54 protein-coding genes, 2 tRNA genes and 1 riboswitch (2 of these 57 running past the window's edge) are annotated in these 56559 nt (G+C 70.6%); of the genes, 35 read left to right on the top strand and 21 right to left on the bottom strand.

Translation table 11 applies throughout. The annotated features are described in order from the left end of the window. A protein-coding gene (locus ACFYW5_RS02340; RefSeq protein WP_389415050.1) for a dipeptidase crosses the window boundary here: on the top strand, nt 1-93 show its 3' portion. 1320 nt of this gene lie to the left of the window's left edge; 93 of the gene's 1413 nt are visible here — the last part of the coding sequence; the start codon falls outside the window, past its left edge; the stop codon is at nt 91-93. Nucleotides 94-249: 156 nt separating this feature from the next. Beyond that, nucleotides 250-1194: an NAD(+) diphosphatase gene (gene nudC / locus ACFYW5_RS02335; RefSeq protein WP_389415049.1), complete on the top strand. Its 945-nt coding sequence runs from the start codon at nt 250-252 to the stop codon at nt 1192-1194. A gap of 64 nt (nt 1195-1258) precedes the next feature. Here the strand turns inward: nudC and ACFYW5_RS02330 are convergent, their stop codons facing one another. Beyond that, nucleotides 1259-1501, bottom strand: a complete 243-nt coding sequence (locus tag ACFYW5_RS02330; RefSeq protein WP_351979992.1) for a mycoredoxin — start codon at nt 1499-1501, stop codon at nt 1259-1261. Nucleotides 1502-1686: 185 nt separating this feature from the next. Here ACFYW5_RS02330 and ACFYW5_RS02325 point away from each other — a divergent pair, with 185 nt between their 5' ends. The 5 genes from ACFYW5_RS02325 to ACFYW5_RS02305 all read left to right on the top strand — a co-directional run bounded on the left by ACFYW5_RS02325 (nt 1687) and on the right by ACFYW5_RS02305 (nt 5583). Continuing rightward, nucleotides 1687-3882, top strand: coding sequence for an ATP-dependent DNA helicase UvrD2 (locus ACFYW5_RS02325; protein ID WP_389415048.1), 2196 nt, complete (start codon nt 1687-1689; stop codon nt 3880-3882). 164 nt (nt 3883-4046) lie between these two features. Next, complete coding sequence (locus tag ACFYW5_RS02320; protein WP_389415047.1) at nt 4047-4376, top strand: hypothetical protein; 330 nt, start codon at nt 4047-4049, stop codon at nt 4374-4376. A 173-nt stretch (nt 4377-4549) separates the two neighbouring features. Then, a complete protein-coding gene (locus ACFYW5_RS02315; RefSeq protein WP_389415046.1) occupies nt 4550-4918 on the top strand; it encodes a WhiB family transcriptional regulator in 369 nt (122 codons plus the stop codon). After that, complete coding sequence (locus ACFYW5_RS02310; protein ID WP_389415045.1) at nt 4915-5238, top strand: hypothetical protein; 324 nt, start codon at nt 4915-4917, stop codon at nt 5236-5238. Before ACFYW5_RS02315 ends, ACFYW5_RS02310 begins: the two co-directional genes overlap by 4 nt. A gap of 135 nt (nt 5239-5373) precedes the next feature. Continuing rightward, on the top strand, nt 5374-5583 hold the full coding sequence (locus ACFYW5_RS02305; protein WP_389415044.1) for a hypothetical protein: 210 nt from the start codon (nt 5374-5376) through the stop codon (nt 5581-5583). Nucleotides 5584-5587: 4 nt separating this feature from the next. Here ACFYW5_RS02305 and ACFYW5_RS02300 read toward each other — a convergent pair whose 3' ends face one another. Together ACFYW5_RS02300 and ACFYW5_RS02295 are read right to left on the bottom strand one after the other, a co-directional pair. Further along, nucleotides 5588-6955 (bottom strand): ABC1 kinase family protein, encoded by a 1368-nt coding sequence (locus ACFYW5_RS02300; protein WP_389415043.1) that lies wholly within the window; start codon nt 6953-6955, stop codon nt 5588-5590. After that, complete coding sequence (locus ACFYW5_RS02295; protein ID WP_389415042.1) at nt 6948-8165, bottom strand: TOMM precursor leader peptide-binding protein; 1218 nt, start codon at nt 8163-8165, stop codon at nt 6948-6950. Before ACFYW5_RS02295 ends, ACFYW5_RS02300 begins: the two co-directional genes overlap by 8 nt. 235 nt (nt 8166-8400) lie before the next feature. On the opposite strand from ACFYW5_RS02295, the gene ACFYW5_RS02290 reads away from it, so the two are divergent. The 4 genes from ACFYW5_RS02290 to ACFYW5_RS02275 all read left to right on the top strand — a co-directional run bounded on the left by ACFYW5_RS02290 (nt 8401) and on the right by ACFYW5_RS02275 (nt 12329). Continuing rightward, complete coding sequence (locus tag ACFYW5_RS02290) at nt 8401-8997, top strand: M48 family metallopeptidase (protein ID WP_389415041.1); 597 nt, start codon at nt 8401-8403, stop codon at nt 8995-8997. Nucleotides 8998-9129: 132 nt separating this feature from the next. Continuing rightward, a complete protein-coding gene (locus ACFYW5_RS02285) occupies nt 9130-10863 on the top strand; it encodes a TerD family protein (protein WP_389415040.1) in 1734 nt (577 codons plus the stop codon). A 13-nt stretch (nt 10864-10876) separates the two neighbouring features. Continuing rightward, complete coding sequence (locus ACFYW5_RS02280; RefSeq protein WP_015657951.1) at nt 10877-11557, top strand: AIM24 family protein; 681 nt, start codon at nt 10877-10879, stop codon at nt 11555-11557. A gap of 16 nt (nt 11558-11573) precedes the next feature. Continuing rightward, on the top strand, nt 11574-12329 hold the full coding sequence (locus ACFYW5_RS02275; protein WP_389415039.1) for an AIM24 family protein: 756 nt from the start codon (nt 11574-11576) through the stop codon (nt 12327-12329). 44 nt (nt 12330-12373) lie between these two features. On the opposite strand, the gene ACFYW5_RS02270 is transcribed toward ACFYW5_RS02275, so the two are convergent. Further along, nucleotides 12374-12889 (bottom strand): NUDIX hydrolase, encoded by a 516-nt coding sequence (locus ACFYW5_RS02270; RefSeq protein ID WP_389415038.1) that lies wholly within the window; start codon nt 12887-12889, stop codon nt 12374-12376. Next, entirely contained in the window at nt 12886-14319 is a 1434-nt protein-coding gene (locus ACFYW5_RS02265) for a zinc-dependent metalloprotease (protein ID WP_389415037.1), read from the bottom strand. Before ACFYW5_RS02265 ends, ACFYW5_RS02270 begins: the two co-directional genes overlap by 4 nt. 193 nt (nt 14320-14512) lie before the next feature. Here ACFYW5_RS02265 and ACFYW5_RS02260 point away from each other — a divergent pair, with 193 nt between their 5' ends. The 3 genes from ACFYW5_RS02260 (at nt 14513) to ACFYW5_RS02250 (ending at nt 17628) form a co-directional block, all read left to right on the top strand. Then, the gene (locus ACFYW5_RS02260; protein ID WP_389415036.1) at nt 14513-15625 is read left to right on the top strand and encodes an SDR family oxidoreductase; all 1113 of its coding nucleotides are present in this window, start codon (nt 14513-14515) and stop codon (nt 15623-15625) included. Between the two features lie 131 nt (nt 15626-15756). After that, nucleotides 15757-16218, top strand: coding sequence for a molybdenum cofactor biosynthesis protein MoaE (locus ACFYW5_RS02255; protein ID WP_389415035.1), 462 nt, complete (start codon nt 15757-15759; stop codon nt 16216-16218). 315 nt (nt 16219-16533) lie between these two features. Continuing rightward, the gene (locus ACFYW5_RS02250; RefSeq protein WP_389415034.1) at nt 16534-17628 is read left to right on the top strand and encodes a PDZ domain-containing protein; all 1095 of its coding nucleotides are present in this window, start codon (nt 16534-16536) and stop codon (nt 17626-17628) included. 51 nt (nt 17629-17679) lie between these two features. On the opposite strand, the gene ACFYW5_RS02245 is transcribed toward ACFYW5_RS02250, so the two are convergent. Then, entirely contained in the window at nt 17680-18222 is a 543-nt protein-coding gene (locus tag ACFYW5_RS02245; protein WP_389415033.1) for a PPA1309 family protein, read from the bottom strand. Between the two features lie 143 nt (nt 18223-18365). Here ACFYW5_RS02245 and ACFYW5_RS02240 point away from each other — a divergent pair, with 143 nt between their 5' ends. The 4 genes from ACFYW5_RS02240 (at nt 18366) to ACFYW5_RS02225 (ending at nt 23614) form a co-directional block, all read left to right on the top strand. Beyond that, nucleotides 18366-21311 carry a UPF0182 family protein gene (locus ACFYW5_RS02240; protein ID WP_389415032.1) on the top strand — a complete coding sequence of 982 codons (2946 nt, stop codon included), beginning with the start codon at nt 18366-18368 and terminating at the stop codon, nt 21309-21311. A 41-nt stretch (nt 21312-21352) separates the two neighbouring features. Next, a tRNA-Met gene (locus ACFYW5_RS02235) sits at nt 21353-21426 on the top strand. 207 nt (nt 21427-21633) lie between these two features. Next, nucleotides 21634-23454 (top strand): sel1 repeat family protein, encoded by a 1821-nt coding sequence (locus ACFYW5_RS02230; protein ID WP_389415031.1) that lies wholly within the window; start codon nt 21634-21636, stop codon nt 23452-23454. Between the two features lie 86 nt (nt 23455-23540). Continuing rightward, nucleotides 23541-23614: transfer RNA gene (locus ACFYW5_RS02225), tRNA-Met, on the top strand. A 128-nt stretch (nt 23615-23742) separates the two neighbouring features. On the opposite strand, the gene ACFYW5_RS02220 is transcribed toward ACFYW5_RS02225, so the two are convergent. After that, nucleotides 23743-24162: a Fur family transcriptional regulator gene (locus ACFYW5_RS02220; RefSeq protein WP_389415030.1), complete on the bottom strand. Its 420-nt coding sequence runs from the start codon at nt 24160-24162 to the stop codon at nt 23743-23745. A 144-nt stretch (nt 24163-24306) separates the two neighbouring features. Between ACFYW5_RS02220 and ACFYW5_RS02215 the strand changes: the two genes are divergently transcribed. Further along, nucleotides 24307-25761, top strand: a complete 1455-nt coding sequence (locus ACFYW5_RS02215; RefSeq protein WP_389415029.1) for a catalase — start codon at nt 24307-24309, stop codon at nt 25759-25761. 78 nt (nt 25762-25839) lie between these two features. Here ACFYW5_RS02215 and ACFYW5_RS02210 read toward each other — a convergent pair whose 3' ends face one another. Together ACFYW5_RS02210 and hisN are read right to left on the bottom strand one after the other, a co-directional pair. Continuing rightward, entirely contained in the window at nt 25840-26232 is a 393-nt protein-coding gene (locus ACFYW5_RS02210; RefSeq protein WP_389415028.1) for a cyclic nucleotide-binding/CBS domain-containing protein, read from the bottom strand. 126 nt (nt 26233-26358) lie between these two features. Then, nucleotides 26359-27159, bottom strand: a complete 801-nt coding sequence (hisN, locus tag ACFYW5_RS02205) for a histidinol-phosphatase (RefSeq protein WP_389415027.1) — start codon at nt 27157-27159, stop codon at nt 26359-26361. A gap of 155 nt (nt 27160-27314) precedes the next feature. Here hisN and ACFYW5_RS02200 point away from each other — a divergent pair, with 155 nt between their 5' ends. After that, complete coding sequence (locus ACFYW5_RS02200; RefSeq protein WP_389415026.1) at nt 27315-27923, top strand: TetR/AcrR family transcriptional regulator; 609 nt, start codon at nt 27315-27317, stop codon at nt 27921-27923. A gap of 10 nt (nt 27924-27933) precedes the next feature. Here ACFYW5_RS02200 and ACFYW5_RS02195 read toward each other — a convergent pair whose 3' ends face one another. The 4 genes from ACFYW5_RS02195 to ACFYW5_RS02180 form a co-directional block, all read right to left on the bottom strand. Beyond that, nucleotides 27934-28257: a multidrug efflux SMR transporter gene (locus ACFYW5_RS02195; RefSeq protein ID WP_250075801.1), complete on the bottom strand. Its 324-nt coding sequence runs from the start codon at nt 28255-28257 to the stop codon at nt 27934-27936. A gap of 122 nt (nt 28258-28379) precedes the next feature. After that, nucleotides 28380-29390: a ribosome small subunit-dependent GTPase A gene (gene rsgA, locus ACFYW5_RS02190; RefSeq protein WP_389415025.1), complete on the bottom strand. Its 1011-nt coding sequence runs from the start codon at nt 29388-29390 to the stop codon at nt 28380-28382. Nucleotides 29391-29406: 16 nt separating this feature from the next. Then, nucleotides 29407-30723 carry a 3-phosphoshikimate 1-carboxyvinyltransferase gene (gene aroA / locus ACFYW5_RS02185; RefSeq protein WP_389415024.1) on the bottom strand — a complete coding sequence of 439 codons (1317 nt, stop codon included), beginning with the start codon at nt 30721-30723 and terminating at the stop codon, nt 29407-29409. A gap of 86 nt (nt 30724-30809) precedes the next feature. After that, nucleotides 30810-31523, bottom strand: coding sequence for a M50 family metallopeptidase (locus ACFYW5_RS02180; RefSeq protein WP_389415023.1), 714 nt, complete (start codon nt 31521-31523; stop codon nt 30810-30812). A gap of 50 nt (nt 31524-31573) precedes the next feature. Here ACFYW5_RS02180 and ACFYW5_RS02175 point away from each other — a divergent pair, with 50 nt between their 5' ends. From ACFYW5_RS02175 to ACFYW5_RS02130, 10 genes are all read left to right on the top strand, one after another. Next, nucleotides 31574-32389 carry an SOS response-associated peptidase gene (locus ACFYW5_RS02175; protein WP_389415022.1) on the top strand — a complete coding sequence of 272 codons (816 nt, stop codon included), beginning with the start codon at nt 31574-31576 and terminating at the stop codon, nt 32387-32389. Between the two features lies 1 nt (nt 32390). Beyond that, the gene (locus tag ACFYW5_RS02170; protein ID WP_389415021.1) at nt 32391-33020 is read left to right on the top strand and encodes an alpha/beta family hydrolase; all 630 of its coding nucleotides are present in this window, start codon (nt 32391-32393) and stop codon (nt 33018-33020) included. 257 nt (nt 33021-33277) lie between these two features. After that, nucleotides 33278-33973, top strand: a complete 696-nt coding sequence (locus ACFYW5_RS02165; RefSeq protein ID WP_389415020.1) for a sigma-70 family RNA polymerase sigma factor — start codon at nt 33278-33280, stop codon at nt 33971-33973. Next, nucleotides 33970-34272 (top strand): mycothiol system anti-sigma-R factor, encoded by a 303-nt coding sequence (rsrA, locus tag ACFYW5_RS02160; protein WP_389415019.1) that lies wholly within the window; start codon nt 33970-33972, stop codon nt 34270-34272. Before ACFYW5_RS02165 ends, rsrA begins: the two co-directional genes overlap by 4 nt. A gap of 124 nt (nt 34273-34396) precedes the next feature. After that, entirely contained in the window at nt 34397-35689 is a 1293-nt protein-coding gene (locus ACFYW5_RS02155) for an HD-GYP domain-containing protein (protein WP_389415018.1), read from the top strand. Next, nucleotides 35605-36933, top strand: a complete 1329-nt coding sequence (locus tag ACFYW5_RS02150) for an HD-GYP domain-containing protein (protein WP_389415017.1) — start codon at nt 35605-35607, stop codon at nt 36931-36933. The genes ACFYW5_RS02155 and ACFYW5_RS02150 overlap by 85 nt, the downstream gene beginning before the upstream one ends. 118 nt (nt 36934-37051) lie before the next feature. Beyond that, complete coding sequence (locus ACFYW5_RS02145) at nt 37052-38032, top strand: hypothetical protein (protein WP_351980020.1); 981 nt, start codon at nt 37052-37054, stop codon at nt 38030-38032. Nucleotides 38033-38093: 61 nt separating this feature from the next. After that, entirely contained in the window at nt 38094-38744 is a 651-nt protein-coding gene (gene def, locus ACFYW5_RS02140; RefSeq protein WP_389415016.1) for a peptide deformylase, read from the top strand. Nucleotides 38745-39033: 289 nt separating this feature from the next. Continuing rightward, nucleotides 39034-40119, top strand: a complete 1086-nt coding sequence (gene cyc1, locus ACFYW5_RS02135) for an epi-isozizaene synthase (RefSeq protein ID WP_389415015.1) — start codon at nt 39034-39036, stop codon at nt 40117-40119. After that, the gene (locus ACFYW5_RS02130; RefSeq protein WP_389415014.1) at nt 40116-41492 is read left to right on the top strand and encodes a cytochrome P450; all 1377 of its coding nucleotides are present in this window, start codon (nt 40116-40118) and stop codon (nt 41490-41492) included. Before cyc1 ends, ACFYW5_RS02130 begins: the two co-directional genes overlap by 4 nt. A gap of 4 nt (nt 41493-41496) precedes the next feature. Here the strand turns inward: ACFYW5_RS02130 and ACFYW5_RS02125 are convergent, their stop codons facing one another. The 7 genes from ACFYW5_RS02125 to ACFYW5_RS02095 all read right to left on the bottom strand — a co-directional run bounded on the left by ACFYW5_RS02125 (nt 41497) and on the right by ACFYW5_RS02095 (nt 50117). Next, nucleotides 41497-42462: a GlxA family transcriptional regulator gene (locus ACFYW5_RS02125; RefSeq protein ID WP_389415013.1), complete on the bottom strand. Its 966-nt coding sequence runs from the start codon at nt 42460-42462 to the stop codon at nt 41497-41499. Between the two features lie 226 nt (nt 42463-42688). Beyond that, nucleotides 42689-43702: a ribonucleotide-diphosphate reductase subunit beta gene (locus ACFYW5_RS02120; RefSeq protein ID WP_389415012.1), complete on the bottom strand. Its 1014-nt coding sequence runs from the start codon at nt 43700-43702 to the stop codon at nt 42689-42691. Beyond that, complete coding sequence (locus tag ACFYW5_RS02115; RefSeq protein ID WP_389415011.1) at nt 43702-46059, bottom strand: ribonucleoside-diphosphate reductase subunit alpha; 2358 nt, start codon at nt 46057-46059, stop codon at nt 43702-43704. The genes ACFYW5_RS02120 and ACFYW5_RS02115 overlap by 1 nt, the downstream gene beginning before the upstream one ends. Before the next feature lie 121 nt (nt 46060-46180). Then, a riboswitch (cobalamin riboswitch) is annotated at nt 46181-46323 on the bottom strand. Between the two features lie 35 nt (nt 46324-46358). After that, complete coding sequence (locus ACFYW5_RS02110) at nt 46359-46865, bottom strand: GNAT family N-acetyltransferase (protein WP_389415010.1); 507 nt, start codon at nt 46863-46865, stop codon at nt 46359-46361. Nucleotides 46866-46938: 73 nt separating this feature from the next. Continuing rightward, nucleotides 46939-48534, bottom strand: a complete 1596-nt coding sequence (gene mctP, locus ACFYW5_RS02105; RefSeq protein ID WP_389415009.1) for a monocarboxylate uptake permease MctP — start codon at nt 48532-48534, stop codon at nt 46939-46941. Next, complete coding sequence (locus ACFYW5_RS02100; RefSeq protein WP_389415008.1) at nt 48531-48785, bottom strand: DUF3311 domain-containing protein; 255 nt, start codon at nt 48783-48785, stop codon at nt 48531-48533. Before ACFYW5_RS02100 ends, mctP begins: the two co-directional genes overlap by 4 nt. Before the next feature lie 567 nt (nt 48786-49352). Next, the gene (locus tag ACFYW5_RS02095) at nt 49353-50117 is read right to left on the bottom strand and encodes a GntR family transcriptional regulator (RefSeq protein ID WP_389415007.1); all 765 of its coding nucleotides are present in this window, start codon (nt 50115-50117) and stop codon (nt 49353-49355) included. A gap of 308 nt (nt 50118-50425) precedes the next feature. Here ACFYW5_RS02095 and ACFYW5_RS02090 point away from each other — a divergent pair, with 308 nt between their 5' ends. The 4 genes from ACFYW5_RS02090 (at nt 50426) to ACFYW5_RS02075 (ending at nt 55096) form a co-directional block, all read left to right on the top strand. Further along, nucleotides 50426-51703 carry an extracellular solute-binding protein gene (locus tag ACFYW5_RS02090; RefSeq protein ID WP_389415006.1) on the top strand — a complete coding sequence of 426 codons (1278 nt, stop codon included), beginning with the start codon at nt 50426-50428 and terminating at the stop codon, nt 51701-51703. Between the two features lie 76 nt (nt 51704-51779). Further along, a complete protein-coding gene (locus tag ACFYW5_RS02085; protein WP_389415005.1) occupies nt 51780-52772 on the top strand; it encodes a carbohydrate ABC transporter permease in 993 nt (330 codons plus the stop codon). Then, complete coding sequence (locus ACFYW5_RS02080; RefSeq protein WP_389415004.1) at nt 52769-53599, top strand: carbohydrate ABC transporter permease; 831 nt, start codon at nt 52769-52771, stop codon at nt 53597-53599. Before ACFYW5_RS02085 ends, ACFYW5_RS02080 begins: the two co-directional genes overlap by 4 nt. 9 nt (nt 53600-53608) lie before the next feature. Further along, nucleotides 53609-55096, top strand: coding sequence for a glycoside hydrolase family 3 protein (locus tag ACFYW5_RS02075; RefSeq protein ID WP_389415003.1), 1488 nt, complete (start codon nt 53609-53611; stop codon nt 55094-55096). A gap of 149 nt (nt 55097-55245) precedes the next feature. On the opposite strand, the gene nagB is transcribed toward ACFYW5_RS02075, so the two are convergent. Beyond that, nucleotides 55246-56031, bottom strand: a complete 786-nt coding sequence (nagB, locus tag ACFYW5_RS02070) for a glucosamine-6-phosphate deaminase (protein WP_389415002.1) — start codon at nt 56029-56031, stop codon at nt 55246-55248. Between the two features lie 151 nt (nt 56032-56182). Between nagB and ACFYW5_RS02065 the strand changes: the two genes are divergently transcribed. After that, nucleotides 56183-56559, top strand: the 5' portion of a protein-coding gene (locus ACFYW5_RS02065) for an SIS domain-containing protein (RefSeq protein ID WP_389415001.1). Its footprint extends 697 nt past the window's final position; the window shows 377 of its 1074 coding nt (coding positions 1-377); the start codon lies at nt 56183-56185; its stop codon lies beyond the right edge, outside the window.

Below are 56559 nucleotides of genomic sequence, written 5' to 3'. Positions count from 1 at the left end.
GAGAAGGTCGAGCTGGACCTGCTGCTCAAAGGCGTCGAGACCACCGCGTACCTGTGGGGCGACCTCGCGGAGACCTGGCGTCATGCGCCCTGAGCACCCGGCACCGTCCGGCACGCCACCGCGCGCGGGGCACACTGAGAAAGCCGCCCCCTACCGCACCGGTCTGCCGGACCCGGTCCCCTCCCGTCCTACGTCCCGCTGAACCGCCCGCCGAAACCAACCGTTCCACCGGGGGAGTTGGAAGCACCCGTGACCACCTGGACCGACCACACCGCCGACCGCCCCATCTCGCTCACCGCATCGAGCGGCATCGACCGCGCCGCCCACCACCGCCTCGACGAGGCCTGGCTGGCCGCGGCATGGAGCCACCCCACGACGCGCTGCTTCGTGGTCTCCGGCGGCCAGGTCCTGATCGACGAGACGGCCGACGGCCGTACCGAACTCGTCATGACCCCCTCCTTCGAGGCCCCCCTCACCGAGGCGCACCGCTACTTCCTCGGCATCGACGAGGACGGCGTCAGCTACTTCGCGCTGCAGAAGGACGCCCTGCCCGGCCGCATCGACCAGTCCGCGCGCCCGGCCGGACTGCGCGAGGCGGGCCTGCTGCTGTCCGCACGCGACATCGGCCTGATGGTGCACGCGGTCGGCCTGGAGAACTGGCAGCGCACCCACCGCTTCTGCTCCCGCTGCGGCGAGCGCACCGTGATCGCCGCCGCCGGTCACATCCGCCGCTGCCAGGCGTGCGGCGCCGAGCACTACCCGCGCACCGACCCGGCCGTGATCATGGCCGTCACCGACGAGGACGACCGCATCCTGCTGGGCCGCCAGGTCCACTGGCCCGAGGGCCGCTTCTCCACGCTGGCCGGTTTCGTCGAGCCCGGCGAGTCCATCGAGCAGACGGTGCGCCGCGAGGTCTTCGAAGAGGCCGGCATCACCATCGGCCAGGTCGAGTACGTCGCCAGCCAGCCGTGGCCCTTCCCGTCCAGCCTGATGCTGGGCTTCATGGCCCGCGCCACCTCCACCGAGATCGACGTCGACGGCGACGAGATCCACGAGGCCCGCTGGTTCTCCCGCGACGAACTGGGCGCCGCCTTCGAGTCCGGCGAGGTGCTGCCGCCCTACGGCATCTCGATCGCGGCCCGTCTGATCGAGCTCTGGTACGGCAAGCCGCTGCCGACGCGGAGTTTCGTCTGACACAGCGACGGGGCGGTTCCCAGGACCTGGGGTCCTGGGAACCGCCCCGTCGGACAGCGAGCCGTCAGACGCCGACCTTCTGCTTCACCTGCGCCAGCGACGGGTTGGTGAGGGTCGAGCCGTCGGGGAAGAGCACGGTCGGAACCGTCTGGTTTCCGCCATTGGCCTTCTCGACGAACGCCGCGGAGGCCGGGTCCTGCTCGATGTTGATCTCGGTGTACGCGATGCCTTCGCGGTCCAGCTGCTTCTTCAGCCGCTGGCAGTAGCCGCACCAGGTGGTGCTGTACATCGTCACAGTGCCCTGCATGTCTCGCGCGCTCCTTCGATGGCTCGGGGACCAGGTCGTCCGAAGAGGGAACGCACGCGCCCGGCCCGCCATTCCCGGCGGGGGGCATGCCCGGCGACGTGACGCCTGCCGCATTAGTACGACTGCGAGGCCCCGCCTGTGGACAACCGGCTCACCCGTCACCGGCGACCTGGCAGCATGGCTGTGTGACAGCAGCAACGCACTCCCCGCTCTTCCCGCAGGTACCGGACTCGGCCGACGCGGTGCTCGAGGGACTCGACCCCGAGCAGCGCGAAGTGGCCACCGCCCTGCACGGACCGGTGTGCGTGCTGGCCGGGGCCGGGACGGGCAAGACCCGGGCGATCACCCACCGCATCGCCTACGGAGTGCGCGCCGGGATCCTCCAGCCGTCCAGCGTACTGGCCGTCACCTTCACCAACCGGGCCGCCGGAGAGATGCGCGGGCGGCTCCGCCAGCTCGGCGCGGGGGGCGTCCAGGCCCGGACGTTCCACTCGGCGGCCCTGCGCCAGCTCCAGTACTTCTGGCCGAAAGCGATCGGTGGCTCCATGCCCCGGCTCGTCGACCGGAAGATCCAGCTCGTCGCGGACGCGGCTGCCGCCTGCCGCATCCGCCTGGACCGGGGCGAGCTGCGGGACACCACCGGCGAGATCGAATGGTCCAAGGTCACCCAGACCGTCCCCGCCGACTACGCGCTCGCCGCCGCCAAGGCCGGCCGGGAGACCCCCCGCGACCCGGCCGAGATCGCCCAGCTCTACTCCGCCTACGAGGACCTCAAGCGCGAGCGGGGCGTCATCGACTTCGAGGACGTGCTGCTGCTGACCGTGGCGATCCTCCAGGACCGGCACGACATCGCCGAGCAGGTCCGCTCCCAGTACCAGCACTTCGTCGTCGACGAGTACCAGGACGTCAGCCCCCTCCAGCAGCGGCTGCTGGACCTGTGGCTCGGTGACCGCGACAACCTGTGCGTGGTCGGCGACGCCAGCCAGACGATCTACTCGTTCACGGGAGCAACCCCCGACCATCTGCTCGACTTCCGCATCCGCCACCCCGGCGCCACCGTCGTCAAGCTGGTCCGCGACTACCGCTCCACTCCCCAGGTCGTCCACCTCGCCAACGGCCTGCTAGCCCAGGCCCGGGGCCGCGCGGCCGACCACCGTCTGGAGCTGATCTCCCAGCGCGATCCGGGCCCCGAGCCCGGCTACGCCGAGTACACCGACGAGCCCGCCGAGGCCGAGGGTGCCGCGCGCCGCATCCGCGAGCTCCTCGACTCCGGCGTCCCGGCCAGCGAGATCGCCGTCCTGTTCCGTACGAACTCCCAGTCCGAGACCTACGAACAGGCCCTCGCCGACGCCGGGATCCCCTACCAGCTGCGCGGAGCGGAGCGGTTCTTCGACCGACCCGAGGTGCGCAAGGCCGGCATCGCGCTGCGCGGAGCGGCCCGCTTCGGCGGCAACGACTCCCTCCTCGACGACGCCGTGGACCTGCCCTCCCAGGTGCGCGCGGTGCTCTCGGGCGAGGGCTGGACCAGCGAGCCGCCCGCCGGGTCGGGCGCGGTCAGAGAGCGCTGGGAGTCCCTGGCCGCCCTGGTCAACCTCGCCCAGGACTTCGCCGCCGCCAGACCCGGCGCCACCCTCGGTGACCTCGTCGCGGAACTGGACGAACGGGCGAGCGCCCAGCACGCCCCCACCGTCCAGGGCGTCACCCTCGCCTCCCTGCACTCGGCCAAGGGCCTGGAGTGGGACGTCGTCTTCCTGGTCGGCGTGGCCGAGGGCATGATGCCGATCACCTACGCAAAGACCGACGAGCAGATCGAGGAGGAGCGCCGTCTCCTCTATGTCGGCGTCACCCGAGCCCGGGAACACCTCCATGTCTCCTGGTCCCTGGCTCGCTCACCCGGTGGCCGCGCCAACCGCCGGCCCAGCCGCTTCCTCGACGGACTGCGCCCCGGCTCCACCGCCACCGTGGGCCGCGCCGGTGCGGCCCGCTCGGGGGGAGTCGAGCGCGGCTTCACCAGCAGACCGGATGCCGCCCCGCGGCGCACCCAGCGCACCGTCGCCCGCTGCCGGGTCTGCGGACGCACCCTCACCGACGCCGGCGAGATGAAGCTGATGCGCTGCGAGGACTGTCCCTCCGACATGGACGAGGGGCTGTACGAACGGCTCCGGGAATGGCGCGCGGACCAGGCGCAGCGCAGCGGCCAGCCCGCCTTCTGCGTCTTCACCGACAAGACACTGATGGCGATCGCCGAGGCGAGCCCCGACGAGGAGGGCGACCTCGCCCGGATCCCCGGCGTCGGCGTGCGCAAGCTCAACCGCTACGGTGCCGATGTCCTGGCCATCTGCGCAGGTCGGCAGCCCGCGGAAGAAGAAGACGGGCACTGATGCGAACTCGTCGAAAAAATAGTTTGCGCATGCCCCAGCAATCCCCATAGGTTCTTAGGCACGGGAACGGAGGCCTTCCTGGAGGCCCTAATTCCGTGTTGTACTTGCATACCCGTCGGACTGGTTCACCCCAGTCCCTCAGACGCCGAGAGGAGGCGAGTCCAGTGGTCAGCATCAACACCAGCTCCATCATCAGCACCGTGAAAATGACCGATCCCTCGGTCATCGCCTCCCTGTGCATGCTCGGCGCCTCGAACGACGGCACCGGTCTGTCCGGCATCCGTGCCGTGCGTCCGGCCGCCTCCCTGTCCCTCGCGGGTCTTCCTGTCCGCGAGCGCAATGAGCGACCGACCAAGGCACTGGAAGCGGCAGTAGTGGCGCAGGCGCATGCCTATGCCTTTACGGCGACCGGTGCCGGATTCCGGAAGCAGACGACGCAGCACCACCAGATGTGGGCCTTCCGTGGGCCAGAACCCTGGAGTGATCCAGCCTGATTCATTCAGGTCGGCGCCTTCAGGGCCGCGGAACCCCATCCGGGATCCGCGGCCCTTCTGTTTGTCCCCGAACGGGGACGACGGAGCGAAGGGGCCTCGGGACAAGAAAAGAACCCGGTACCACCGCCACCCGGTCCCACCCGACCGGAACGAACAGACGAGGAAGACGACCCGTGCAACTCGAAGCGCACGCCCCGTCCGTACCGCCTTCCGAAACGCTCCCCCCGCCCGGTCTCACGGAGGACTCCACCTTGACCCCGCTCACGGCGCTCACCGCGCTCGACGACGCCATCGAGAACCTCGGCGTACCCGTCCCCTGCCGCTCCTACGACCCGGAGGTCTTCTTCGCCGAGTCGCCCGCGGACGTGGAGTACGCCAAGTCCCTGTGCCGCACCTGCCCGCTGATGGAGGCCTGCCTCGCCGGCGCCAAGGAGCGGCGTGAGCCCTGGGGTGTCTGGGGTGGCGAGCTGTTCGTCCAGGGTGTCGTCGTCGCCCGGAAGCGGCCGCGTGGCCGCCCGCGCAAGAACCCGGTTACGGCATGAACACCGCAGGAACGATCGACCGCCCCCTCACGCACGACCCCAAGAAGCAGGCCCCGATGAAGCCGTCCCTCAACGAGCACGCAAGCGCCACGCCTGAAGACTTCACCACCACCGGCGCGTTCGACTCGCGCCAGAACAGGACCCGCGAAATGCAACTCATCCCAGAAGCCCTGGCCCGTGCGCATATGCACGAGCGCCTGCACGAGGCGGAGCGGGAACGCCGGGCGCTGCGCCTGCTGACCGCGCGCCGTATGCAGCGCCGCGCCGAGCGTGCCTCGATGCGCGCCCGTCGCGCGATCGCCATGGCGGTCATGCAGTAATCGACCCGGCTGCAGCCAGTCGCCTCCCGGCCCGGGAGGAAGCAACTCCCCACGGGGGCCGGTCCGTCCGAACGGACCGGCCCCCGCGGTGCGTGGTACCCGCGGGGGCGCCGACGGCGGCGATATCGTCACGGGGTGACGAGTCTTCCCGGAGGCGGTGACGACGCCGGCTCCACACCGGAGCCGCAACCCCTGATGTGCGCCGGGTGCGGCGCCACGGCCGAGGGCCCGCAGGCCACCTGGACCTTCTCCGTGGAGAACGGCGAGCGCCACTACTTCTGCGACGTCTGTTCCCGGCAGAACCTCAGAGCGATCGAGGGACGGCTGGACTCGTCCTGGTGGTAGCGGCTCAGGCCCCCGCGGCCGACTCCTCGGGGGTCTCCTCCTCCGGGACGAATCCGGGCAGCCACTCCTCCAGCTCCTCGCGCAGTCGGACGGTGGCCCCCAACTGGCACAGCACGCCGATCGTGCTCAGCGTCACCCGGTGTATCAGCAGGTAGGCGGGGGGCAGATTGAGCTGCTTGCCCAGCTGGTAGGCGGGAGAGCGGGGGTCGGCGACCCGGGCCGCCTGGCCGCGCATCCAGCCCCGGCTGAAGGCGAACGCGTCGACCTCGGCCGGTTCGATGATCGGCAGGAGGTAGTCCAGGACGGCGTCCGGGTCCAGCTCTATGGACTCCTTGACGAAGCCCTCCCGGCGCAGCAGTTCGTAGACGCCCTCCGCATCGCTGTCCAGGGTCATCCGCAGCGACTCCCCGATCGGGGTGGGCAGACCGCCGGGGAGGCGGTCGACCGTGCCGAAGTCCAGCACGCCGAGGCGCCATTCCTGCTCGCCGTCCGGGTCACCGGGCAGGAGCCGGAAGTTGCCGGGGTGCGGGTCGGCGTGCAGCAGGCCGGTACGGGCCGGGCCGGAGAAGAGGAAGCGGGCCAGCAGCTGGCCGGCGCGGTCGCGCTGCTCCTCGGTGCCGTCCGCGATGATCTCCGACAGCGGTATGCCGTCGATCCACTCGGTGACCAGGACCTGGTCGCACTGGTGGACCACGTCGGGCACCACCACGTCCGGGTCGTCCGCGAACTCCTCCGCGTGAGCCCGCTGCGCCTGGGCCTCCAGGCCGTAGTCCAGCTCCTCGGAGACCCGGTCCTTCAGCTCGGTGATCAGCGGCTTGATGTCCATGCCGGGGACCAGGGGGCCCAGCAGACGGGCGAACCGGCTCAGCTGGGTGAGGTCGGAGAGCAGGGCCTCACCGGCGCCCGGGTACTGCACCTTGACCGCCACCGCGCGGCCGTCCTGCCACACCGCCCGGTGCACCTGGCCGATGGAGGCCGCCGCGGAAGGCTTGTCGTCGAACTCGACGAACAGCTCGCGCCAGTCCTCCCCGAGCCGTTCGGCGAGCACCGCGTGCACCGTGCGGGTCGGCATCGGAGGCGCCGCCTCCTGGAGCTTCGTCAGCGCCGCGCGGTAGGGCCCCGCGACCTCCTCGGGCAGCGCCGACTCGAACACGGACAGGGCCTGCCCGAACTTCATGGCTCCGCCCTTGAGCTCGCCGAGCACCTTGAACATCTGCTCGGCGGTGCGCTGCTGCAGCTCCTTGCCGACGAGTTCCGCGGACTCGCCCACGATTCGCTTGCCCAGTCCCCAGGTCGCCCGCCCGGCGAAGCCGAGCGGGAGCGCGGCGAGCTTGGCGGTGCGGGTGACCGCCTTGCGGGGAAGATCAGACATGCGCCCTCCAGGTCCCAACGGGACGAGCGTTCGCCTGACGGCGTGACATTCTCGACGGCCGTTGCACCGCCATTGTCTCGTGCGCCTCCCCCTCCTTGGAGGTGTGTCCTTCCTTACCTTTCTCCGCGGCCCCGCACGGACATGCGGGATGGGCCCAGACCGGGCGTGCGTGCCAGGTCAGACCGGGCAGTGACACCTCCCAGCGGGCGCCCGCGCTGGAGGGGGTCCCGCCGTCGAGGAAGGCCAGGGCGTGAGCCGCCGCCAGTCCGGCCACCATGGCCGTCAGTGCCAGGTCGCAGGCCGGTACCGGGCGCGGCCTGCCCACGCCCGAACGCCACTGGGCGACCAGCCGGGGCCAGACCGGGTCCCGGTCGGTGCGGCCCTCGTGCAGACAGCCCGCACAGCCGGTCTCGCCCGGCAGGACGAGCGGACCGACGACACCGGTTCCCTCGACCACTCCGGCGTAGAGATGAGGAGTGCCGGAAGCGATCAGCGGCTCGGCGGCGGACGGAAGGGGCGCGTGCACCCCGACCTCGTCCCGTGGGGCGAGGATCACCAGGGAGTGACCCGGGTCGGCGTCACCGGGCCGCGACTGCGGGCCGCGGCGGGGCGGGCGGTCCGGGGCGGCCCGGCGTACGGCCCGGCGGACGGCCTCCTCCCTGCGCTCACCGATCGCCTCGGCGGGCAGTCCGCCCGGCGCCACGTCCCACGGCTCGACCCGGCCGCCGTCGCGCACGTCGACCTCGCCGACGCCCGCGCCGGACAGCAGGGAAGCCAGCACCGCCCCCACCCGCCCGGCACCGCGCACCTGGACACGCAGGGAGCCGCGGGCGGTCAGCCGGTGCATGGCCTCGCCCGGCTCGGAGGTGGTCAGGGAGAGCGAGGCCAGGTCGGGGCGGAGCCGGTCCATCGCCTCCTTCTTCCCGCGCAGCTCGGCACCGCCGGGGCCGCCCCCGCGCGCGTCGTCGAGCAGCCCGGCCCGCGTCAGCCGGGTCACCAGCCCGTCGACATGGCCGTCGGGCAGGCGCATCCGCCGCCCCTCGGCGCGCAGCAGGTCCAGTCCCCGGGTGCCGTTGAGCAGGTCGAGGAAGCTGCCCGTCGCCGTGTCCATCGGGCCGAGCGTCATCGCGTGCGCGGGCGTCATCCCGAACTGCACGGTGTTGAGGTCGCGCCAGCCGCGCCTGAGCGCCGGCTTCACCATCGGATGCATGACAGGCCCCCGTAACTCATGGTCGGTCCCCGTGTGCCACAGGCGGCCGTCGCGTGTTCCTTGGAGTCGGTCGCGGTCGCCCCGGCAGAGCCAGCATGCCCCCGGCCGCGGTCCGGCGCCGAAAGTTGTCCACAGGCCCCGGAAATCTTCGTACAAATCAAACGCATGGTGGGGTCTCGGCGCGGACCGTACCGGAGTCGGGACTTCCCCCGTGTGCAGCGGGTAACGTCAGGGCGTGTCCGTCGACCCACTGCACAGCGCCGGAACGCCACAGCGCCGCCCGCCGAGCCCGCCGCCGAACGGTTCGGGGGCGAGCGCGATCGAGGTGCGCAGAAGTGCCCGTCGGCGCCGGACGGTCTCCGCGTACCGCGAGGGTGATCGCACCGTCGTGCTGATCCCCGCGCGGATGTCCGAGGCGGAGGAGCAGCGCTGGGTGAGCGTCATGCTCGACAAGCTGGCCGCCCAGGAGAGCAAGCGGGTGCTCGGCGACACCGAGCTCGCGGAGCGCGCCGAACGGCTCTCCGCCCAGTACTTCGACGGCCGGGCCCGGGCCGGCTCGGTCCGGTGGGTCACCAACCAGAACACCCGCTGGGGCTCGTGCACCCCGGCCGAGGGCAGCATCCGGCTGTCGCACCGCCTCCAGGGCATGCCCGAGTACGTCGTCGACTACGTCCTGCTGCACGAGCTCGCCCATCTGCTGGTGCCCGGCCACGGGCCCCGGTTCTGGCGGCTGCTGGAGGCGTATCCGCGGACCGAGCGGGCCCGGGGTTACCTCGAAGGAGTGGTCGCCGCGGATCGGTTGCCGCACCTGCCCGGCACACGCGGAGAGTGACCGTCCGCCGACCTTCCGGTACCGCGGGGCGCCGGTTCTGTACCGGCTCTGTACCGACTTCGTCCGGTGTCCGAGTTTGCCGTTAGCCTGACGCGACGCACTCGTATTCGGGATGGGGGACGGTCGTTACGCATGGCCAGGGAATTCCAACGCGGCCACAAGGCCAGGATCAGTGACCTCACCGCGGGCACGGATCTGTACGTAGGCGTGCAGATCTCCGGTCCCGGTCTGACCTTCGACATCAGCTGTTTCGGCCTCGACGCCGATGAACGGCTCTCGGACGACCGTTACTTCGTCTTCTTCAACCAGCCGAAGACCCCCGAGGAGTCCGTTCAGCTCCTGGGTGCCCAGGCCGGTGACACGGAGTCCTTCCGGGTCACGCTGGACCGGATCCCGCCGCAGATCCACAAGCTGTCGTTCACCGCGACGCTCGACGGCGCCGGGCAGATGTCGCAGATCAACCCCGGATACATCCGCATCGTGGCCGGCGGCGAGGAAGTCGCCCGGTACGCGTTCAACGGCTCGGAGTTCAGCACCGAGCGGGCCGTCATGCTGGGCGACTTCTATCTGAAGGACGTCTGGCGGTTCGCCGCGGTCGGCCAGGGCTTCGACGGCGGGCTCGACGCGCTGCTGAAGAACTTCGGCGGCGAGGTCATGGAGGAAGAGGCTCCCGCCCCGGCCCCGCAGCAGCCGCAGTCCGGCGCGACCCCCGGTTTCGCGCCCCCGGCCCAGGCCACCGCGCCCCCCGCCTTCGGCGCACCCGCGCCTGCCCCCGCCCCGCAGCCCGCCCACCAGGGCTTCGCGCCCCCGCCGGGAGCCACGCCTCCGCCGCCGGCACCGGCCCCCGCGCCGTCGGTGCACGCCCAGCCGACGATCATCGCGCCCATGACACCGCCCGGCGGCACCCAGGTACCCCCGCCGGCCCCCGCACCCGCGCCGTACGGCCAGCCCGCCCAGCCGCAGCAGCCCTACGGCCAGCCGCCGCAGCCGCACGGCCAGCCGCCGAGCGCACCGCTGCCCCCGGGCTACGGCCAGCCCCAAGCACCGCACGCCCCCCAGGGTTACGGCCAGCCCCAGGCACCGCACGCCCCCCAGGGTTACGGCCAGCCGGCGCCGCCTCCCGGCTACGGCCAGCAGCCCGCGTACGGACAGGGCGCGGGCCACGCCGCCGCCCCCTACGGTGCCCCCCAGGGTGCTCCCCAGGCGCCCGGTGTGGCCGGTGCGCTGGAGCAGTTCCGGGAGACGCCCACCGGGCAGCGCTGGACGCAGCAGAACAAGAAGATGATCCGCGTCGACCTCGGTATCGGCGGTCAGCCGGTGCTGGCCCGGCAGGGCAGCATGGTGCTCTACCAGGGCAAGGTCGACTTCAGCTACAAGGGCGCCGGGTTCGCGGGCCGGATCGCGGGCAACGCCACCGGCCAGGAGATGCAGCTGATGCGCTGCACCGGCCAGGGCCAGGTGTTCCTCGCCGAGAACTCCACGATGCTGCACCCCATCGAGCTCCAGGGCGACGGGGTGTGCGTCTCCGCCGAGAACGTCCTCGCCTTCGACGAGGGCCTGCAGTACGAGGTCCGCCGTATCGAGGGACACGGCATTCCCGGCGGCGCGCTGTTCACGATGCAGTTCACCGGCACCGGCACGATCGTCGTCAAGACGCACGGCACGCCCGTCGTCCTGCCGGTCACGCCCACGACGTTCGCCGACTGCAACGCCGTGGTCGCCTGGTCGGCCGCCGCGCAGGTGGTGGTCTCCAGCCAGGTGCGGATGCGCCGCAACGCCTACCCCGGCGACACCGGAGAGAGCGTCAATCTCCAGTTCCGGGCCGCTCCCGGCAACTTCATCGTCGTCCAGCCGTACGAGATCTGAGGGAGAGCCCGTCATGAACCAGCCGCTCGCGGGCTACGCTCCCGCGCCGGTGACCGCCCGCATGGAGAACCACGGCAACCACATGCTGAAGGTCGCCATGCAGACCGGGAACGACCTCCTCGCGCGCGTGGGGTCGATGGTCGCCTACGAGGGGTTCGTCCAGTACGAGCCCAACCCGCCGGCCGTGCGCCAGATCGCCAAGGACTGGATGACCGGCGAGGGCGCGCCCCTGATGAAGTGCTCCGGCGACGGACTGCTCTACCTCGCGGACTACGGCGCGAACGTCGTCGTGATCAACCTCAACGGCGACGGCATCTCCGTCAACGCCACCAACCTGCTGGCCTTCGACGCCCACCTCACGTGGGGCGTCGAGCGGGTCAAGGGCCTGGCGAAGTTCGCCGGACAGGGCCTGTGGAACACCAAGATCTCCGGGCAGGGCTGGGTCGCGCTGACCTCCCGGGGCAAGCCGATCGTCGTCGACTGCGGCGGTGGCGAGAACGAGACGTACGTCGACCCGGACGCGCTCGTCGCCTGGTCCCCGAACCTGAAGGTGAAGGGCAAGCGCAGCTTCAAGGCGCAGTCGCTGATCGGCCGGGGCAGCGGCGAGGCGTACCAGATGGCCTTCTCCGGCCAGGGCATCGTCGTCGTCCAGCCCAGCGAGGACAGCACCGACCGTCTCCGGGTCCGGGGCTGAGGGGGAGCACCACACCATGCAGAGTCCGCTTTTCGCCCATAACGACCAGCAGACCCAGGAGCGCTGGAGCCTGCAGAACAAGCAGATGCTCCGGCTCACCCTGGAGGGTCACGACGACATCCTCGCCCGCAAGGGCACCATGGTCGCCTACCAGGGCCTGATCGAGTTCGACGCCGAGTACCAGAGCAACGACCAGGGACGCTCGCGGGCCCACACCGGTGAGGGCCTGGACCTGATGCGCTGCCACGGGCAGGGCACGGTCTTTCTCGCCAACCTCAAGCAGCACATCCACCTGATGGACGTCGACCAGGACGGGCTGACCGTCGACAGCAGCTATGTGCTGGCGATGGACTCCTCGCTGCACCACGAGGTCATCGCGGTGGACAGCCTCTACGGCATCTCCGGCTCCGGGAAGTACCAGCTCAACATCACCGGCCGTGGCAAGGTCGCCCTGATGACCTCGGGCATGCCGCTGATGCTGCAGGTCACGCCGGACAAGTACGTCAACTGCGACGCCGACGCCATCGTCGCCTGGTCCACCAGCCTGCGCGTCCAGATGCAGGCCCAGACGCACTCCTCCGGGGTGTGGCGGCGCCGCGGCAACACCGGCGAGGGCTGGGAGCTGAGCTTCATGGGCAGCGGCTACGCGCTCGTGCAGCCCAGCGAGCTGCTGCCGCCGCAGAACGCCCAGCTCGGTTCGGGCGTCGCCGCTCAGTACGGCATGGGCCAGCAGGGCGCCCGCGGCCAGAACCAGGGCAACGTCTGGAGCTGAGCCGGGCCAAGGGGTGACCGCGAGGGCGGTCACCCCTTACGGCTTCACAGCCCGGCGCGGGTTGCCTCGAGCAGCCGTACGACGGAGTCGTCCGCCACGTCCGCCACCTCGTCGTAGGCGAACCAGCGCAGGTCGAGCGACTCGTCGCTGATCGCCTCCACCGCTCCGCCCGGGGCTATGGCGGCGTACTGCACGTCCAGGTGCCACGCACAGGGCGTCCGGTGCCGGTCCAGGCGGACCGGGGTGCTCCGCAGCAGGCGCAGCGAGGGGATGCCCGACTCCTCCGTGGCCTCCCGGAGGGCGGCCCCCGAGAGCGTGTCGTCGGCCCGCTCGCAGTGACCGCCCATCTGCAGCCACATGCGCAGCTTCCGGTGGAGCGTGAGCAGGACGCGCTCGCGCTCGGGGTCGATCACCAGGGCGCTCGCCGTGATGTGCCCGTCCTTGCAGTCCTTCCACATTCCGTCGGAATGACGGTCCAGATGGTCCAGGTAGACCTGGCGCAGATCCTGCTGGTCCGCGTAGGTCTTCAGTACCTGGACCGCGTCGGCGTGCAGTGTCACTCGGAGTCGTCGTCCTTGTCCTTCTCCGGCTTCCCGGGGGAGCCGTCAGCCGCCTCGCCGAGCATCTTGTCCAGCTCGGAGAAGTCCAGCTGCTCGCGGTGGACGAAGCCGTCCGGGTCGTCCAGGTCGGTGGCCGTCGGCAGCATGTCCGGGTGGGACCACAGGGCGTCCCGGCCGTCCACCCCGCGCGCGTCCGTCAGCGACGCCCACAGACGCGAGGCGTCGCGCAGCCGACGCGGACGCAGCTCCAGGCCGATCAGGGTGGCGAACGTCTGCTCGGCCGGGCCGCCCGAGGCGCGGCGGCGGCGCAGGGTCTCGCGCAGCGCGTCCGCGGAGGACAGACGCGGCTTCGCGGCCGCGTGCACCACCGCGTCCACCCAGCCCTCGACCAGTGCCAGAGCAGTCTCCAGACGGGCCAGGGCGGCCTTCTGCTCGGGCGTGTCCTCCGGCTGGAACATGCCCTGCTGGAGGGCGTCCTGAAGCTGCTCGGGGTTCTGCGGGTCGAACTGGCCGACCACGTCCTCCAGCTTGGCGGTGTCGACCTTGATCCCGCGCGCGTAGCCGTCGACGGCGCCGAACAGGTGCGAGCGCAGCCACGGCACATGGGTGAACAGGCGCTGGTGGGCGGCCTCGCGCAGGGCGAGATACAGCCGCACCTCCTCCTTCGGCACGCCCAGGTCCTTGCCGAAGGCGTCGATGTTGACCGGCAGCAGCGCGGCCTTGCCGGCCGGGCCGAGCGGCAGGCCGATGTCGGTGGAGCCGACGACCTCGCCCGCGAGCACGCCGACGGCCTGCCCGATCTGCGTGCCGAACATGGCGCCGCCCATGGACCGCATCATGCCGATCAGCGGGCCCGCCATGGCCTGCATCTCCTCCGGCAGGACATCGCCCATGGCGGTGCCGACGCGCTCGGCGACCGGGTCCACGAGCTCCTTCCAGGCCGGCAGCGTCGCCTCGACCCACTCCGCGCGGGACCACGCCACCGCGGAGCCCGCGCCGGAGGGCAGCGACGTCGCGTCGTCGAGCCACAGGTCGGCGAGGCGGACGGCCTCCTGGACGGCGGTGCGGTCGGCGGGGCCGACACTCGCGTCCTTGGTGCCGTCCGACGTGCCCTGGGAGACCGTCTGGCGGGCGATCTGCTTGGCCATGTCCCAGTTCACCGGACCGCCCTCGTACGAGAGCATCTGGCCGAGCTGCTGGAACGCGGCGCCCAGGTCGGTGGGGTTCAGCGAGCCGAACATGGCAGCGAACGGGTTGTCGGCACCTGGACCGCCCGGGCCGCCGAAGCCCCCGCCACCGGGCAGGCCGCCGAAACCGAACGGGTTGGCAGGTCCCTGACCACCACCGCTCTCCTGGTCCTTCTTCTTGCCCTCGTCGCCGTCGTCCGGCTCCTCCGGCGGAAGGCCGAATCCGAATGGGGTGTCACTCACGGGATTCCTCGGCTGGTAAGGCCGCCGGTTCTGCTCCGACGGCACGACTGCCCGATAACACCACCCAGCGTAGACACCACGGGCGGATAGGGCCTCGGTGCTTCGCCGACTCTCGGCCTGCGGCAGGATGGATGCCACCTGGTACGTACGCGTCACGCGCGTCCGTACTGAAGACAACCGCTGGAGACGCCCGGTGAGTTCCCCTGATCCGCAGGTTCGCGCAGCGCGAAACCAGTCAACCAGTCCCGCGGCGCGTGGCCCCGTCGTGGCGGTCACCGGTGCCGCGTCCGGCGTAGGAGCGCTGCTCACCGAGCGGCTGGCCGCGTCCGAGGAGATCAAGCAGGTCATCGCCATCGACGAGCGGCGCGGCGAGTGCGCGGACGCGCTGTGGCACATCCTGGACGTGCGGGACCCGGCCATCGCGGAGAAGCTGCGCGGCGCCGACGTGGTCGTCCATCTCGCGCTCGATCTCGATCTGGAGACCGACGGAGCCGCCCGGACGGCCTACAACGTCCGGGGGACACAGACCGTGCTGACCGCCGCCGCGGCCGCCGGGGTGCACCGGGTCGTCCTGTGCACCTCCGCGATGGTCTACGGCGCCCTTCCCGACAACGAGCTGCCGCTGGCCGAGGACGCGGAGCTGCGGGCGACCGCGGAGGCGACCGGCGTCGGCGATCTGCTGGAGGTCGAGCGGCTCGCCCGGCGGGCGCCCAGGGCGCATCCGGGGCTGAACGTGACCGTGGTGCGGCCCGCCATCCTCGTCGGCGGCACGGACACGGCGCTGACCAGGTACTTCGAGTCGCCGCGGCTGCTGGTGGTGGCCGGGTCGCGGCCGGCCTGGCAGTTCTGCCATGTCGAGGACCTGTGCAGCGCGCTGGAGTACGCCGTCCTGGAGAGGGTCGACGGAGAGCTCGCCGTCGGGTGCGACGGATGGCTGGAGCAGGAGGAGGTCGAGGAGCTCAGCGGGATCCGGCGGATGGAGCTGCCGTCCGCGGTCGCGCTCGGGGCGGCGGCCCGCCTGCACCGGATCGGCCTGACGCCCTCGCCGGCCGGGGACCTCGCGTACACCATGTATCCCTGGGTGGTGAGCGGGAGCCGGCTGCACGCCGCCGGATGGCGGCCCCAGTGGACGAACGAGGAGGTGCTGGCCGAGCTGCTGGAGGAGGTCGCCGGGCGGCACACGGTGGCCGGGCGGCGGCTCGGCCGCAAGGACGCGACGGCCGCGGGGGCGGCCGGGGCGACGGTGGCCCTGCTGGGCGCGGCCGCGGTGGTGCGGCGGGCACGGAAGGCCCGGCGGCGGATCTGACGGGGCGCCCGCCGCCGTCGTGGCGGGGCCCGGCGGCAGCCGCCGTCTGTAGGAGGCTCCAAAGCCGCACGCGTGTGTGCCGGGTGATTTCGGTATTCCGCGGGTTCCTCCGGGTGGGGCACGATGGGGGCATGGCACCCATGAACGACCACCCCGGCGAGCTGACCGGGCAGGACCCCATCAAGTTGATCGCCGTCCGGGAGACCGCGCTCTCGCTCGACGAGGTCTTCCGGGCCGTCGGGGACGACGCCGCCGGGGGGACCGCCCTGTTCGTCGGGACCGTGCGCAACCACGACGGGGGTGCCGACGTCGATGAGCTGGGGTACTCCTGTCATCCCAGTGCCGAGAGCGAGATGCGGCGGATCGCCGAGAAGGTGGCCGGTGCGTACCCGGTGCGGGCGCTCGCCGCCGTGCACCGGATCGGGGATCTCCAGGTCGGGGATCTGGCCGTCGTCGTCGCCGTCTCCTGCCCCCACCGCGGGGAGGCCTTCGAGGCCTGCCGGAAGCTGATCGACGATCTCAAGCACGAAGTGCCCATCTGGAAGCACCAGAAGTTCTCCGACGGCACCGAGGAGTGGGTCGGCGCCTGTTGAGCCGTGCCCCGCCCGCCTCTCCGGTTGCGTAACCGCACCCCTGCCCCGAGCGTTGTCAGTGCGGATGGTTAATCTGCTGATCAGTCAGTTGCGGTCGCTCAATGGGGTTGGGAGGACGGCATGGCGGCGCTCGCCTGGTTGCTGATTCCGCTTGTCGCTGCGATCGGCGCCGGTCTGTGGGGCAGTTGGGCCCACCGGACGCGAAAGGCCCGTAGCGACGGTCCTGAGCTGGACGGATATGCCCGGTTCCGTGCGGCCATGGAGAAGACTCAGCCCTGACGGGACGCCGACAGGGGTGTCACGTACTGTCGAGGCATGCCACGCCGCACCGCGACGATGCTCGCCTCCACCCTGATGCTGATCGCGCTTTTGTGCGCGGGAGTGTTCATCCCCGTGCCGTACTCGGAGATGTCCCCGGGGCCGACGGTGAACACCCTGGGGGACCACGGCGGCGAGCCGGTGCTGCAGATTTCGGGCCGCAAGACGTACGCCGCCGGCGGGCACCTGAACATGACCACCGTCCGGGTCACCAGCGCCGACTACCGGATGAACCTCGTCGAGGCCGTCTACGGCTGGCTCGCGCACGACAACAAGGTCGTGCCGCACGAAACCCTCTACCCCGACGGCAAGACGGAGGAGGAGTCCACCCAGGAGAACGCCGAGGAGTTCAGCCAGTCCCAGGAGAGCGCGAAGGTCGCCGCGCTGGAGGCGCTGGACATCCCCGTGCAGTCCTGGGTGATCGTCTCCACGGTCGTCAAGGATTCCCCGGCCGAGGGCAAGCTGCACGCCGGCGATGTGATCAAGGCCGTCGACGGCACGGCCGTGCGCGAGCCGGCCGACGTCGCCGAACTGGTGACCAGGCACCAGCCCGGCGAGGACGTCGACTTCACGATCGTGCCCGCGAAGGAACAGGCCGAGGCCGAGAAGGAGCAGCGGGCGACGGCCAGGACGGAGAAGGTCACGATCACCACCACGACCGCCGACGACGGCGGCGAGAAGCGCGCCATCGTCGGGATCTCCGCCGGGACGGACCACACCTTCCCGTTCAGCATCGACATCAAGCTCGCCGACGTGGGCGGGCCGAGCGCGGGTCTGATGTTCGCGCTCGGCATCTACGACAAGCTCACCCCGGGCAGCCTCACCGGCGGCTCCTTCGTGGCCGGCACCGGCACCATCGACGACGACGGCAAGGTCGGCCCCATCGGCGGCATCGAGATGAAGACCGTCGGCGCCCGCGACAAGGGCGCCCAGTACTTCCTCACCCCGGCCGACAACTGCGCGGCCGCCGCCCAGGACATCCCCGACGGGCTCACCCTGGTCAAGGTCGGCACCATGGACGACGCGCTCGGCGCCCTGAAGGACATCCGCGCCGGCGACACCGCCGACCTGCCGACGTGCGGCGCGAGCTAGGACCCCGGCCCTCAGTCCCGAAGTGCGGCGCGAGCCAGGACCCCGGGAACGTCAGTCCTCGAACGTCGCCGTCAGCGCCTCCGCCAGACCCGGCACCAGGTCCTTGCCCGTCAGGACCTCCGTCGGGGTGTCCTTCTCGCGCAGCCGCAGGGCCGACTCGCGGGTGCCGTCGCGCAGCACGGCGACCGTCATCCGGACCTCCTGCCGCTCGGGGTGGTTCGCCACCCACTTGGTCAGCGCGGCCCCGCTCAGGTCCTGCGGCACCTGGGCCTCCGCGGACGGCGGCAGCATCAGCCGCTCCACGGTGAGCGCGCAGCCGGTCACCGCGTCGGGCCAGGCGATGGTGCCGAGGAATTCGTCGAGCGGCTTGCCGGTGGGAACCTCGTCCTGCTCGATGGGGGTCAGGCCGGAGGTCTCCTGCTCGTCCTCCAGGCCGAGCTGGCGGGCGAGGCCGGGTTCCTGGGCCCGCAGCCGTGCGGTGTCTACGAGGGCGAACAGGCGGGCGGGCTGGTCCCAGCCGAGGCCGGAGGCGTACTCGTCGATCTCGAGTACGGCCCGGGTGAGCGGACTCGCCGCCATGGGAGTGTTGGACATGGTCACAATCCTGCCTCGTTCCCACCCGGAATCGGGAACCGAGTAAAGCGTGAGTAAGTTGCATAGGTGTGGGCCTACGATCACGAGGCCCCCCGGAGGGCTCCACGAGACGCGGGCCTGACGGATCAACAGCGAACTTCGAGGTGCGCACCTTGGCTTTCCAGATGCCGGACCGCGGCGGAGGCCCGACGGGGCCACGGATCAGAGTGGGCCGCCCGTCCCGGCGTGTCCGGACCCTGCTCATGACGCTGGGCGTCCTTGCCGTACTCGGCATGGCGTTCACCATGTTCGCGGGCTTCTGGACGGACTGGCTGTGGTACCGGTCGGTGAACTATTCGTCCGTCTTCACGACCACCCTGTCGACGAAGATCGGTCTGTTCTTCGTCTTCGGCCTGCTGATGGCCCTCTCGGTGGGCCTCAACATCTGGCTGGCGCACCGGCTGCGCCCGCCGCTGAGCGCCATGTCGATGGAGCAGCAGAGCCTCGACCGCTACCGCATGGGCATCGCGCCCTACAAGAAGTGGCTGCTGCTCGCGATCACCGCGCTGGTCGGGCTGATCGCCGGCGCCTCCGCCTCCGGTCAGTGGCGGACCTGGCTGATGTGGGTCAACGGCGTCTCGTTCGGGCAGAAGGACCCCCAGTTCGATCTGGACGTCTCCTTCTACGCCTTCGACCTGCCCTGGTACCGGTTCCTGCTCGGCTTCGGTTTCGCCGCCGCGATCCTGTCCCTGATCGCCGCCGCGCTCACCCACTACCTGTACGGCGGGCTGCGCATCACCAGCCCCGGCGCGCGGGCCACCGCGGCGGCCACGGGGCATCTGTCGGTGCTGCTCGGCATCTTCGTCGCGCTGAAGGCGGTCGCCTACTGGCTCGACCGGTACGGCCTGGCCGTGAAGTCCAGCGACTTCAAGGCGACCGACAGCTGGACCGGTCTGCGGTACGTCGACGCCAACGCCTATCTGCCGGCCAAGACGATCCTGTTCTGCATCGCGGTCATCTGCGCCCTGCTGTTCTTCGCCACCCTGTGGCGGCGCACCTGGCAGCTGCCCGTCATCGGCTTCGGCCTCATGGTGCTCTCGGCGATCCTCATCGGCGGCCTGTACCCGGCGATCGTCCAGAAGTTCCAGGTCCAGCCGAACGAGCAGGCCAAGGAAGCGCCGTACGTGGAGAAGAACCTCCAGGCGACGCGTGAGGCGTACGGCATCGACGACGCCAAGGTCACCGAGTACTCGGGGCAGAGCAGCACCGACGACAAGGCCCAGCTGCGGGACGATGTCGACAAGGCCGCGAGCATCCGCATCATGGACCCGAACATCGTCTCGCCGACGTTCCAGCAGCTCCAGCAGATCCGGAACTACTACGGCTTCCCGACCAACCTGGACGTCGACCGGTACAGCAAGGACGGCAAGGACCAGGACACGGTCATCGGTCTGCGTGAGCTGAACCTCAGCGGCATTCCGAAGAACAACTGGATCAACGACCACTTCCGCTACACCCACGGGTACGGCGCGGTCGCCGCGGAGGGGACCAGCGCCGACTCCCAGGGCCGCCCGGTCTTCACCGAGTCCGACCTGCCCTCCAAGGGCGATCTCGGCAAGTACCAGCAGCGGATCTACTACGGCGAGAAGACCTCGACGTACTCGATCGTCGGCGGTCCCCAGAAGGAGATCGACTACTCCGACGACACCGGTGAGAAGACCTACAGCTACGAGGGCAACAGCGGGGTCAACCTCTCCAACCCGGTCAACCGCGCCGCGTACGCGGTGGCGTTCAGCGAGCCGCAGATCATGTACTCCGGGGCGATCGGCGAGGGTTCGCGGATCCTGTACAACCGCACGCCCAAGGAGCGCGTCGAGGCGGTCGCGCCCTGGCTGACCATCGACGGCGACGCCTACCCGGCGGTCGTGGACGGCAAGATCCAGTGGATCGTCGACGCCTACACGACCACCAACGGCTATCCGTACGCGTCCCGGACGACCCTCGGTGACACGACGGCCGACTCGCTGACCGCGACGAACGACTCCCGCGCGGTGGTGGCCCAGCAGAACCAGGTCAACTACATCCGCAACTCGGTGAAGGCGACCGTCGACGCCTACAGCGGCGAGGTCAAGCTCTACCAGTGGGACACCCAGGATCCGGTCCTGAAGACCTGGATGAAGGCCTTCCCGGACACGGTGGAGCCCAAGAGCGACATCTCGCCCGCCCTGATGGCCCATCTGCGGTACCCGCAGGACCTGTTCAAGGTCCAGCGCGAGCTGCTCAGCCGCTACCACGTGGACGACGCGACGACGTTCCTCAGCGGCAGCGAGGTGTGGCAGGTGCCGGACGACCCGACCAACAAGTCGGGCAACGCGGTGCCGCCGTACTACCTGAGCATGAAGATGCCGGACCAGAAGTCCCAGGCGTTCTCGCTGACGACGACGTTCACCCCGAACGGCCGTGACAACCTCAGCGCGTTCATGGCGGTCGACGCGGAAGCGGGCACCAGCGACTACGGCAAGATCAGAATCCTGAAACTGCCGACGAACACCACCGTCAACGGGCCCAAACAGGTCCAGAGCCAGTTCAACTCCGAACAGGACATCGCCGAGACGATCAGCCTCCTCAGCAGAGGCGACTCGAACGTCGAGTACGGCAACCTGCTCGCGGTGCCACTGGACGGCGGACTCCTCTACGTCGAACCCGTCTACGTCCGCGGCGGCGGGCTCAAGTACCCGCTGCTGCGCAAGGTGTTGGTGACCTACGGCGGCAGTACGGCCTTCGAGGACACCCTCGAAGAGGCGCTCAACAAGATCTTCGGATCGAAGGGTACGAGTCCGGAACCGTCGGAGCCACCGGAGGACGACGGTGACCCCAGCAAGCCGACGCCACCGCCGACGAGCGAGGACCCGACGGTCCAAGAGGCGCTGAACGACGCCCAGAAGGCCTTCGAGGACGGCCAGCAGGCGCTGAAGGACGGCGACTGGGAGGCGTACGGCCGGGCACAGGAAGCACTGGAGGAAGCGCTGCGGCGGGCCGAGGAGGCCCAGGCCGGCGAGTCCGGCGACGGCGGGGACGCGAGTCCCAGCCCCAGCCCGGACAGCAGCTGATCAAGCCCATCCCGCGCCGTGATACTGTTGCAGAACAACGGCGCGGGGTGGAGCAGCTCGGTAGCTCGCTGGGCTCATAACCCAGAGGTCGCAGGTTCAAATCCTGTCCCCGCTACTGATGGCGAAGGCCCGGATCCTCACAGGGATCCGGGCCTTCGTGATGTGCGAACGCATGTGCCGAGGGGTGGGGACGGCCGTGCCGCGGTGGGGAGTTGGCCCATCTGTGTTTGACTTGTCTCTCTGTGGGCATGTCGACAAAACGCTGAAGTGACCTCACTGGCTGCGGTATACGAGGTGTACCCAGGTTGCAGGTGGTGCGACGATGGACGTTATGGGGGACAAGGCAACTCTGTTGGAGACAGGGCGTTTTGTGCAGTCTTCCGACCGGGACGAAGCCGGTGAGGCCGCCGAGGAACTGCGACTGCGGCTCGCGGCGGAGACCGGCGACGCCGAGGCGATGAGCGTCCTCGGTGCCTTGCTGCTGCGCCGCGGTGATCTCGACGCGGCCGAGCCCCAGTTGCGTGCCGCCACCGCCGCGGGGGACCGCGCCGCCGCCAACAACCTGGGAGTCCTCCTTCATCAGCGCGGGTACGCCGAGGAGGCCGCGGGGTGGTGGCGGGTGGCCGCCGTCGCCGGATCGGCCGCGGCCGCGCACGCGTTGGGCCGCCATCACCGTGAGCGCGGGGACGAGCCGGCCGCCGAGTACTGGCTGCGGCAGTCCGCCGAGCAGGGGCACGCGCTGGGCGCGTACGCGCTCGCCGATCTGCTGGAGCACCGCGGTGACGCCGACGCCGAGCGGTGGATGCGGGCGGCGGCCGAGCGGGGGCACCGGGAGGCCGCGTACCGCCTGGCGCGAGCGCTGGACCGGCGGGGCGCGGGGGAGAGCGACGGCGACAACGGTGTCGGGGCGGACCCCACCGCGGGCGTGGCGTCCGCCGCGGCGGAGGCCGAGCAGTGGTACCGCCAGGCCGCCGCGCGCGGACACCGGCGGGCCGCGCTGCATCTCGGCGCGATCCTGGAGCGGCGCGGTGAGCTGCGGGAGGCCGGGCGCTGGTACCTGACGTCCGCCAAGGACGGCGAGGCGCGGGCCGCGTGTGCGCTCGGGTTCCTGCTGCGTGACGCGGGGGACCCCGAGAGCGCCGCCGTGTGGTGGCTGCGGGCCGCTCAGGAGGGCGACGGCAACGCCGCGAACGCGCTCGGCGCGCTGCATGCCGAGCGGGGCGAGACCCAGACCGCCGAGCGGTGGTACCGGGCCGCGATGGACGCCGGTGATGTGAACGGCGCGTACAACCTCGGGCTGCTCTGCGCCGAGCAGGGGCGGACCGTGCAGGCCGAGCAGTGGTACCGGCGCGCGGCGTACGCCGGGCACCGGGAGGCGGCCAACGCGCTCGCGATCCTGCTGCTCCAGGGCGGGGACACCGCCGGCGCCGAACCGTGGTTCTCCAAGGCCGCGGAGGCGGGCAGCGTGGACGCCGCCTTCAACCTGGGGATCCTCTTCGCCGGGCGGGGTGAGGACGGCGTCGCCTTGCGGTGGTACGAGCGGGCCGCCGCCGCCGGTCACACGGAGGCGGCGCTCCAGGCCGGTATCGCCCGGCTGCGGGACGGGGACGAGAGCGGGGCCGAGCGGCATCTTCGGTGGGCCGCGGGCGGCGGCAGCGCGGAGGCCGCGTACCGGCTGGCCACCGTGCTCGACGCCCGGCGCCCGCCGGCGCCCGCGCATGAGCTCGGGGAGTCCGTGCACGAGAAGAGCGAGTGCGAGGAGTGGTACGAGCGGGCCGCCGGGCAGGGGCACCGGAAGGCCCAGGTGCGGGTGGGCATGCTGGCCGCCGCGCGGGGCGATGTCGTGGAGGCGGCCCGGTGGTACCGGGAGGCCGCGGAGGCCGGTTCCCGCAACGGGGCCTTCAACCTCGGGCTGCTGCTCGCCCGGGAGGGGAGTGAGCCGGAGGCCGCCGTGTGGTGGACCCGGGCCGCGGACGCCGGGCACGGTCGGGCGGCGTTGCGGCTCGCCCTGGTCTACGCGCGTCGCGGTGAGCTGGCGGAGGGGCAGCGGTGGGCCGACCGGGCGGTGGCCCTGGGGCCGCGGGAGGTCGCGCAGCGGGCGGCCCGGTTGCGGGACGCCTTGCGGGAGGAACTGTCGGCGTAGCGCGGCTTTGGAGATCTTCCGGGCCCGCGCCCGCGTAAAGCGATTTGCTTCTGTCCGCGTCCTTGACGTAACGTTGCATTCACCGACGCGGGGTGGAGCAGCTCGGTAGCTCGCTGGGCTCATAACCCAGAGGTCGCAGGTTCAAATCCTGTCCCCGCTACTGAAGACCGAGGGCCGGAACCCATCAGGGTTCCGGCCCTCGGTGTTGCCCGGCTGGTGCAGTCCGGCGGCAGCCGAAAAAACCCCGGCACCGTTCGCACGGTGCCGGGGTTCCTCGCGGGCGTCTGGTTACGCGACCGCCGCGCAGTCAGGGCAGAGGCCGCGGTACGTCACCTCGACGTCGGAGACCGTGAAGCCGAAGCGCTCCGAAGAGGGCAGATCGGCGAGCGGGTTGCCGGTCGGGTGGACGTCCCGGATCGCGCCGCACTGGGCGCAGACCAGGTGGTGGTGCGGACGGTGCGCGTTCGGGTCGTACCGCTTGGCGCGCTTGTCCGTGGCGACCTCGATCACCTCACCGAGGGTGACCAGCTCGCCCAGGGTGTTGTAGACGGTCGCGCGAGAGATCTCGGGCAGCTTGGCGACAGCCCTGGAGTGAACCTCGTCGGCCGTCAGATGGACGTGTTCGCCGTCGAGGACCTCGGCCACGACGCGCCGCTGCGCGGTCATCCGCCATCCACGTCCGCGCAGCCGTTCCAGAAGGTCGCTCATGGCCACCAGCCTAACAGCAAGAGGACCAGATCCCGAATAGGTGTGACTTTGGAACCTTATTTGACTTAGACATTGTCTAGGATAGGATCGGGAACGGCTTTGGCCAAGGGACAGGTAGGGCAAGGAATGGCGCAGGAGGCAGACGTGACGCAGGGACCGCTCACTACGGAGGCCGGAGCACCGGTGGCCGACAACCAGAACAGCGAGACCGCGGGCGTCGGTGGCCCCGTGCTCGTGCAGGACCAGCTCCTCCTGGAGAAGCTGGCCCACTTCAACCGTGAGCGCATCCCGGAGCGTGTGGTCCACGCCCGCGGCGCCGGTGCCTACGGCACCTTCACGGTGACCGCCGACGTCACGCGGTACACGCGCGCCAAGTTCCTCTCCGAGGTCGGCAAGCGGACCGAGACGTTCCTGCGGTTCTCGACCGTGGCCGGCAACCTCGGTGCCGCGGACGCCGTCCGTGACCCGCGCGGCTGGGCGCTGAAGTTCTACACCGAGGAGGGCAACTACGACCTCGTCGGCAACAACACCCCGGTGTTCTTCATCCGGGACGCCATCAAGTTCCCGGACTTCATCCACACCCAGAAGCGCGACCCGTACACGGGTTCCACCGAGGCGGACAACGTCTGGGACTTCTGGAGCCTGAGCCCGGAGTCCACGCACCAGGTGACCTGGCTCTTCGGCGACCGCGGCATCCCCGCCTCGTACCGTCACATGGACGGCTTCGGCTCGCACACCTACCAGTGGAACAACGAGGCCGGCGAGGTCTTCTGGGTCAAGTACCACTTCAAGACCGACCAGGGCATCAAGAACCTCACCCAGGCCGAGGCCAACCAGCTCGCCGGCGACGACCCCGACTCCCACCAGCGCGATCTGCGCGAGGCCATCGAGCGCGGCGACTTCCCGAGCTGGACCGTGCAGGTGCAGATCATGCCGGCGGCCGAGGCGGCGACGTACCGCTTCAACCCGTTCGACCTCACCAAGGTGTGGCCGCACGCGGACTACCCGCCGATCGAGATCGGCAAGCTGGAGCTCAACCGCAACCCGGAGAACATCTTCGCCGAGGTCGAGCAGTCGATCTTCAGCCCCGCCCACTTCGTGCCCGGCATCGGCCCGTCCCCGGACAAGATGCTCCAGGGCCGCCTCTTCGCCTACGGCGACGCCCACCGCTACCGCGTCGGCATCAACGCCGACCACCTGCCGGTGAACCGCCCGCACGCCACCGAGGCGCGCACCCACTCCCGCGACGGCCTCCTGTACGACGGCCGCCACGGCGGTGCGAAGAACTACGAGCCGAACAGCTTCGGCGGCCCGGCGCAGACCGGCCGACCGCTGTGGCAGCCCTACGACGGCTTCAGCGGGGGCACGGGCAACCACCCCACGCCCCTGCACGCCGAGGACAACGACTTCGTGCAGGCCGGCAACCTCTACCGGCTGATGTCCGACGACGAGAAGGAGCGCCTGATCGAGAACCTGGCGGGCTTCATCTCGAAGGTCTCGCGCGAGGACATCGTCGAGCGGGCGATCGGCAACTTCCGCAACGCGGACGAGGACTTCGGCAAGCGGCTGGAGGCCGCGGTCCAGGCCCTGCGCGGCTGATACACCCACCAGCACTGGATCGCTTGTCGAAGCGGGCCGGACCCCTGAAGAAGGGGGTCCGGCCCGTTCGCGTGTCCGTCAGGCCGGGACCTGCTGCCGCAGCGGCGCCCAGCAGCGGATGATGTCGCGGACCGAGACGATCCCGACGGGCTCGTCGTGCTCCAGGACGATCAGATGGCGGAAGCCGCCGTGCGCCATCGCCTGGGCCGCTCCCTCCAGGGTCCAGGACGGCGCCGCGAAGACGACGTCGTTGGTGGTGTGGGCGTGGGCGTGTTCCGTGTCCGGGTCCTGACCCAGGCCGACGGAGTTGAGGACGTCTCGTTCGGTGAGAATGCCGATGCCGCCGGCGTCGGGGTCGTGGACGACGGCCGCGCCCACCCGGCGGGCGGACATCAGCGCGGCGGCCTGGCGAAGGGTGTGGGTGGGGCCGATGGTGAGGACCACGGTGCTCATGGCGTCGCGGACGAGCATGGATGCAGCCACCTCCTGTGGGGTCCCCGCTCTGAGTTCACCTTGTTCACCGTTTCACAAATTCACAAGGGGCGGGGTCTTCAGAGTGGCAGGCAAAGAGGGGGTCAACAAGAGGGCGCGTGAGGCTCAGCAGCGCTCGTTCAGGTACCCCAGGAGCTCGTCATGGAGCAGGCCGTTGGAGGCGGCGGCGTTGCCGCTGTGCGGGCCCGGTCGGCCGTCGAGGCCGGTGAAGGTGCCGCCGGCCTCCGTGACGACGATGGCGTTGGCGGCCATGTCCCACAGGGACAGCTCGGGCTCGGCACACATGTCCACGGAGCCCTCGGCGACCATCATGTACGGCCAGAAGTCGCCGTACGCGCGCGTGCGCCAGACCTCGCGGGTGAGGTCCAGGAAGCCGTTCAGCCTGCCCTGCTCCTCCCAGCCGCTCAGCGAGGAGTACGCGAAGGAGGCGTCGCTCATCCGGGAGACGCGGGAGACCTGGAGGCGGCTCGCGGCGGAGAGGCTGCGGCCGGAGAAGGCGCCGTGGCCCTTCGCCGCCCACCAGCGGCGGCCGAGGGCGGGAGCGGAGACGACACCGACGACGGGCTGGAAACCGCCCTCGCCCGCTTCCATCAGGGAGATGAGGGTGGCCCAGACGGGGACGCCCCGGACGTAGTTCTTGGTGCCGTCGATCGGGTCGACGACCCACCGGCGGGGTCCGGTGCCCTCGATGCCGTACTCCTCGCCGAGGATCGCGTCACGGGGGCGGGCGCGCTGGAGCTGGCCGCGGATCAGTTCTTCCGCCGCCTTGTCCGCCTCGCTGACCGGGGTCATGTCCGGCTTGGTCTCGACCTTGAGGTCGAGCGCCTTGAAGCGGTCCATGGTGGCGGCGTCGGCGGCGTCCGCGAGGACGTGGGCGAGGCGGAGGTCGTCGAGGTAGTCGGGCATGTGGTGAACGGTATCCGCCGGTCGTCGCGCGGGGCCACCGGGGGCGGAGGGCGGTCACGCGACCCCCACCTCCCGGCACACCGCTCCGCACCCCTTGACAGTGCCGCCGGGCGCGTCAAATCTGGGGCGCAGAGCCGGGGCCCTGGGAGGCGACGATGCCTGCAGCGCGGGAATCTCTGCTGGATGCCGCTTATACGGCGCTTGCACGCCGGTCGTGGTCGGCGGTGCGGATGGTGGACGTGGCCGCCGCGGCCGGAGTGTCGCGGCAGACCCTCTACAACGAGTTCGGGAGCAAGGAAGGGCTCGCCCGGGCGCTCGTGCGGCGGGAGGCCGACTCCTATCTCGCCGGTGTGGAGCGGGCCTTGAACACCCCGTCCGACCCGCGCGACCGGCTCACCGCCACCGCGGAGTGGACCGCCTCCGCCGCCCGCGACAACGCCCTCGTCCGGGCCATGCTCACCGGCTGCTGGGGTGAGCGCCTGCCCTCGCCGGCCCTCTCGGCCGTCCCGTCCTCCTCCGCCGTACCGGCCCAGCGCCGCGCCGACGGCCCGCTGCCCTCGCCCGGCGACTTCGTCGGCATCGTCCGCGACCGTGCCGTGGCCGCCCTGTCCGCACCCGGCGCGGGCGTGTCGGACCACGGCGAACTCGCGCGCTCCTGCGAACTCGTCGTCCGGATAGCGCTGTCCTGCGTGGCGGCCCCGCCGGGGGAGGGCTCAGTGGCCGACCTCGTACGAGGCGCCCTGCCCCGGCAGTTGCCGGTCTGACGCGTCTCGTCTAGTGCGCCGAGCCCGACAGCTGAAGTCCGATGACGCCCACGATCACCAGGCTGATCGAGACGATCTTCAGCGTCGAGACGATGTCACCGAGGAAGATCATTCCGTAGATCGCGGTGCCGGCCGCGCCGATGCCGGTCCACACCGCGTACGCCGGGCCGACGTCGAGCTTCTTCAGCGACAGGGTCAGCAGACCGAAGCTGCCGAGCGCGAAGACGCAGAACGCGATCGTCGGCCACAGTCTCGTGAAGCCGTGGGAGAGTTTCAGACAGACGGCGAACCCGGTTTCGAGCAGTCCCGCCACAACGACCAGCAGCCACGCCATGTGCTGTCCTCCCGTATCCCCGCATACTGTGACCGCTTCGTCAGGCTCTGGTCAGGGTCGCTCTTCAGGCTCGGTGCGATTATGCCCTTACCGGACTCGGGTGCGGACAAACAACGCGGAGGTCAGTCGCCTTCCGTGCGCTCCCTCGTCGCCAGCAGCCGGCGCAGCGAGTACAGCCGGGCCGGGTCCGCGTGTCCCTCGGCCACCCAGGCGTCGAGCGCGCAGTCCGGCTCATCGTGACTGCACGCGCGCGGGCAGCCCTCGGTTCCCGCCACCAGGTCCGGGAAGGCGTTGATGACCCGGGACGGATCGATGTGGGCGAGCCCGAAGGACCGCACGCCCGGGGTGTCGACCACCCAGCCGTCGCCGCCTGCCAGCGGCAGCGCCAGCGCCGAGGTGGTCGTATGCCGGCCACGGCCCGTCACCGCGTTCACATGACCGGTCAGCCGCCGCCGCTCCTCCGGGACCAGCGCGTTCACCAGGGTCGTCTTGCCCACCCCCGAGTGCCCCACGAACGCCGTGATCTTGCCGTCCAGTTCGGCGCGCACCCGGTCCGCCGCGTCGCCGTTCTCCAGCTCCTCGCGGCTGGTGACGACGTACGGGATGTCCAGGTGGCCGTAGAGCTCCAGTAGTTCGTCGGGCTGGGCCAGGTCCGACTTGGTCAGGACCAGCAGGGGGGTCAGCCCACCGTCGAACGCGGCCACCAGGCAGCGGTCGATCAGGCGCGGGCGGGGTTCGGGGTCGGCGAGGGCGGTGACGATGGCCAGTTGGTCGGCGTTGGCGACGACCACGCGCTCGAAGGGGTCGTCGTCGTCCGCCGTGCGGCGCAGCAACGAGGTGCGCGGCGCGATCCGCACGATCCTGGCCAGGGTGTCCTTCTCGCCGGAGAGGTCGCCGACGATGGCCACCCGGTCGCCGACGACGGCGGCCTTGCGGCCCAGCTCGCGGGCCTTCATCGCCATCACGATCCGGTCGTCGACCAGACAGGTCAGCCGGCCCCGGTCCACGGTGAGGACCATGCCCTCGACCGCTTCCTCGTGCTTGGGACGGATGTTCGTACGCGGCCGGTTGCCCTTGCGGTTCGGGCGGCTGCGGATGTCGTCCTCGTCGGTGTGCTTGCCGTAACGGCGCATGATCCCGGTCCGCCCGTCAGTTCCCGAGCATCCCGGTCCACAGTTCGGGGAAGTCCGGCAGGGTCTTGGCCGTCGTCGCCACGTTCTCGATCTGCACGCCCTCGACCGCGAGGCCGATGATCGCGCCGGCGGTCGCCATGCGGTGGTCCTCGTACGTGTGGAAGATGCCGCCGTGCAGCCTGCGCGGCCGGATGTGCAGACCGTCGGCGGTCTCGGTGACGTCACCGCCGAGCTCGTTGATCTCCTTGGTGAGCGCGGCCAGCCGGTCCGTCTCGTGCAGCCGCAGATGCGCGACCCCGCGCAGCGTCGAGGGGGAGTCCGCGAGGGCGGCGACCGCCGCGATGCCCGGCGTCAGCTCGCCGACGTCGCTCAGGTCCACGTCGATGCCGTGCACGGCGCCCGAGCCGTTGAACTCCAGGCCGTACTCGGTCAGTTCGCAGGAACCGCCCATTTCGGTGAAGATCTCGCGCAGCCGGTCACCGGGCTGGGTGGTGCGGGACGGCCAGGCGGGGATCAGCACCTTGCCGCCGGTGATCAGGGCGGCCGCCAGGAACGGCTGGGCGTTGGACAGGTCCGGCTCGACGGTCAGGTCACGGCCGAGCAGCGCGCCGGGCGTGACCCGCCAGACGTTCGGCTCACCGCCCGACTCGGGGGTGTCCACCTGGGCGCCGACCGCGCGCAGCATGTCCACCGTCATCCGGATGTGCGGCACGGAGGGCAGCGTGGAGCCGGTGTGCCGGACCTCCACGCCCTGGTTGAAGCGGGGGCCGGACAGCAGCAGCGCCGACACGAACTGCGACGAGGACGAGGCGTCGATCTCCACCGGCCCGCCGTCCAGGGCACCGCCGCCGTGCACGGTCAGCGGCAGCGCGCCGCGGCCGTCGTCGTCGATCCGGGCACCGAGGGCGCGCAGGGCGTCGATCACACCGTGCAGGGGGCGCTCGTACGACCTCGGGTCGCCGTCGAAACGGATGGTGCCGTCGGCCAGGGCGGCGACCGGGGGCAGGAAGCGCATCACGGTGCCGGCGTTGCCGACGTCGACGGTGGCGGGGCCGCGCAGCCCTGCCGGGAGGATCCGCCAGGCCTCCCCGGAGCCGTCCGGGCCGACGCCCTCCTCGATCTGGATGCCCATGGCGCGCAGCGCGCCGGCCATCAGGAGGGTGTCGCGGGAGCGGAGCGGGCGGCGGACCCAGCCGGGTTCGCTGGCCAGGGCCGCGAGCACGAGGGCTCGGTTGGTGACCGACTTGGACCCGGGCACGTGGACGGTCGCGTCGACGGCCCCGCGCGCGTGGGGGGCGGGCCAGAGGGCGGTGTGTGCGTCGTTCGGGGCCATGGACCCACTCTATAAGGACGCGGTTGTTCGGGTGCGGCGCCGTTGTGGCTGGTCGAGCCCCGGTCCCGGCGTCCTCAGCCGGCCGGTCACCCCTCCAGCAACCAGCGTCCGCCCCCTATCAGCGAACACAGCGACACCGCGTGGAAGAGGAACAGCCACAGGCCCGCCGGTACGTGCGTCAGCCTCGACAACTGGTCCGCGTCCGAGTCCCCCGCCCCGCCCCGCGCCCGCTTCGCCTGTAGCTCGAAAGCGGGACGCACCCCGCCGATCAGCAGGAACCACACCACCGCGTAGGCGAACGCCGCCTGCACCTGGGGCCCCGCCAGCCACGAGACCACCACGAAGGTGCCGCCCGTCAGGACGACCGTCAGGGCGCCGTACGCGTTGCGGATCATGATCAGCATCGCCAGCAGCAGGGCCGTGGCCACCCACAGCAGCAGGGTGATGCGGCTCGCGCCCAGCAGGGCCGCGCCGCCCAGGCCCAGCAAGGGGGGAGCCGTGTAGCCCGCCGCCGCCGTGAGGATCATGCCGAGGCCGTGCGGCTTGCCCCTGCTGACCGTGAGGCCGCTGGTGTCGGAGTGCAGCCGTATCCCGGTCAGCCGGCGGCCGGTGAGCAGCGCCACCAGGCCGTGCCCGCCTTCGTGGGCGATGGTGATCGCGTTGCGGGCGAGGCGCCACAGGCCCTGCGGCACGACCACGGCCACGGCGGCCGCCAGGGTCGCGATCACGACCCACAGGTCCGGTTCGCTCTGGGTACCGACGAGTTCGTCCCAGAGAGAGGTCGCTGTGCTGCTGTCCATGTGTCCGGGGTGCTCCCTGTGTTCCTGCGGAGTCTGGCAGTGTGGCACGTATGTGCGGACGGTATGCATCGAGTCGTAGGCCCGAGGATCTCGCAGGAATCTTTGAGATCGAGAAGTGGGAGCCCGAGGAGACCCTGGAGCCGGACTACAACGTCGCTCCCACCAAAGAGGTCTACGCGGTCCTCGACCGCCCCGTGAAGGACGCCGGCGACCCGCGGCCGGTTCGGCAGCTGCGCAAGCTCAAGTGGGGGCTCGTCCCGTCCTGGGCCAAGACACCCGAGGGCGCCGCCCGGATGATCAACGCGCGGGCCGAGACGGTCCACGAGAAGCCGTCCTACCGCCGGGCCTTCGCCACCCGCCGCTGCATCCTGCCCGCCGACGGCTACTACGAGTGGGTCACCGGCAAGCAGGAGCGGGACCTGGAGGTCGAGGGCCGGAAGAAGCGGCCGCGCAAGCAGCCGTACTTCGTGCTCCCCGCCGACGGGTCGGTGTTCGCGATGGCCGGTCTCTACGAGTTCTGGCGCGACAAGACCCTCCCCGACGACCATCCCGGGGCCTGGTGGGTCACCTGTTCCGTGATCACCACCGAGGCGGAGACGACCCAGCTCGCCGTGGCCCCCGCCGAGGGCCCGCACGCGCTGGCCGAGATCCACCCCCGGATGCCGCTGATGCTCACCCCGGACCGCTGGGACGCCTGGCTCGACCCGGCCCGCACCGACGTCGACGACCTGCGCGAGCTGCTCGCCCCGCCGCCCGCCGGGCTGATGCGCGCCTACCCGGTGACCACCGCCGTCAGCAGCGTCCGCAACAACGGCCCCGAGCTGCTGAAGGAGCTGGAGGGCCCCGTTGAGGGCACACTCTTCTGATGTGACGACCGAGATCATCAGCACCGACGCGGGGGACGCCCGTATCACCTGGCACCCCGCGAAGCAGGCACGGCTCGTGCTCGCCGTCGGCCATGGCGCGGGCGGCGGCATCGAGGCACGCGACCTGAAGGCGCTCGCCGAGGTCCTGCCCGAGCACGGCATGACCGTCGCCCTCGTGGAGCAGCCCTGGCGGGTGGCCGGAAAGAAGGTCGCCCCCGCCCCGAAGACCCTCGACACCGGCTGGCGGGGCGTCTGGCCCGCGCTGACCGCGCCCGGCCTGCCGGTGATCTCCGGCGGCCGCAGCGCCGGCGCCCGTGTCGCCTGCCGTACCGCCACCGAACTCGGCGCCCACGCCGTTCTCGCGCTCGGCTTCCCGCTGCACCCGCCGGGCCGGCCCGAGAAGTCCCGGGCCGCGGAGCTGCTCGGCGCCGGGGTCCCCACCCTGGTCGTCCAGGGCGGCAACGACCCCTTCGGCAGGCCCGAGGAGTTCCCCGACGGCTCCTACGAACTGGTCGAGGTGCCGTACGGCGACCATGGTTTCGCCGTGCCGAAGCGGGCGGGCATCACCCAGGAGCAGGCCGTCGAGGCGGTCACCGGCGCCGTGGTGCAGTGGACCAGGTCACGCGGGTAAAGCTTCGGGAATGTCGAGCTCCGGACCACTGTTGAGGCGGACATGAGTGCTGGCGACCAGCACCGACGTTCGTAGGAGAGGAAGTCCGCCGCATGGGTTCCACCTTCTGCCCGGCCCGCAGCAGTCGCAGCGATCTGGACTGGACCGTGCTGCACGCGGGCAAGACCGCTCCTATTCGAGGGGCGGCGGCAACGGGTAGTCGTCTATCCTCCGATTCTGGTGGCACCGGTCTCGGTGCTGCCCGGAATCTTGAGGAGGTGGGTCCGGTCACCGGTACCGACGCAGGGACCGACAACGGCCAGGCGGAGCTGCCCGAGGGCCAGGGCGCGAGCACGGACACGCCCGCGGAGACCGGCGCCGAGCGCACCGCGCGCTTCGAGCGCGACGCGCTCGAGTTCCTCGACCAGATGTACTCGGCCGCCCTGCGCATGACGCGCAACCCGGCCGACGCCGAGGACCTGGTGCAGGAGACCTACGCCAAGGCGTACGCGTCCTTCCACCAGTTCCGCGAGGGCACCAACCTCAAGGCCTGGCTGTACCGGATCCTCACCAACACCTTCATCAACTCCTACCGCAAGAAGCAGCGTGAACCCCAGCGCTCCGCGGCCGAGGAGATCGAGGACTGGCAGCTCGCGCGTGCCGAGTCGCACATGTCGACGGGTCTGCGCTCGGCGGAGTCGCAGGCGCTCGACCACCTGCCCGACTCGGACGTGAAGGAAGCACTCCAGGCGATCCCCGAGGAATTCCGCATCGCCGTCTATCTCGCGGATGTCGAGGGCTTTGCGTACAAGGAGATCGCGGACATCATGGGGACACCCATCGGTACGGTGATGTCCCGGCTGCACCGGGGCCGCCGTCAACTGCGCGGCATGCTGGAGGACTACGCCCGTGAGCGCGGGCTGGTCCCGGCGGGCGCCGGAGAGTCGAACGAAGCGAAAGGCTCGGGCTCATGAGCTGCGGAGAGCCGCACGAGACGGACTGCAGTGAAGTCCTGGACCACCTGTACGAGTTCCTCGACAGTGAGATGCCGGACGTCGACCGCGACAAGTTCAAGCAGCACTTCATGGAGTGCTCGCCGTGCCTGGAGAAGTACGGGCTAGAAGAGGCCGTGAAGAAGCTCGTGAAGCGCTGCTGCGGTCACGACGACGTGCCGACCGACCTCAGGGCCAAGGTCCTGGGGCGGCTGGACCTGATCCGCTCAGGTCAGGCCGTGCCCGAGCACGATGTCACCGTGACCCCGCAGGACTCCTGACCTCCTGCCCCGGAACAGACGGCCGTCACTCGAACGTGCTAATCGGCGGGTGATACGCCCGCACTCTCCCCCCTGGCCGTCCTAGGCTCCGGAGCCCGGACAGGCATGGTCAGGGGAGGGGCACATGGAGGGGATTCCCGCGCGGGCGCGTGTGTACGTGGCCTGCGTCGCCCTCGGCGCCCTGCTCTGTCTGCTGCCGCTGCCGGCTCTCCGTACGCCCTGGTGGGCCGTCGCCCTCCTGGCCGCGCTGTACGCCGGCTGCGAGCAGATCGCCCGTCGGCGGTTCGCCGGCACCTGCTACCCGGTCCTGCTCGCCGCCGCCTTCCTGCTGCCCGCGCCCGCCGCCGCCCTGGTGGCGGTACCCGGCGCCCTGCTCTCCCAGGGCGCGGTGCTGCGCCGGGTGTGGCGGGCCGCCCAGCTGGCGCTCGCCGTCTGGGCCGCCGGCCGGGTGCACTGGGCGCTGGACGGGCGGGACGCGGTCGTCGCCCCCGACTTCCCGTACGCCCTGGCGCCCGCCGGGGCCGCGGTCCTGGCCTTCTGCCTGGTGCTCGCCCTGCTCGACGGGGGCATCCGCGCGCTGGCCGAGCGGGTGCCGGTGCGCCGGGCCTGGCGCGGGCTGTTCCTGCGCTCCCTCGCACCCGTCGCCGTGCACGGTCTCGCCGGGCTGATGATGGCCGTCCTGTGGCGCAGCCCCTACGGGCCGGTCGCCGCGCTGCTCGTGCTGCTGCCGATGTGCGTGTCCTGGTGGGTGTTCGCGCAGTACCACCGGGAGCGGGCCGCCCATCAGGCCACCATCCGGGCGCTGGTGCAAGCCGTCGACATCAAGGACGGCTACACCCGCGGACACAGCGAGCGCGTCGGGCAGGCCTCGATGATGATCGCCCGCGAGCTGGGCATGGACGCGGAGCGCGTGGAGGTGCTGCGGTTCGCCGGGATCCTGCACGACGTGGGCAAGCTCGGGGTGCCCACCCGGCTGCTGCGCAAGGACGGGCCCCTCACCCCCGAGGAACGGCGGGTCATCGAGCTGCACCCGGAGTACGGCCACGAGATGGTGCGGGGCATCTCCTTCCTCGGCGAGGCGCGGGCCGCCGTACTCCACCACCATGAGCGGCTCGACGGGAGCGGATACCCGTACGGGCTGGTGGGCGGGCAGATTCCCGAGCCCGCGCGGGTCGTGGCCGTCGCCGACGCCTTCGACGCGATGACGTCCACCCGGTCCTACCGGCGGGCCCGGCCCGTCCCCGCGGCCCTGGCGGAGCTGCGGCGGTGCGCGGGGTCGCAGTTCGATCCGGCGATGGTGTCGGCCCTGGTGCGGGTGATCGAGCGGTCCGGATGGCATCCGGAGGTCACCGCGGACGAGGGGCGGGTGCCGGCGCAGGGCTCGCCGGTCGCCGGCCGGCCGGGAGCGCACCGGTGAACTCGTCCCGGCCCGGGTGGATCCGCGTCCTCATCCATGGCTCGGCCGTCCTGCTGGCCGCCGTCGCCCTCGTCGGCACCCTCTGGAACGGTCTGGAGGAACGTCCCGCCGCCCTCGCCTTCGGGCTGCTCATCACGGTGGGCGAGGTCGCCCGGTGGACCGGCGCCCAGGTCCGCGAGGCCGCCCCGCTCGGCGCCGCGGGCGCCCTGTCCTACGCCCTGCTCGGCGAGGAGGCGGGGCAGCCCACGCACCACGGCGTGCTCCAGGTCGTCACCATCGTCGTCCTCGCCGCCCTCCTCGGCAGCGCCCCGCACATCGCCCGCGGCCGCAGCGCGGACCCCGACCAGCTGGCGCGGCGGGTGCTCACCGTGGGCTTCGCCGCGGTCTGCTTCCAGCCCCTGTACAACCGGGGCGTCTTCGACGAGTGGAGCGGCGCCGCCTACGCGCTGCTGCTGCTCGCTCTGCTGGCCCTCACCGCCCTGTGCGACGCCGTGCTCGTTGCCGCGCTCGCCCACTCCAGGACCGGATGGCCGTTCGGCCCGCTGCTCCGGGACGAACTGCGGGCGCTCATCGGCATCGGCTCCGCCGTCTGCGTGACCGGCGCGGTGATGGCCCTCGCGGTGGCCGTCGTCGGGCTGTGGGCGCTGCCCGTGTTCTGTCTGCCGCTGCTGCTCACCCAGCTCTCCTTCCGCCGTTACGCCGCCGTCCGCGCCACCTACCGGCAGACCATCGCCTCCCTCGCCCGGGCCACCGAGGTCGCCGGCTGCACCCCGCCCGGTCACGCCCGCCGGGTCGCCGCGCTCAGCGTCGCCGTCGGCCGGGACCTGGGCCTGGCCGGGGCCGACCTCACCGTGCTGGAGTACGCGGCGCTGATGCACGACATCGGACAGCTCAGCCTGGTCGACCCGGTCCCGGGCGGCGCCACCGCCGGCCTGCCCGCCGCCGAACAGCGCAGGATCGCCCTGCTCGGCGGTGCCGTCGTCCGCCAGACCGGTGTCGACGGCTCGGTCGCCGTGGTCGTCGAGCGGCAGGCCGACCCCTACCCCGAGCAGCCGGTGGCCGCGCGGATCGTCCGGGCGGTGAACGCCTACGAGGAGAAGGCCCAGGGCGCCGGGCCGGGCGGGCCGCTGACGGCGCTGGAGGAGCTGAGACTGGGCACCGCGGGCGACTACGCGCCCGAGGTCGTGGAGGCGCTGGCCAGAGTGCTGTCAAGAGACTGTCTGACCCTGGGTCCGGTGGGGTAACCCATGGGTAATGAGCGCCCCTCCAGCGGTCCGTGGTTGGATGCGAAAGGGAGAGGGTCTCCGAGAGGTTGTCCGGGGGCACAGCCGGCCCACTCCACGGAACTGGCAGGCGGGAATCGTGAGGATCTTCGGCAAGGGACGTCACCGGCCCTCCGCCTCCTGGCGGCAGGCCACCGACCGTGCGTTCACGCTGATCGGCGACGGTCGGTACGAGGACGCGGGCGCGCTCCTGACACGAGCCGCCGATCTGGAGCCCTGGCTGTCCGAGTCCTGGTTCAATCTCGCCCTGCTGCACAAGTTCCGGCACGACTGGGAGCAGGCGCGGGCGGCGGGCCTGAGGGCCGTGGCACTGCTCGACCGGGAGACCGGCGCGCCCGACTGGTGGAACGTCGGCATCGCCGCCACCGCCCTCCAGGACTGGCCGCTGGCCCGGCGGGCCTGGCAGGCCTACGGGCTGCGGGTACCGGGCGGCGCCACCGACTCCGGTGAGCCCCTCGGCATGGACCTCGGCAGCGCGGCCGTACGGCTGTCGCCGGAGGGGGAGGCCGAGGTGGTGTGGGGGCGGCGGCTGGATCCGGCGCGGATCGAGGTGCTGTCGATCCCGCTGCCGTCGTCCGGGCGGCGCTGGGGCGAGGTCGTCCTGCACGACGGCGTACCGCACGGGGAGCGGACCACCACCGCGGGGCACGCCTACCCCGTCTTCGACGAGATCGAGCTGTGGGCGCCCTCGCCGGTGCCGACCTGGGTGGTGCTGCTGGAGGCGGCGACCGAGGAGGACCGGGACGCGCTGGAGCAGCTCGCGGCGGACGCCGGGTTCGCGGCGGAGGACTGGTCGTCCTCGGTACGGCTGCTGTGCCGGACCTGCTCCGAGTCCCGGATGCCCTCCGACGAGGGCGACGGGGAGCACCTGGATCCGCACGACCACAGCGAGCCGGGGCACCCGGGACCGCTCGGGCACCGGACGGACGGGCAGTTGTGGGTGCCGGAGCGCGAGTGCGGGGTGGCCGCGCCGGCTTCCCTGGTGCGGGGGCTGCTGGACGGCTGGGTCGCGGACAGCCCGGATTCGCGGGACTGGCGGGATCTGGAAGAGGTCTGCTGACACAGCGCCGTACCCTGTATCCGCACCGAATCCCAGTTTTCCAGGAAGGCGTACGTCGGTCATGGCGCAGCAGGACACCGATCAGCAGCACGCGGGCGTGCTCCCCGTGGACGACGAGGGTTTCGTCATCGACACCGAGGAGACCGAGGAGCGCGAGAGCGCCTGGCGCGAGCGGGGTGTCTCGCGGCCGATCACCGTGGTGGGCAACCCGGTGCTCCACAAGGAGTGCCAGGACGTCACCGACTTCGGCCCCGAGCTGGAGCAGCTGATCGCGGACATGTTCGCCTCGCAGCGCACCGCGGAGGGCGTGGGCCTGGCCGCCAACCAGATCGGCGTGGACCGCAAGGTCTTCGTCTACGACTGTCAGGACGACCAGGGGGCGCGGCACGTCGGCGTCGTCTGCAACCCCAGGCTGGTGGATCTGCCCGCGGACAAGCGCCGGCTCGACGACAGCAACGAGGGCTGCCTGTCCGTGCCGACTGCGTACGCGCCGCTCGCCCGTCCCGACTACGCCGAGGTGACCGGGCAGGACGAGAAGGGCAACCCCATCAAGGTGCGCGGCACCGGCTACTTCGCGCGCTGCCTCCAGCACGAGACCGATCATCTCTACGGCTACCTCTACATCGACCGGCTCTCCAAGCGTGAACGCAAGGACGCGCTGCGGCAGATGGCCGAGAACGAGCCCCGCTACCCGGTCGTCGCCAACGGCTGACGTCCCGCGAGGTTTCCCCCGTCACAAACGCACGGCGCCTGGTCAGGAACCCCTTCCTGACCAGGCGCCGTTCGTCTGTGCGTCGCACATTCGATCCCATCCGTGCAGCTACTGATCCATAATCAGTCACACAAGGGGAGATTCTCGGCACTGTGGGGTAGTGAATGGAGCAAATCCGTTCCCAGATCAGTCAGTTGTGGTGCTGAATGGGAAGTGCGGGGATACGCAACGGCGCACGCCCGGCACGGCGGGAGGGGTGTGCCAACTCGCGGCTGAGAGGGGTTTGTTCGTGCATGCTTTCTCACACAGCACCACATCGACGCCGACGGCGGTCGCGGTCCCACCATCGCTGTCCCTTCCGGTGATCGAGTCGGCGTTTCCGAGGCAACTGCACCCGTATTGGCCGCGGCTTCAGGAGAACACGCGCACCTGGCTGCTGGAAAAACGGCTCATGCCGGCGGACAAGGTGGCGGAATATGCCGACGGTCTTTGCTACACCGACCTCATGGCGGGGTACTACATCGGCGCCCCCGAGGAGGTCCTCCAGGCCATTGCGGACTACAGCGCGTGGTTCTTCGTCTGGGACGACCGGCATGACCGCGACATCGTGCACCGCCGCCCGTCCGCCTGGCGGCGGCTGAGATTCCGGTTGCACACGGCCCTCGACTCCCCCCAGGACCACCTGCACCACGAGGACCCGCTGGTGGCCGGGTTCGCGGACAGCATGGTGCGGCTGTACTCCTTCCTGCCGCCGACGTGGAACGCCCGGTTCGCCCGGCACTTCCACACGGTGATCGAGGCCTACGACCGGGAATTCCACAACCGCACGCACGGGATCATCCCCACGGTCGAGGACTACCTCGCCCTGCGCCGCCTCACCTTCGCGCACTGGATCTGGACCGATCTGCTGGAGCCGAGCGCCGGACGTGAACTCCCGGATTCGGTGCGGAAACACCCCGCATATCGGCGGGCGGCGCTGCTGAGCCAGGAATTCGCCGCCTGGTACAACGACCTCTGTTCACTGCCCAAGGAAATAGCGGGCGATGAGGTGCACAATCTCGGAATCAGTCTCATCAAGCATCACGGACTGACTCTGGAAGAAGCGGTGGTGGAACTCCGGCGGCGCATAGAGGAATGCATATCCGAATTCCTGGTCGCCGAGCGGGCCGCCCTCCGCCTCGCCGACGGTCTCGCCGACGGCACCCTGCAGGGAAAGGAAATGAGTGCCGCGGTGCGGGCCTGCGTCTGCAATATGCGCAACTGGTTCAGCACCGTCTACTGGTTCCACCACGAGTCCGGCCGGTACATGGTCGACAGCTGGGACGACCGGTCCACGCCCCCGTACGTCAACAACGAAGCGGCAGGTGAGAAATGACCGTCGAGTCTGCTAAGCCCGAAGCGCAGATATATGCGGAATCGGAACTCCGTGAACCGCCTGTCGCCGGCGGTGGTGTCCCGCTTCTCGGACACGGCTGGAAACTGGTGCGCGACCCGCTCGCTTTCATGGCGGCGCTGCGCGCGCACGGGGATGTCGTCCGGCTGCGGCTGGGCCCCAAGACGGTGTACGCCGTCACCGCTCCGCATCTCACCGGTGCCCTGGCCCTCAGCCCCGACTTCAAGATCGACGGGCCGCTGTGGGAGTCCCTCGAAGGGCTGCTCGGCAAGGAGGGCGTGGCCACCGCCAACGGCCCCCGGCACCGGCGCCAGCGGCGCACCATCCAGCCCGCGTTCCGGCTCGACGCGATCCCCGCGTACGGGCCGATCATGGAGGAGGAGGCGCATGCGCTGGCCGTGCGCTGGCGGCCCGGCGAGACGATCGACTGCACCTCGGAGTCCTTCCGGGTGGCCGTCCGGATCGCCGCCCGCTGTCTGCTGCGCGGCGACTTCATGGATGAGCGGGCCGAGCGGCTGTGCATTGCGCTCGCCACCGTCTTCCGCGGTATGTACCGCCGGATGGTGATACCGGCCGGGCCGCTCTACCGGCTGCCTCTCCCGCCGAACCGCAAATTCAACCGGGCGCTGGCCGATTTGCATCTCCTCGTCGACGAGATCGTGGCCGAGCGACGGGCATCTGGTCAAAAGCCGGACGATTTGCTGACGGCCTTGCTGGAGGCGAAGGACGACAATGGCGAACCGATCGGGGAACAGGAGATCCACGACCAGGTCGTCGCGATACTCACCCCCGGCAGCGAAACCGTCGCGTCCACGGTCATGTGGCTGCTGCAGGTGCTCGCGGAACATCCTGAGCAAGCCGACCGGGTGGCCGCGGAGGTCGAATCCGTCACTGGCGGCCGACCCGTCGCATTCGCGGATGTCCGGGCGCTGCGGCACACCAACAATGTCGTCGTCGAGGCGATGCGTTTGCGTCCGGCCGTCTGGATATTGACGCGCCGGGCGGTGACCGGCACCCAGCTCGGCGGGTATCGCATTCCGGCGGGGGCGGACATCATCTACAGCCCGTATGCGATCCAGCGCGACCCGGAGTCGTACCGGGACAACCTTCGCTTCGACCCCGACCGCTGGCTTCCGGAACGCGCGAAGGAGGTCCCGAAATACGCCATGAGCCCGTTCAGCGTGGGCAACCGCAAGTGCCCGAGCGACCACTTCTCCATGGCGCAGCTGACGCTGATCACGGCGGCGGTGGCCTCGAAGTACCGCTTCGAGCAGGTGCCCGGATCCCAGGACGGCACCCGGGTGGGCATCACGCTCCGGCCGCACAACCTGCTGCTCAAGCCGGTGCCCAGGTGACGGCTCAGGCCGCCTCGGGGCCCCGGAAGGTGCGCCGGTAGGCGTTCGGGGTGGTCCCGAGGGTACGGACGAACTGGTGGCGCAGCGCCGCCGCGGTGCCGAACCCGGCCCGGCTCGCGACGGCGTCCACCGTCTCGTCCGTGGTCTCCAGCAACTGCTGCGCCAGCAGTACGCGTTGCCGCAGGATCCAGCGGTAGGGCGTGGTGCCCGTCTCCTGCTGGAAGCGGCGGGCGAAGGTGCGCGGCGACATGTGCGCGAGGTCGGCGAGCTGCTCGACGGTGACCTCCTCGTCGAGATGCCGCTCCATCCAGGTCAGGACATCGCCGACCGTGTCGCACTGGGAGCGGGGCAGCGGGCGGTCGATGTACTGCGCCTGCCCGCCGTCCCGGTGCGGCGGCACCACCATGCGCCGGGCGATGGCGTTGGCGACCTCCACGCCCTCCTCCTTGCGCACCAGGTGCAGACAGGCGTCGATGCCGGCGGCCGTGCCCGCCGAGGTGATCACCGGGTCCTCGTCCACGTACAGCACGTCGGGCTCGATCACCGCGCGCGGGAAGCGCCGGGCGAGCTCGTCGGCCTGCCGCCAGTGCACCGCGCAGCGCCGGTCGTCCAGCAGCCCGGCCGCGCCGAGCACGAACACGCCGGAACAGACGCTGAGCACCCGGGTGCCCCGGTCAACGGCCCGTACCAGGGCGTCGAGCAGCGCGGGCGGGTACTCCCGGCCGAGGTAGCCGCTGCCGGCCGGCACGGCGATCAGATCGGCCTCCTCCAGGCGGTCGAGGCCGTACGGGGTGGAGACCGTGAACCCGGGGATGTGCGTGCTCAGCGCCGGGCCCTCGGCCGAGACGACCGCGAAGTCGTACACCGGGAGCCCCTCGTCACTGCGGTCGAGGCCGAAGATCTCGCAGACGACCCCGAGTTCGAAGGGATGCACGCCGTCGAGCAGGGCCACCGCCACGTTTCTCAGCATGCGGTCAGTGTCGCACGGAGCTGGCAGTAATTCGATGGTGTACGGCAGTCCTGCCACTGTCAGGAGTGTCTGCCTGGTACGACGATTACCTCATGGACGCATTCCTCGGAACTCTGACCGTGACCGTTCTCCTCTTTCTGCTCGCCGCCCCGGCGCTCGTGGGCCTGCGCCACGAGCGCCGGACCGACCGCCAGCTCCGGCAGGCCGGTGCTCAGCAGGCCGGTGCTCAGAAGTCCTCGTCCAGGTCGACCGTGCCCTCCACCGCGACCTGGTACGCCGAAGGGCGCCGCTCGAAGAAGTTGGTGAGCTCCTGAACCCCCTGCAACTCCATGAAGGAGAAGGGGTTCTCCGAGCCGTACACCGGGGCGAAGCCGAGCCGGGTCAGCCGCTGGTCGGCGACGCACTCCAGGTACTGCCGCATCGAGTCGGTGTTCATGCCCGGGAGGCCGTCACCGCACAGGTCGCGCGCGAACTGCAGCTCGGCCTCGACGGCCTCCCGCAGCATGTCGGTGACCTGCTGCCGGAGCTGGTCGTCGAAGAGCTCCGGCTCCTCCTTGCGGACGGTGTCGACGACGTCGAAGGCGAAGCTCATGTGCATCGACTCGTCGCGGAACACCCAGTTGGTGCCGGTGGCCAGGCCGTGCAGCAGGCCCCGGCTGCGGAACCAGTAGACGTACGCGAAGGCGCCGTAGAAGAACAGGCCCTCGATGCAGGCGGCGAAGCAGATCAGGTTGAGCAGGAAGCGGCGGCGGTCGGCCTGGGTCTCCAGGCGGTCCAGCTTCTCCACCTCGTTGATCCACTTGAAGCAGAACCCGGCCTTCTCGCGGATGGAGGGGATGCTCTCCACCGCGTCGAAGGCCGCCGCCCGGTCCTCCGGGTCGGGGAGGTAGGTGTCCAGCAGCGTCAAGTAGAACTGGACGTGCACGGCCTCCTCGAAGAGCTGGCGGCTCAGGTACAGCCGCGCCTCGGGGGAGTTGATGTGCTTGTACAGCGTCAGCACCAGGTTGTTCGCCACGATCGAGTCACCCGTCGCGAAGAAGGCGACCAGCCGGCCGATCAGGTGCTGCTCGGAGGGTGTGAGCTTGGCGAGGTCGGTGACGTCCGAGTGGAGGTCGACCTCCTCCACGGTCCAGGTGTTCTTGATGGCGTCCCGGTAGCGCTCGTAGAAGTCGGGGTAGCGCATGGGGCGCAGGGTCAGCTCGAAGCCCGGGTCGAGGAGATTCTGGTTACGGGTAGTCATTACTGGCAGGCCTCGCAGGACTCGGGGTTCTCAAGGGAGCAGGCGACGGCCTCTTCGGAGGTCGCCTGCTGGACGGGGACGGTGGCCTGGGCCGCGCGGGCGATGCGGGTCGCCGGGCGCGAGCGCAGGTAGTACGTCGTCTTCAGCCCGGACTTCCAGGCGTACGCGTACATCGAGGAGAGCTTGCCGATGGTCGGCGTCTCCAGGAAGAGGTTCAGGGACTGGGACTGGTCCAGGAACGGGGTCCGGGCCGCGGCCATGTCGATCAGTCCGCGCTGCGGGATCTCCCACGCCGTGCGGTACAGCCGCCGTACCTCCTCCGGGATCCACCCGAAGTCCTGCACCGAGCCGTTCGCCTCGCGCAGCGCCTCGCGGGTGCGGGCGTCCCAGACGCCCAGCTCCTTCAGCTCCCGCACCAGGTAGGAGTTGACCTGGAGGAACTCGCCGGACAGCGTCTCGCGCTTGAACAGGTTGGACACCTGCGGCTCGATGCACTCGTAGACGCCGGCGATGGAGGCGATGGTGGCGGTGGGCGCGATGGCGAGGAGGAGGGAGTTGCGCATCCCGACCTCGGCGATCCGCTCGCGCAGCGCCGACCACCGCTCGGGCCAGGTGAGTTCGGTGTCGTAGTGGTCGGGGTGCAGGACGCCCCGCGCGGTACGGGTCTTCTCCCAGGCCGGCAGCGGGCCGTTGCGCTCGGCGAGGTCGGCGGAGGCCTCGTAGGCGGCGAGCATCACGCGCTCGGCGATCCGGGTGGAGAGCGCCTTGGCCTCCGGCGAGTCGAAGGGCAGCCGCAGCTTGAAGAAGACGTCCTGCAGGCCCATCGCGCCCAGGCCCACGGGGCGCCACTTGGCGTTGGAGCGGCCCGCCTGCTCGGTCGGGTAGAAGTTGATGTCGACGACCCGGTCGAGGAAGGTGACGGCCGTACGGACCGTCTCGTCCAGGCGTTCCCAGTCGATGCCGCCCTGGTCGACGAAGGCACCGAGGTTCACCGACCCCAGGTTGCAGACCGCGGTCTCCCCGTCGTCGGTGACCTCCAGGATCTCGGTGCAGAGGTTGGAGGAGTGGACCACATGGCCCGGCAGGGCGGTCTGGTTGGCGGTGCGGTTGGCGGCGTCCTTGAAGGTCATCCAGCCGTTGCCGGTCTGCGCGAGGGTGCGCATCATGCGGCCGTACAGGTCACGGGCGGGGATGGTCCGGCGGGCGAGCCCGCCGGCCTCCGCCTTGCGGTACGCCGCGTCGAACTCCTCGCCCCACAGGTCGACCAGCTCGGGCACGTCGGCGGGGGAGAACAGGCTCCACGGCTCGTCGGCGTTCACCCGGCGCATGAACTCGTCCGGCACCCAGTGCGCGAGGTTGAGGTTGTGCGTACGGCGGGCGTCCTCGCCGGTGTTGTCGCGCAGCTCCAGGAACTCCTCGATGTCGGAGTGCCAGGTCTCCAGGTAGACCGCGGCGGCTCCCTTGCGGCGGCCGCCCTGGTTCACGGCGGCGACGGAGGCGTCGAGGGTCTTCAGGAACGGGACGATGCCGTTGGAGTGCCCGTTGGTACCGCGGATCAGCGAACCCCGGGCGCGGATGCGGGAGTACGACAGCCCGATGCCGCCGGCGTGCTTGGAGAGCCGGGCGACCTGGTGGTAGCGGTCGTAGATGGAGTCCAGCTCGTCCTTGGGGGAGTCGAGGAGGTAGCAGGACGACATCTGGGGGTGCCGGGTGCCGGAGTTGAAGAGCGTGGGGGAGGAGGGGAGGTAGTCGAGACGGCTCATGAGCCGGTAGAGCGCGGCGACTTCGTCCAGCGCGCGGACGGTGTCGTCCTCGGCGAGACCGGCGGCGACGCGGAGCAGGAAGTGCTGGGGGGTCTCGACGACCTTGCGGGTGAGGGGGTGCCGCAGGAGGTACCGGCTGTGCAGGGTGCGCAGTCCGAAGTAACCGAAGCGGTCGTCGGCGCCCGGGTCGACCAGCGCGTCCAGGCGCTCGGCGTGGATCCGTACGAACTCCGCGGTCCGGTCGGCGATGAGTCCCTCCCGGTGGCCGACCGCGACCGACCCGGTGAAGGACGTGACGCCCTGGGAGGCGGCCTCCTCGCGGATGCCGAGGGTGAGCAGCCGGGCGGCCAGCCGGGAGTAGGCGGGGTCCTCGGAGATGAGCCCGGCCGCCGCCTCGGTGGCCAGCTCGCGCAACTCCGCCTCGTCCGCGCGGGCGGACCGGCCGCGCAGCGCGGCGGCGGCGACCCGGCCGGGGTCGGCGTCGGGGAGGTCGGCGGTCAGCTCGGTCAGGGTCCGCAGCAGCGCGGTTCCGGGACCGTCGGTCTCCACCTGGGCGGCTGAAGCTGAAGCCGGGTCGGCTGGCGCGATGGTCACTGGGGGCTCTCCCTCGCTCGGCACGGGGCCTTGCGGAGGGCAGGAGGCAGCTCACGAGCGCACGGGGCGTCGCGTCCACCGGCCCATTCCTCGAGGCCCGGACGTCTGGCACCCGGACCGGACGGCCGGGTGCGCTGTCGGCAGGTCCTCGGACTGACGATCGGGCACGGATGTGCCCAAGTACACCGTTGCGGGACAGTTCCGGATTCGCACCGGATTCCCCTGCGGCGACAGCGAGCACGAGCATACATCTTGTGCCGCCCCGCGATGTCACCCCCAGATGTTGTGTCGCGTCGGCTTCAGAGCGTCAACTCATAGGTGAGGAGAGTGAAGTCGCCGTGCTCCGGGATGGGGTTCCAGTCGCGTTCCGGGGCGCGCCGGAAGCCGAGGCGCTCGTAGATGCGGTGGGCGGTGTGCATCAGGGCCTGGGTGGACAGGACGATGCCCGTGCACCCCGTCGTCGTGCGCGCCCGGTCGACGCAGGCGCGCACGAGGGCTTCTCCCACGCCCCGGCCGCGGGCCGCGTGCGCCACCGCCAGCATGCGGATCTCCGCCTCCCCGGGGCGGGCGAGATCGGCCATGGGGCCGCCGGCCGGCACGAAGGTGACGCCGCCGAGGAGCCGGTCGCACTCCGCGGCCACCAGGACCTCGGCGGCCGCCGCCCGCTTGGCGACAGCGCGGAGTTCACCGAGGTACCAGTCGGCCTCGCCGAAGGTGAGGAGGCCGTCCTGGAGGTAGGCGCGGGCGGTGATCTCGCCCAGTTCGTCGTGTTCGGCGGGTTCCACCGGCCGGATCTGGAAGTCCATGCGGTCAAGTGTGGACGACGACGGGCCGCCGATGTCCTGCATTTCGGCGGCCCGCTGCGGGTGGGGTTCCCGGTCAGGGAATCGGCTTCAGTTCCTTCTGCACGCCCGGATCGCCCGCGTCCGCCGTGTAGTCCTCGGGGCTCGTCTCGTCGATGCCCTCGGGGGCCTTCGCCGCCCTCAGGACGAAGGTAAGGACCACGGTGACGACCAGGTTCAGCACGAACGCCGTCAGGCCGATGTAGCCGATCTCCCCGATGCCGGGGATCTCCTTCGACGAACCGCCGAAGTGCTTCTGCGTCGGCGAGGCGACACCGTACGCCGCCACCGTGCCGTAGAGCATGCCGACCGCCCAGCCGCCGAGCAGCGCCCAGCGGTGGAACCAGCGGGTGAACAGGCCGCCGACCAGGGCCGGGAAGGTCTGCAGGATCCAGATGCCGCCCAGCAGCTGGAAGTTGATGGCGACCGTCTTGTCCATCGTCAGGACGAAGGCCAGCGCGCCCACCTTCACCAGCAGGGACACGATCTTGGAGACCTTGGTCTCCTGCTGCGGGGTGGCGTCCGGCCTGATGAAGTCCTTGTAGATGTTGCGGGTGAAGAGGTTCGCCGCCGCGATGGACATGATGGCCGCCGGCACCAGGGCGCCGATGCCGATCGCCGCGAAGGCCACGCCCGCGAACCAGTCCGGGAACATGTTCTCGAACAGCTGCGGGATCGCCAGCTGGCCGTTGTCCACCTTCACCCCGGCCGCGATCGCCATGAAGCCGAGCAGCGCGAGCAGACCGAGCATCAGCGAGTACAGCGGCAGGATCGTGGTGTTGCGGCGGATCACCTCACGGCTCCCGGAGGAGAGGGTCGCGGTGATCGAGTGCGGGTACATGAACAGCGCCAGCGCCGAGCCCAGCGCCAGGGTGGCGTACGTCCACTGGCCGGCCTCCGGTGGGACGAGACCGCCCACCCCGGTGGTGGTGAACTTCTCGCCCGCGTCGGCGAAGATGTCGTCGAACCCGCCCAGCTTGATCGGGATGTAGATGATCGCCACCGCGATCACCAGATAGATCAGGGTGTCCTTGACGAAGGCGATCAGCGCCGGGGCGCGCAGCCCCGAGGAGTAGGTGTACGCGGCCAGCACACCGAACGCGATCAGCAGCGGCAGGTCCTTGATGAACCAGTTGGTGTCCTCCCCGCCGCCGACGCCCATCACGTCCAGCACCGCCTGGATGCCGACGAGTTGCAGCGCGATGTACGGCATGGTGGCGAGGATGCCGGTCAGGGCCACCGCCAGCGACAGGCCCTTGGAGCCGAAGCGGCCGCGCACGAAGTCCGACGTCGTCACGTACCCGTGCTTGTGGGAGACCGACCACAGGCGGGGCAGGAACGTAAAGATCAGCGGGTAGACCAGGATCGTGTACGGCACCGCGAAGAAGCCCGCCGCGCCGGCCGCGTAGATCGCCGCCGGGACCGCCACGAAGGTGTACGCCGTGTACAGGTCGCCGCCGAGCAGGAACCAGGTGACCCAGGTGCCGAACGACCGTCCGCCCAGGCCCCATTCGTCGAGGCTGTGCTCGTTCTCGGCCTTGCGCCAGCGCGCGGCGAGGAAGCCCATGACCGTGACGGCCAGGAAGAAGAAGATGAAGACGGCGAGTGCGACGCCGTTCACGCCGTCGTTCACTTGCCGCCTCCACGACGTGCGCGCTGGTCACGCTGCCACAGCTTGTACGCGACCATCGTCAGCGCGGTCGACAGGACCACCCAGGCCATCTGGTACCAGTAGAAGAACGGGATGCCGATGAAGGCCGGGTCGGTTTTCGCGTACGACCCGACCCACAGCATCGCCACGAAGGGCGCGAACAGGCAGAGGGCGATGACGACGCGCGCGGGCGTCACCACCGGCTCTCCGCTCGCCTCTGGGGCTTGTGACATCTGACGGCTCCGTCCCCTCGCTGATCACCTGAAAACGCGCAGGCAATCTAGGTCACGGTGTCGCAGAAACGGAACCCCTCGTCCGTATATCGGTCCGGCCAACTGGCCTCAGCAGCACCGGAAACCCTGGCGCGGGTCCGACTCCTGCCGGTCCGTCCGCATCCGCTCGAAGGAGCGGCGGCGGGAACAGCCCGGCCGGGGCGACGATCGAGCCGAGGGCCGCGGCGATCATCCAGGCGGCGGAGACGTCCGCCCCGCGGGCCGGCGCGAGTACCGCCCAGCCGGTGGCGCCGACCAGTCCGACGAGGGTCCATGACGATGGTTCGAGTGTTCGCGGTGCGCACCGGGTCGTCCTCCCGTCCATGCGATGACGGGGAGGACCGTAGTGCCGGAAGGGAAGGGGCGCTGTACCGCGGGCGCTGACTCGGTCGAAGCTTCAACCGGCTTATTACTACGGCCGCTCAGCCTCGCCACGCTGTGTTGTCCCGGGGGCGCCCCCCCCAGCCCCCGGCCGACGCCGCTGCCGCCCGGGCTCACTCCTGCGGCCGCTTCAGCCTCGCGACGGCACTACTCCTGCGGCCGCTTCAGCCTCGCCACGAACTTGTAGCGGTCGCCCCGGTACACCGACCGCACCCACTCCACCGGCCGGCCGTCCCGGGCCAGGGAGTGGCGGGAGAGCATCAGCATCGGCAGGCCCACGTCCGTGCCGAGCAGGCCCGCCTCGCGGGGTGTGGCCAGCGAGGTCTCGATGGTCTCCTCGGCCTCGGCGAGATGGACGTCGTAGACCTCGGCCAACGCGGTGTAGAGGGACGTGTACTTCACCAGGCTGCGCCGGAGTGCCGGGAAGCGCTTGGCGCTCAGGTGGGTCGTCTCGATCGCCATCGGCTCGCCGTTGGCCATGCGCAGGCGTTCGATGCGCAGCACACGCCCGCCCGCGGTGATGTCGAGCAGACCGGCGAGGCGGTCGTCGGCGGTGATGTAGCCGATGTCCAGCAGCTGCGAGGTCGGTTCGAGGCCCTGGGCGCGCATGTCCTCGGTGTACGAGGTGAGTTGGAGCGCCTGGGAGACCTTCGGCTTGGCGACGAAGGTGCCCTTGCCCTGGATCCGCTCCAGGCGGCCCTCGACGACCAGTTCCTGCAGGGCCTGACGCACCGTCGTGCGGGAGGTGTCGAACTCCGCCGCCAGCGTGCGCTCGGGCGGGACGGGGGTGCCCGGCGCCTGTGTCTCCGTCATGTCCAGCAGATGCTTCTTCAAGCGGTAGTACTTGGGCACGCGCGCGGTACGGACGGTCGCCCCAACCTCGTTCTCCGCACTGCTGACGTCGGTGCTCATGCTCTGCCTTCCCGGCTCCGGATGCGGCTCACCTCGTGATCCCCTCTGTATACCCTCACCACCACTTTTGGTCTAGTCCATAGAGCCAAGTGGTCTAGCGGACGAGAGTACTCCGGCGCCGGTGTTTTCGCTGCCTTCTTACTTAAAGGTTCCTGCATATGTAGGTCACATAACGGCTGGTCAGAGCGGGTTCCGGCCCCCTTGACAGGATTTTTGGTCTGGTCCAAGCTCCGGGTACTGGTCTACACCATTGGTCCAGGTCCCGGCCCATGGGCGGGGGGTTCATGGGCATCCCTGAGGAGGGTGGCGTGAAGCGCAAGCTGATATCCGCGATCGGTGTCGCGGCAATGATGGTCTCCATCGCGGCGTGCGGGGGCGACGACGGCGACGAGGGCGGCAAGGCCGGCGCGGACGGTTACGCGGGCCAGACCCTCACCGTCTGGGTGATGGACGGTTCTTCCCCCGACCAGTGGCAGAAGGACGTTGCCGCCGCCTTCGAGAAGAAGACCAAGGCGAAGGTCAAGTTCGAGATCCAGCAGTGGAACGGCATCCAGCAGAAGCTCACCACCGCCCTGTCGGAGGAGAACCCGCCGGACGTCTTCGAGATCGGCAACACCCAGACCCCGGCCTACGCCAAGACCGGCGGCCTCGCCGACCTGGCCGACCTGAAGGCCGAGATCGGCGCCGAGTGGACCGAGTCGCTGAACAACTCCTCGGTCTTCGAGGGCAAGCAGTACGCGGCGCCCTGGTACTTCGCCAATCGTGTCGTCCTCTACAACAAGAGCGTCTGGGCCGACGCGGGCATCAAGGACACCCCCAAGACCCGCGACGAGTTCTACAAGGACCTGAAGACGATCGGCGAGAAGACCGACGCCGAGCCGATCTACCTGCCCGGCCAGAACTGGTACCACTTCGTCGGCCTCACCATCGGTGAGGGTGCCGAACTGGTGAAGAAGGACGGCGACAAGTACGTCTCCAACCTCGACGACCCCAAGGTCGCCGCCGCCATGGAGACGTACAAGAAGTTCCAGTCCCTCTCCGAGGCCCCCAAGGACAAGGACGAGGCCACCCCGCAGCAGGGCGAGGTCTTCGGCAAGGGCAACGTCGGCGCCTTCATCGGCATGGGCTGGGAAGCCGGCATCGCCATCGAGGCCAACCCGAAGATCGAGAAGGAGATCGGCTACTTCACCATCCCCGGTCCCACGGCCGACAAGCCCGAGGGTGTCTTCCTCGGCGGCTCCAACCTCGCCGTCGCCGCGGGCAGCAAGAAGCAGGAACTGGCCAAGGAGTTCCTGCGGATCGCGCTGTCCGACAAGCACGAGGGCCAGCTCGCCAAGCTCAACGGCGTCATCCCCAACAAGGAGTCGCTGCAGAGCAACCTCGAGGGCAACGTCGTCGCCGAGGCCGCCGCGCCGGCCGCCGCGGGCGGTGGCACCACGCCGCTGATCGCCGAATGGGCCGCCGTCGAGAACGCGCCCAACCCGATCAAGACCTACATGACCGCCGTGCTGAACGGAAAGTCCCCGGCCGAGGCGGCAGCCCAGGTCGAGGAGGAGTTCAACAAGCGTCTGTCGCAGCAGCAGTAGACGCGCCGGGCCGGGGGCCGCTCGCAGCGGCCCCCTTCCCGCGTTCAGGCAGGTCTAGGAGGAAGAGAACGCGAGCATGACCGTGCAGACCGAACGGCCGCCCTCCGGCCCGGCGGACGTCCACAAGGACTCCTCGGGCTCCGGCGGGCCCACCCCGAGAGCCGCCTCCCGCATCGGCGCGCTGGCTCCGTACCTCCTGCTGCTGCCCGCCTGCGCGGCCTCCGTGCTGCTGCTCGGCTGGCCGTTGCTGAAGGACGCGCTGCTGTCGTTCCAGAACCTCAACATGGCGCAGCTGATCCAGCACGTCACCGAGTGGAACGGCATCGACAACTACACCGAGGTCCTCGGCAGCGAGGACTTCTGGCGCGTCACCGTGCGCTCGATCCTGTTCACGGCGGTCAACGTCGTCCTGACCATGGTTCTCGGCGCGCTCGTCGGCCTGCTGCTCGCCCGCCTCGGCCGGCGGATGCGGTTCACCCTGCTGGTCGGCCTGGTGCTGGCCTGGGCGATGCCCGTGGTCGCCGCCACCACCGTCTACCAGTGGCTCTTCGCCCAGCGCTTCGGCGTGGTCAACTGGGTGCTGGACAAGCTCGGCTGGCACTCGATGGCCGATTACAGCTGGACCAGCCACCAGATGTCGACGTTCTTCGTCGTCACCCTGCTGATCGTCTGGATGTCGATCCCGTTCGTGGCGATCAACCTCTACGCGGCCACCACCACCATCCCCGCCGAGCTCTACGAGGCCGCCGCCCTCGACGGCGCCGGCCCCTGGAAGAGCTTCGCCACGGTCACCTTCCCGTTCCTGCGGCCCTTCCTCTACGCCACCACGTTCCTCGAGGTCATCTGGATCTTCAAGGCGTTCGTGCAGGTGTACACGTTCAACCAGGGCGGCCCCGACCGCCTCACCGAGATCCTGCCGGTCTACGCCTACATCGAGGGCGTCGGCAACCAGCACTACGGCATGGGCGCCGCCATCGCCCTGCTGACCATCCTGATCCTGCTCGGCCTCACCGCCTACTACCTGCGGATCGTGCTCAAGCAAGAGAAGGAAGAGGAGGCCGGGCTGTGAAGCGCTCGCTCTTCGGCCGTATCTGGCCCAACGCCACGGCCGTCGTCCTGTTCATCGGGTTCGTCTTCCCCGTGTACTGGATGTTCGCCACGGCCTTCAAGCCGACCGGCGACATCATCTCGGAGAACCCCGTCTGGTTCCCGACCGACATCACCTTCGAGCACTTCAAGACCGCCACCGGCGTCGACAACTTCTGGAACCTGGTCCGGAACTCCCTGACGGTGACGGTCCTCGCGGTCGTCTTCTCCCTGGTCATCGCGCTGGCCGGCGCCTTCGCCCTGGCGCGGATGAAGTTCAAGGGGCGGCGCGGCTTCATCATCGGCTTCATGCTGGCCCAGATGGCACCCTGGGAGGTCATGATCATCGCGATGTACATGATCGTCCGGGACGCGGACATGCTCAACAGCCTCGTCCCGCTGACGGCCTTCTACACGATGATGATCCTCCCCTTCACCATCCTCACCCTGCGCGGATTCGTCGCCGCCGTCCCGGCCGAGTTGGAGGAGGCGGCGATGGTCGACGGCTGCACCCGGGCGCAGGCCTTCCGGCGCGTCATCCTGCCGCTGCTCGCCCCCGGACTGATGGCCACCTCGCTGTTCGGCTTCATCACCGCCTGGAACGAGTTCGCCCTCGTCCTGGTCCTCAACAAGGAGGCCGAGGCACAGACCCTCCCGCTGTGGCTGACCAGCTTCCGCACCGTCTTCGGCGACGACTGGGGCGCCACCATGGCCGCCTCCTCGCTCTTCGCCGTACCGATCCTCATCCTCTTCGTCTTCCTCCAGCGCCGGGCGGTCAGCGGTCTGACCGACGGTGCCGTGAAGGGATAACGCCCACCGATGACGACATTCGCCAGCGACACCCTGACCCGGGACGCGCTGACCGTCCTGCAGCCCGGCTTCCCCGGCACCGAGGCCCCCGACTGGCTGCTGCGCCGCCTCGGTGAGGGCCTCGCCTCCGTCGGCCTGTTCGGCCGCAACATCGCCACGCCCGAGCAAGTGGCCGCGCTGACGGCCCAGTTGCGCGCCGAGCGCGAGGACGTCCTCGTCGCCATCGACGAGGAGGGCGGTGACGTCACCCGCCTCGAAGTGCGCACCGGTTCCTCCTTCCCAGGCAACCACGCCCTCGGCGCCGTCGACGACACCGGCCTCACCCGGCAGGTCGCCCAGGAACTCGGCCGCCGCCTCGCGGCCAGCGGCGTCAACTTCAACTGGGCGCCGTCCGCCGACGTCAACTCCAACCCGGCCAACCCGGTCATCGGCGTCCGCTCCTTCGGCGCCGACACCGACCTGGCCGCCCGGCACACCGCCGCCTATGTCACCGGCCTCCAGGCCGCGGGCGTGGCGGCCTGCACCAAGCACTTCCCGGGCCACGGCGACACCGCGATCGACTCCCACGAGGCACTGCCCCGTATCGAGGTCGGACGCGATGTGCTGGCCAAGCGCGACCTGACGCCGTTCCGCGCGGCCATCGCCGCGGGCTCCCGCGCGATCATGACGGCGCACATCCTGGTCCCGGCCCTCGACCCGACGCGCCCGGCCACCCTCTCCCGCCCCGTCCTGCGCGACCTGCTGCGCGGTGAACTCGGCTACGACGGCCTCATCGTCACCGACGGCATGGAGATGCAGGCCATCGCCGCCACCTACGGCATCGAACGCGGCAGCGTCCTCGCCCTGGCGGCCGGCGCCGACGCGATCTGCGTGGGCGGCGGGCTGAACGACGAGAACATTGTCCGCCGACTGCGCGACGCGCTGGTCACCGCCGTCCGCACCGGCGAACTCCCCGAGGAGCGCCTCGCGGACGCCGCGGAACGCGTCCGCGCCCTGGCCCGCTGGACCCGGTCCGCGGCCGTCTCCGCGGCCGTCTCCGAGGACCGGGTCCCGTCCGACATCGGCCTGCTGGCGGCCCGCCGCGCGGTACGGGTCACGAGGACGGACGCCCACACGCCGCTGACCGAGCCTCCCTATGTGGTCGCGCTCAGCCCGGTGGCGAACATCGCGGTGGGCGACGAGACCCCGTGGGGCGTCGCGGCGGAACTCGCCGGACTGCTCCCCGGCACCGAGACCGCCACCCACACCGACGAGTCGGCGGCCCAGGCGACCCTGGACGCGGCGGGCACCCGCCGGATCGTCACCGTGGTCCGCGACGAACACCGCCACGAGTGGATGGCCAAGACCCTGGACACCCTCCTGAGCGAACGCCCCGACACGATCGTGGTCGAGATGGGCGTGCCCCAGTCCCCGCCCCGCGGCGCCCTGCACATCGCCACCCACGGCGCGGCCCGGGTGTGCGGCCGAGCGGCGGCGGAGATCATCGCGGGCCAGTAAGGGCCCGTAGGGGGTACGACGACGAAGGCGCCGGTTCCCGGGGGGAAACCGGCGCCTTCGTGCCGGGGGCGGCCCCGTCGCAGGCCGAGCCGCCCACACGGAGACAGGGAGGCCCCGGTGTCGTTGCGCGCCGGGCCGGGACCCCGGGCCTAAATGCCCTGCCAGTCGGGCTTGTTGGCGTAGGTGTGGCGGAAGTAGTCCGACAGCTTCAGCTTGGACGCGGCCGCCTCGTCGACGACGACCGTCGCGTGCGGATGCAGCTGCAACGCCGAGGCCGGACACACCGCCGCCACCGGCCCTTCCACGGTCGCCGCGACGGCATCGGCCTTGCCCTCACCCGTCGCCAGCAGCACCAGATGCCGCGCCTCCAGGATCGTCCCGATCCCCTGGGTGATCACGTGATGCGGCACCTGCGCGATGTCCCCGTCGAAGAACCGCGCGTTGTCCACCCGGGTCTGCTCGGTCAGCGTCTTGATCCGGGTCCGTGAGGCGAGCGACGAACACGGCTCGTTGAACCCGATGTGCCCGTCCGTCCCGATCCCCAGCAACTGGAGGTCCACGCCCCCGGCCGCCGCCAGCGCCCCGTCATACGCCTCGCACGCCGCCTGGACGTCGTCCGCGGTCCCGTCCGGCCCCATGAAGGCCGGCATGCCGATCCCGAGCGGCTCCAGCACCTCGCGCCGCAGGACCGAGCGGTACGACTCCGGATGCTCGGCCGGCAGCCCCACGTACTCGTCGAGCTGAGCGATCCGCGCCCGGGAGGCGTCCACGGCACCGGAGCGCACCTTCGCCGCCAGTGCCTCGTAGACGGGCAGCGGCGTCGAGCCGGTGGCCACGCCGAGCAGGGCGTCGGGCTTGCGCCGCAGGAGCTGAGCCATGGCCTCGGCGATGAGCTCGCCACCCGCCTTGGCATCCGGAACGATGACAACTTCCACGCTGGGCCTGCCGATCTGGAGAGGGGACTCAACCGGTACCCGAGAGGGCTATGTGGTTTAGACCAATCTAACAGGCGAGGTCACCCGCGGGGGAGTGCAATGGGGGTGGCTCCAGCAGACGCGGTTCCGCTCCCGGCCCGAGAGGACGCCCATGACCAGCCCCGCGACTCCGCACCCCCTGAGCGAGCTTCCCGGCCGGATCATGTCCCGTGAGATGGCCGAGCAGCCCGCCGTCCTGCGCCGGCTCCTGGAGGTGGGCACCCCCCGCATCCGGCAGGTCGCGCAGGACATCGCCGCCCGCAAGCCCCGCTTCGTGCTGCTCACCGCCCGCGGCACCTCCGACCACGCCGCGCTCTACGCCAAGTACTCCCTGGAGATCCGCCTGGGCCTGCCCTGCGGCCTGACCTCCATGTCGACCTTCACCGCCTACGGCGCCCGTCCCGATCTCACCGACGTCCTGGTCGTCACGGTCAGCCAGTCCGGCGGCTCCCCGGACCTGGTGGCCTCCACCCGGGCCGCCCGCGCGGC

It is taken from the genome of Streptomyces sp. NPDC002779 (genome assembly GCF_042888685.1).
GTDB lineage: Bacteria > Actinomycetota > Actinomycetes > Streptomycetales > Streptomycetaceae > Streptomyces.
The sequence above is the reverse complement of the archived record's forward strand: the minus strand, read 5'-3'. Positions and strand labels throughout refer to the sequence as shown.

Bases quoted from the DNA above. Each gene is read 5' to 3' on its own strand.
- ACFYW5_RS02295 (WP_389415042.1), bottom strand. From the start codon at position 8,165: ATGCATCCGATGGTGAAGCCGGCGCTCAGGCGCGGCTGGCGCGACCTC.
- hisN (WP_389415027.1), bottom strand. From the start codon at position 27,159: ATGCCCGACTACCTCGACGACCTCCGCCTCGCCCACGTCCTCGCGGAC.
- ACFYW5_RS02210 (WP_389415028.1), bottom strand. From the start codon at position 26,232: ATGCTCGTCCGCGACGCCATGAGCACCGTGGTCCTCACCATCGGCCCC.
- ACFYW5_RS02275 (WP_389415039.1), top strand. From the start codon at position 11,574: ATGCAGAGTCCGCTTTTCGCCCATAACGACCAGCAGACCCAGGAGCGC.
- ACFYW5_RS02110 (WP_389415010.1), bottom strand. From the start codon at position 46,865: ATGGACTTCCAGATCCGGCCGGTGGAACCCGCCGAACACGACGAACTG.
- rsgA (WP_389415025.1), bottom strand. From the start codon at position 29,390: ATGCGCCGTTACGGCAAGCACACCGACGAGGACGACATCCGCAGCCGC.
- ACFYW5_RS02175 (WP_389415022.1), top strand. From the start codon at position 31,574: ATGTGCGGACGGTATGCATCGAGTCGTAGGCCCGAGGATCTCGCAGGA.
- ACFYW5_RS02220 (WP_389415030.1), bottom strand. From the start codon at position 24,162: ATGAGCGACCTTCTGGAACGGCTGCGCGGACGTGGATGGCGGATGACC.
- rsrA (WP_389415019.1), top strand. From the start codon at position 33,970: ATGAGCTGCGGAGAGCCGCACGAGACGGACTGCAGTGAAGTCCTGGAC.
- ACFYW5_RS02250 (WP_389415034.1), top strand. From the start codon at position 16,534: ATGCCACGCCGCACCGCGACGATGCTCGCCTCCACCCTGATGCTGATC.
- ACFYW5_RS02085 (WP_389415005.1), top strand. From the start codon at position 51,780: ATGACCGTGCAGACCGAACGGCCGCCCTCCGGCCCGGCGGACGTCCAC.
- ACFYW5_RS02150 (WP_389415017.1), top strand. From the start codon at position 35,605: ATGGCATCCGGAGGTCACCGCGGACGAGGGGCGGGTGCCGGCGCAGGG.
- ACFYW5_RS02245 (WP_389415033.1), bottom strand. From the start codon at position 18,222: ATGTCCAACACTCCCATGGCGGCGAGTCCGCTCACCCGGGCCGTACTC.
- ACFYW5_RS02300 (WP_389415043.1), bottom strand. From the start codon at position 6,955: ATGTCTGATCTTCCCCGCAAGGCGGTCACCCGCACCGCCAAGCTCGCC.
- ACFYW5_RS02095 (WP_389415007.1), bottom strand. From the start codon at position 50,117: ATGAGCACCGACGTCAGCAGTGCGGAGAACGAGGTTGGGGCGACCGTC.
- ACFYW5_RS02100 (WP_389415008.1), bottom strand. From the start codon at position 48,785: ATGTCACAAGCCCCAGAGGCGAGCGGAGAGCCGGTGGTGACGCCCGCG.
- ACFYW5_RS02230 (WP_389415031.1), top strand. From the start codon at position 21,634: ATGGACGTTATGGGGGACAAGGCAACTCTGTTGGAGACAGGGCGTTTT.
- ACFYW5_RS02130 (WP_389415014.1), top strand. From the start codon at position 40,116: ATGACCGTCGAGTCTGCTAAGCCCGAAGCGCAGATATATGCGGAATCG.
- ACFYW5_RS02200 (WP_389415026.1), top strand. From the start codon at position 27,315: ATGCCTGCAGCGCGGGAATCTCTGCTGGATGCCGCTTATACGGCGCTT.
- ACFYW5_RS02075 (WP_389415003.1), top strand. From the start codon at position 53,609: ATGACGACATTCGCCAGCGACACCCTGACCCGGGACGCGCTGACCGTC.
- ACFYW5_RS02155 (WP_389415018.1), top strand. From the start codon at position 34,397: ATGGAGGGGATTCCCGCGCGGGCGCGTGTGTACGTGGCCTGCGTCGCC.
- ACFYW5_RS02280 (WP_015657951.1), top strand. From the start codon at position 10,877: ATGAACCAGCCGCTCGCGGGCTACGCTCCCGCGCCGGTGACCGCCCGC.
- ACFYW5_RS02195 (WP_250075801.1), bottom strand. From the start codon at position 28,257: ATGGCGTGGCTGCTGGTCGTTGTGGCGGGACTGCTCGAAACCGGGTTC.
- ACFYW5_RS02330 (WP_351979992.1), bottom strand. From the start codon at position 1,501: ATGCAGGGCACTGTGACGATGTACAGCACCACCTGGTGCGGCTACTGC.
- aroA (WP_389415024.1), bottom strand. From the start codon at position 30,723: ATGGCCCCGAACGACGCACACACCGCCCTCTGGCCCGCCCCCCACGCG.
- ACFYW5_RS02310 (WP_389415045.1), top strand. From the start codon at position 4,915: ATGAACACCGCAGGAACGATCGACCGCCCCCTCACGCACGACCCCAAG.
- ACFYW5_RS02180 (WP_389415023.1), bottom strand. From the start codon at position 31,523: ATGGACAGCAGCACAGCGACCTCTCTCTGGGACGAACTCGTCGGTACC.
- ACFYW5_RS02285 (WP_389415040.1), top strand. From the start codon at position 9,130: ATGGCCAGGGAATTCCAACGCGGCCACAAGGCCAGGATCAGTGACCTC.
- ACFYW5_RS02125 (WP_389415013.1), bottom strand. From the start codon at position 42,462: ATGCTGAGAAACGTGGCGGTGGCCCTGCTCGACGGCGTGCATCCCTTC.
- ACFYW5_RS02255 (WP_389415035.1), top strand. From the start codon at position 15,757: ATGGCACCCATGAACGACCACCCCGGCGAGCTGACCGGGCAGGACCCC.
- def (WP_389415016.1), top strand. From the start codon at position 38,094: ATGGCGCAGCAGGACACCGATCAGCAGCACGCGGGCGTGCTCCCCGTG.
- ACFYW5_RS02120 (WP_389415012.1), bottom strand. From the start codon at position 43,702: ATGACTACCCGTAACCAGAATCTCCTCGACCCGGGCTTCGAGCTGACC.